Origin of the sequence: Leptospira kanakyensis, assembly GCF_004769235.1 — a bacterium.
GTDB classification, from domain to species: domain Bacteria; phylum Spirochaetota; class Leptospiria; order Leptospirales; family Leptospiraceae; genus Leptospira_A; species Leptospira_A kanakyensis.
In genome coordinates this window covers 287,542-345,212 of record NZ_RQFG01000019.1, presented here as the reverse complement: position 1 = coordinate 345,212, position 57,671 = coordinate 287,542, and the positions used below count along the sequence as shown (strand labels likewise).

Annotated in this window: 52 protein-coding genes (2 of these 52 only partly in view); 29 read left to right on the top strand and 23 right to left on the bottom strand. The window is 40.0% G+C overall.

All coding sequences use genetic code 11. From position 1 onward, the window contains the following. The 4 genes in view from hisD to EHQ16_RS15970 are tightly spaced (at most 43 nt apart) and all read right to left on the bottom strand, a layout consistent with a single transcriptional unit that may run on beyond the window. Positions 1-812, bottom strand: partial view of a histidinol dehydrogenase gene (gene hisD / locus EHQ16_RS15985; RefSeq protein ID WP_135632209.1) — the 5' portion only. Its footprint begins 481 nt before the window's first position; only the first 812 of its 1,293 coding nucleotides appear in the window; its start codon is at positions 810-812; its stop codon lies off the left edge, out of view. A 43-nt stretch (positions 813-855) separates the two neighbouring features. After that, positions 856-2,037, bottom strand: coding sequence for an LIC11435 family protein (locus tag EHQ16_RS15980; RefSeq protein WP_135632208.1), 1,182 nt, complete (start codon positions 2,035-2,037; stop codon positions 856-858). Next, positions 2,027-4,150, bottom strand: a complete 2,124-nt coding sequence (locus EHQ16_RS15975) for a FecR domain-containing protein (RefSeq protein ID WP_208742307.1) — start codon at positions 4,148-4,150, stop codon at positions 2,027-2,029. Before EHQ16_RS15975 ends, EHQ16_RS15980 begins: the two co-directional genes overlap by 11 nt. Before the next feature lie 5 nt (positions 4,151-4,155). After that, positions 4,156-6,900 carry an adenylate/guanylate cyclase domain-containing protein gene (locus EHQ16_RS15970; protein ID WP_135632207.1) on the bottom strand — a complete coding sequence of 915 codons (2,745 nt, stop codon included), beginning with the start codon at positions 6,898-6,900 and terminating at the stop codon, positions 4,156-4,158. Positions 6,901-6,950: 50 nt separating this feature from the next. Here EHQ16_RS15970 and EHQ16_RS15965 point away from each other — a divergent pair, with 50 nt between their 5' ends. After that, positions 6,951-7,721 (top strand): exodeoxyribonuclease III, encoded by a 771-nt coding sequence (locus tag EHQ16_RS15965; RefSeq protein ID WP_135632206.1) that lies wholly within the window; start codon positions 6,951-6,953, stop codon positions 7,719-7,721. Between the two features lie 31 nt (positions 7,722-7,752). Then, on the top strand, positions 7,753-8,724 hold the full coding sequence (locus tag EHQ16_RS15960) for an LEA/WHy family protein (protein WP_135632205.1): 972 nt from the start codon (positions 7,753-7,755) through the stop codon (positions 8,722-8,724). A gap of 48 nt (positions 8,725-8,772) precedes the next feature. Here the strand turns inward: EHQ16_RS15960 and EHQ16_RS15955 are convergent, their stop codons facing one another. After that, positions 8,773-9,408: an LA_2219 family laminin/E-cadherin/plasminogen-binding protein gene (locus EHQ16_RS15955; RefSeq protein ID WP_135632204.1), complete on the bottom strand. Its 636-nt coding sequence runs from the start codon at positions 9,406-9,408 to the stop codon at positions 8,773-8,775. A gap of 63 nt (positions 9,409-9,471) precedes the next feature. Then, positions 9,472-10,875, bottom strand: coding sequence for a magnesium transporter (gene mgtE / locus EHQ16_RS15950; protein WP_135632203.1), 1,404 nt, complete (start codon positions 10,873-10,875; stop codon positions 9,472-9,474). Positions 10,876-10,940: 65 nt separating this feature from the next. Here mgtE and EHQ16_RS15945 point away from each other — a divergent pair, with 65 nt between their 5' ends. From EHQ16_RS15945 to EHQ16_RS15935, 3 genes are read left to right on the top strand one after another with little or no spacing between them, the layout of a single operon-like run. Continuing rightward, positions 10,941-11,633, top strand: coding sequence for a hypothetical protein (locus EHQ16_RS15945; protein WP_135632202.1), 693 nt, complete (start codon positions 10,941-10,943; stop codon positions 11,631-11,633). Next, positions 11,623-12,672, top strand: coding sequence for an OmpA family protein (locus tag EHQ16_RS15940; protein WP_135632921.1), 1,050 nt, complete (start codon positions 11,623-11,625; stop codon positions 12,670-12,672). The genes EHQ16_RS15945 and EHQ16_RS15940 overlap by 11 nt, the downstream gene beginning before the upstream one ends. After that, entirely contained in the window at positions 12,665-13,621 is a 957-nt protein-coding gene (locus tag EHQ16_RS15935; RefSeq protein WP_135632201.1) for a cation diffusion facilitator family transporter, read from the top strand. The genes EHQ16_RS15940 and EHQ16_RS15935 overlap by 8 nt, the downstream gene beginning before the upstream one ends. Here EHQ16_RS15935 and EHQ16_RS15930 read toward each other — a convergent pair. Together EHQ16_RS15930 and uvrA are read right to left on the bottom strand one after the other, a co-directional pair. Then, positions 13,618-14,691, bottom strand: coding sequence for an acyl-CoA dehydrogenase family protein (locus EHQ16_RS15930; RefSeq protein WP_135632200.1), 1,074 nt, complete (start codon positions 14,689-14,691; stop codon positions 13,618-13,620). The two genes, EHQ16_RS15935 and EHQ16_RS15930, sit on opposite strands and share 4 nt — an antisense overlap. Positions 14,692-14,697: 6 nt before the next feature. Further along, positions 14,698-17,589 (bottom strand): excinuclease ABC subunit UvrA, encoded by a 2,892-nt coding sequence (gene uvrA, locus EHQ16_RS15925; RefSeq protein WP_135632199.1) that lies wholly within the window; start codon positions 17,587-17,589, stop codon positions 14,698-14,700. Between the two features lie 40 nt (positions 17,590-17,629). On the opposite strand from uvrA, the gene EHQ16_RS15920 reads away from it, so the two are divergent. Next, positions 17,630-19,264 (top strand): S49 family peptidase, encoded by a 1,635-nt coding sequence (locus EHQ16_RS15920; RefSeq protein WP_135632198.1) that lies wholly within the window; start codon positions 17,630-17,632, stop codon positions 19,262-19,264. A gap of 8 nt (positions 19,265-19,272) precedes the next feature. On the opposite strand, the gene EHQ16_RS15915 is transcribed toward EHQ16_RS15920, so the two are convergent. Both EHQ16_RS15915 and EHQ16_RS15910 read right to left on the bottom strand, forming a co-directional pair. Next, complete coding sequence (locus EHQ16_RS15915) at positions 19,273-20,313, bottom strand: L-threonylcarbamoyladenylate synthase (RefSeq protein ID WP_135632197.1); 1,041 nt, start codon at positions 20,311-20,313, stop codon at positions 19,273-19,275. A gap of 1 nt (position 20,314) precedes the next feature. Beyond that, positions 20,315-21,889: a glycosyl hydrolase family 18 protein gene (locus EHQ16_RS15910; protein WP_135632196.1), complete on the bottom strand. Its 1,575-nt coding sequence runs from the start codon at positions 21,887-21,889 to the stop codon at positions 20,315-20,317. A 143-nt stretch (positions 21,890-22,032) separates the two neighbouring features. Between EHQ16_RS15910 and EHQ16_RS15905 the strand changes: the two genes are divergently transcribed. Then, positions 22,033-22,743 (top strand): queuosine precursor transporter, encoded by a 711-nt coding sequence (locus EHQ16_RS15905; RefSeq protein ID WP_135632195.1) that lies wholly within the window; start codon positions 22,033-22,035, stop codon positions 22,741-22,743. A gap of 9 nt (positions 22,744-22,752) precedes the next feature. Then, positions 22,753-23,523, top strand: coding sequence for a glycerophosphodiester phosphodiesterase (locus EHQ16_RS15900; protein ID WP_135632194.1), 771 nt, complete (start codon positions 22,753-22,755; stop codon positions 23,521-23,523). Here the strand turns inward: EHQ16_RS15900 and EHQ16_RS15895 are convergent. After that, positions 23,502-23,858, bottom strand: coding sequence for a VOC family protein (locus tag EHQ16_RS15895; protein WP_135632193.1), 357 nt, complete (start codon positions 23,856-23,858; stop codon positions 23,502-23,504). The genes EHQ16_RS15900 and EHQ16_RS15895 overlap by 22 nt on opposite strands. On the opposite strand from EHQ16_RS15895, the gene EHQ16_RS15890 reads away from it, so the two are divergent. The 3 genes from EHQ16_RS15890 to hisC are packed head-to-tail and all read left to right on the top strand — an operon-like array spanning position 23,840 to position 27,825. Continuing rightward, positions 23,840-25,201, top strand: a complete 1,362-nt coding sequence (locus EHQ16_RS15890) for a hypothetical protein (protein WP_135632192.1) — start codon at positions 23,840-23,842, stop codon at positions 25,199-25,201. The genes EHQ16_RS15895 and EHQ16_RS15890 overlap by 19 nt on opposite strands. 24 nt (positions 25,202-25,225) lie before the next feature. Continuing rightward, entirely contained in the window at positions 25,226-26,728 is a 1,503-nt protein-coding gene (locus EHQ16_RS15885) for a 2-isopropylmalate synthase (RefSeq protein ID WP_135632191.1), read from the top strand. Between the two features lie 2 nt (positions 26,729-26,730). After that, positions 26,731-27,825 (top strand): histidinol-phosphate transaminase, encoded by a 1,095-nt coding sequence (gene hisC / locus EHQ16_RS15880; protein ID WP_135632190.1) that lies wholly within the window; start codon positions 26,731-26,733, stop codon positions 27,823-27,825. 80 nt (positions 27,826-27,905) lie between these two features. Here the strand turns inward: hisC and EHQ16_RS15875 are convergent, their stop codons facing one another. Then, positions 27,906-28,310 carry an Hsp20/alpha crystallin family protein gene (locus EHQ16_RS15875; protein ID WP_135632189.1) on the bottom strand — a complete coding sequence of 135 codons (405 nt, stop codon included), beginning with the start codon at positions 28,308-28,310 and terminating at the stop codon, positions 27,906-27,908. Positions 28,311-28,321: 11 nt separating this feature from the next. Then, on the bottom strand, positions 28,322-28,765 hold the full coding sequence (locus tag EHQ16_RS15870; protein ID WP_135632919.1) for an Hsp20/alpha crystallin family protein: 444 nt from the start codon (positions 28,763-28,765) through the stop codon (positions 28,322-28,324). Between the two features lie 155 nt (positions 28,766-28,920). On the opposite strand from EHQ16_RS15870, the gene EHQ16_RS15865 reads away from it, so the two are divergent. After that, on the top strand, positions 28,921-29,379 hold the full coding sequence (locus EHQ16_RS15865) for a RidA family protein (RefSeq protein WP_135632188.1): 459 nt from the start codon (positions 28,921-28,923) through the stop codon (positions 29,377-29,379). Beyond that, positions 29,376-29,924 (top strand): hypothetical protein, encoded by a 549-nt coding sequence (locus tag EHQ16_RS15860; RefSeq protein WP_135632187.1) that lies wholly within the window; start codon positions 29,376-29,378, stop codon positions 29,922-29,924. The genes EHQ16_RS15865 and EHQ16_RS15860 overlap by 4 nt, the downstream gene beginning before the upstream one ends. 48 nt (positions 29,925-29,972) lie before the next feature. Here the strand turns inward: EHQ16_RS15860 and clpA are convergent, their stop codons facing one another. From clpA to EHQ16_RS15835, 5 genes are read right to left on the bottom strand one after another with little or no spacing between them, the layout of a single operon-like run. Then, positions 29,973-32,243 (bottom strand): ATP-dependent Clp protease ATP-binding subunit ClpA, encoded by a 2,271-nt coding sequence (gene clpA, locus EHQ16_RS15855; RefSeq protein ID WP_135632186.1) that lies wholly within the window; start codon positions 32,241-32,243, stop codon positions 29,973-29,975. After that, the gene (gene clpS, locus EHQ16_RS15850; RefSeq protein ID WP_004788539.1) at positions 32,240-32,581 is read right to left on the bottom strand and encodes an ATP-dependent Clp protease adapter ClpS; all 342 of its coding nucleotides are present in this window, start codon (positions 32,579-32,581) and stop codon (positions 32,240-32,242) included. The genes clpA and clpS overlap by 4 nt, the downstream gene beginning before the upstream one ends. Then, positions 32,581-33,744 carry a GNAT family N-acetyltransferase gene (locus EHQ16_RS15845; protein ID WP_135632185.1) on the bottom strand — a complete coding sequence of 388 codons (1,164 nt, stop codon included), beginning with the start codon at positions 33,742-33,744 and terminating at the stop codon, positions 32,581-32,583. Before EHQ16_RS15845 ends, clpS begins: the two co-directional genes overlap by 1 nt. Positions 33,745-33,759: 15 nt before the next feature. Then, positions 33,760-36,909: a SpoIIE family protein phosphatase gene (locus EHQ16_RS15840; RefSeq protein ID WP_135632184.1), complete on the bottom strand. Its 3,150-nt coding sequence runs from the start codon at positions 36,907-36,909 to the stop codon at positions 33,760-33,762. A gap of 27 nt (positions 36,910-36,936) precedes the next feature. Then, positions 36,937-37,578, bottom strand: a complete 642-nt coding sequence (locus EHQ16_RS15835) for a DedA family protein (RefSeq protein ID WP_135632183.1) — start codon at positions 37,576-37,578, stop codon at positions 36,937-36,939. 91 nt (positions 37,579-37,669) lie between these two features. Here EHQ16_RS15835 and EHQ16_RS15825 point away from each other — a divergent pair, with 91 nt between their 5' ends. From EHQ16_RS15825 to EHQ16_RS15805, 5 genes are read left to right on the top strand one after another with little or no spacing between them, the layout of a single operon-like run. Continuing rightward, positions 37,670-38,101 carry a hypothetical protein gene (locus EHQ16_RS15825; protein WP_167482681.1) on the top strand — a complete coding sequence of 144 codons (432 nt, stop codon included), beginning with the start codon at positions 37,670-37,672 and terminating at the stop codon, positions 38,099-38,101. 2 nt (positions 38,102-38,103) lie between these two features. Beyond that, complete coding sequence (locus EHQ16_RS15820) at positions 38,104-39,213, top strand: AI-2E family transporter (RefSeq protein ID WP_135632182.1); 1,110 nt, start codon at positions 38,104-38,106, stop codon at positions 39,211-39,213. Continuing rightward, positions 39,214-40,491: an exodeoxyribonuclease VII large subunit gene (gene xseA, locus EHQ16_RS15815; RefSeq protein ID WP_135632181.1), complete on the top strand. Its 1,278-nt coding sequence runs from the start codon at positions 39,214-39,216 to the stop codon at positions 40,489-40,491. Positions 40,492-40,499: 8 nt separating this feature from the next. Then, positions 40,500-40,775, top strand: a complete 276-nt coding sequence (locus EHQ16_RS15810; RefSeq protein ID WP_135583345.1) for an exodeoxyribonuclease VII small subunit — start codon at positions 40,500-40,502, stop codon at positions 40,773-40,775. Between the two features lie 3 nt (positions 40,776-40,778). Next, on the top strand, positions 40,779-42,179 hold the full coding sequence (locus EHQ16_RS15805; RefSeq protein ID WP_135632180.1) for a high affinity choline transporter 1: 1,401 nt from the start codon (positions 40,779-40,781) through the stop codon (positions 42,177-42,179). On the opposite strand, the gene EHQ16_RS15800 is transcribed toward EHQ16_RS15805, so the two are convergent. After that, the gene (locus EHQ16_RS15800) at positions 42,148-43,197 is read right to left on the bottom strand and encodes a D-alanine--D-alanine ligase (RefSeq protein ID WP_135632179.1); all 1,050 of its coding nucleotides are present in this window, start codon (positions 43,195-43,197) and stop codon (positions 42,148-42,150) included. The genes EHQ16_RS15805 and EHQ16_RS15800 overlap by 32 nt on opposite strands. Before the next feature lie 47 nt (positions 43,198-43,244). On the opposite strand from EHQ16_RS15800, the gene EHQ16_RS15795 reads away from it, so the two are divergent. From EHQ16_RS15795 to ptsP, 6 genes are all read left to right on the top strand, one after another. Then, entirely contained in the window at positions 43,245-44,654 is a 1,410-nt protein-coding gene (locus EHQ16_RS15795; protein WP_135632178.1) for a hypothetical protein, read from the top strand. After that, positions 44,651-45,427 (top strand): MlaE family ABC transporter permease, encoded by a 777-nt coding sequence (locus tag EHQ16_RS15790; protein WP_135583341.1) that lies wholly within the window; start codon positions 44,651-44,653, stop codon positions 45,425-45,427. Before EHQ16_RS15795 ends, EHQ16_RS15790 begins: the two co-directional genes overlap by 4 nt. An 8-nt stretch (positions 45,428-45,435) precedes the next feature. Continuing rightward, complete coding sequence (locus tag EHQ16_RS15785) at positions 45,436-46,224, top strand: ABC transporter ATP-binding protein (protein WP_135632177.1); 789 nt, start codon at positions 45,436-45,438, stop codon at positions 46,222-46,224. A gap of 32 nt (positions 46,225-46,256) precedes the next feature. After that, complete coding sequence (mce, locus tag EHQ16_RS15780) at positions 46,257-47,030, top strand: mammalian cell entry protein Mce (protein ID WP_135632176.1); 774 nt, start codon at positions 46,257-46,259, stop codon at positions 47,028-47,030. A gap of 178 nt (positions 47,031-47,208) precedes the next feature. Then, a complete protein-coding gene (gene lpxC, locus EHQ16_RS15775) occupies positions 47,209-48,117 on the top strand; it encodes a UDP-3-O-acyl-N-acetylglucosamine deacetylase (RefSeq protein WP_135632175.1) in 909 nt (302 codons plus the stop codon). Positions 48,118-48,179: 62 nt separating this feature from the next. Next, on the top strand, positions 48,180-49,907 hold the full coding sequence (gene ptsP, locus EHQ16_RS15770; protein ID WP_135632174.1) for a phosphoenolpyruvate--protein phosphotransferase: 1,728 nt from the start codon (positions 48,180-48,182) through the stop codon (positions 49,905-49,907). An 80-nt stretch (positions 49,908-49,987) separates the two neighbouring features. Here ptsP and EHQ16_RS15765 read toward each other — a convergent pair whose 3' ends face one another. Continuing rightward, positions 49,988-51,331, bottom strand: coding sequence for a peptide MFS transporter (locus EHQ16_RS15765; RefSeq protein ID WP_135632173.1), 1,344 nt, complete (start codon positions 51,329-51,331; stop codon positions 49,988-49,990). Next, positions 51,310-51,876 carry a cob(I)yrinic acid a,c-diamide adenosyltransferase gene (locus tag EHQ16_RS15760; RefSeq protein ID WP_135632172.1) on the bottom strand — a complete coding sequence of 189 codons (567 nt, stop codon included), beginning with the start codon at positions 51,874-51,876 and terminating at the stop codon, positions 51,310-51,312. The genes EHQ16_RS15765 and EHQ16_RS15760 overlap by 22 nt, the downstream gene beginning before the upstream one ends. A 203-nt stretch (positions 51,877-52,079) precedes the next feature. Here EHQ16_RS15760 and EHQ16_RS15755 point away from each other — a divergent pair, with 203 nt between their 5' ends. Both EHQ16_RS15755 and EHQ16_RS15750 read left to right on the top strand, forming a co-directional pair. Beyond that, on the top strand, positions 52,080-52,928 hold the full coding sequence (locus EHQ16_RS15755; RefSeq protein ID WP_135632913.1) for a flagellin N-terminal helical domain-containing protein: 849 nt from the start codon (positions 52,080-52,082) through the stop codon (positions 52,926-52,928). 99 nt (positions 52,929-53,027) lie between these two features. Then, positions 53,028-53,759 (top strand): OmpA family protein, encoded by a 732-nt coding sequence (locus tag EHQ16_RS15750; protein ID WP_135632171.1) that lies wholly within the window; start codon positions 53,028-53,030, stop codon positions 53,757-53,759. Between the two features lie 104 nt (positions 53,760-53,863). Here the strand turns inward: EHQ16_RS15750 and EHQ16_RS15745 are convergent, their stop codons facing one another. Then, positions 53,864-54,184 carry a YbaB/EbfC family nucleoid-associated protein gene (locus EHQ16_RS15745; protein ID WP_002982683.1) on the bottom strand — a complete coding sequence of 107 codons (321 nt, stop codon included), beginning with the start codon at positions 54,182-54,184 and terminating at the stop codon, positions 53,864-53,866. A gap of 80 nt (positions 54,185-54,264) precedes the next feature. On the opposite strand from EHQ16_RS15745, the gene EHQ16_RS15740 reads away from it, so the two are divergent. After that, entirely contained in the window at positions 54,265-55,626 is a 1,362-nt protein-coding gene (locus EHQ16_RS15740) for an ion transporter (RefSeq protein ID WP_135632170.1), read from the top strand. Positions 55,627-55,633: 7 nt separating this feature from the next. Here the strand turns inward: EHQ16_RS15740 and EHQ16_RS15735 are convergent, their stop codons facing one another. Then, the gene (locus EHQ16_RS15735) at positions 55,634-56,407 is read right to left on the bottom strand and encodes a ParA family protein (protein ID WP_135632169.1); all 774 of its coding nucleotides are present in this window, start codon (positions 56,405-56,407) and stop codon (positions 55,634-55,636) included. Between the two features lie 95 nt (positions 56,408-56,502). On the opposite strand from EHQ16_RS15735, the gene EHQ16_RS15730 reads away from it, so the two are divergent. Then, positions 56,503-56,883: a YopX family protein gene (locus tag EHQ16_RS15730; RefSeq protein ID WP_135632168.1), complete on the top strand. Its 381-nt coding sequence runs from the start codon at positions 56,503-56,505 to the stop codon at positions 56,881-56,883. Next, positions 56,880-57,671, top strand: the 5' portion of a protein-coding gene (locus tag EHQ16_RS15725; RefSeq protein ID WP_135632167.1) for a tetratricopeptide repeat protein. The gene runs 687 nt beyond the window's last position; the window shows 792 of its 1,479 coding nt (coding positions 1-792); its start codon is at positions 56,880-56,882; the stop codon falls past the right edge of the window. The genes EHQ16_RS15730 and EHQ16_RS15725 overlap by 4 nt, the downstream gene beginning before the upstream one ends.

Here is a 57,671-nt window from a genome sequence, read left to right as displayed (position 1 = left end):
TCTTCTGTTGTGAGTAAAATGGCTGAGGAATCCTCGCCATGTTCTGCTTGTGATAACATATCACATGCAATCCACTTCGGATTGGCACTCGAATCTGCAATGATACAGACCTCACTTGGACCTGCAGGGCTGTCAATGCCTATGAGTCCACTACCAGCTAAATAGGATTTGGCGGCTGCTACATAAGCGTTTCCTGGCCCTACAATGAATTCTGATTTGGGAATGGATTCTGTTCCATAAGCAGCCGCAGCAATCCCTTGGGCTCCACCGACGGTCACAATGCGATTCACTCCCAGAATTTGGCAAAGCCAGATGAGAATTTCAGGAAGCCCATCTTTTTGTGGAGGTGTGATGAGTTGGATATTTTTTACACCGGCAATCTTTGCAGGAATCACTCCCATTAAAACACTGGATGGATATAATGCCTTTCCCCCTGGCGCATAAACAGAAAGCGAAGGGATTGCAGTGTATTTAACACCTAACCGATTGCCATCAATGGTTTTGGACCAAGATTCTCTTTTTTGTGCTTCATGAAAGGTTTCAATATTGGCCTTGGCCCGAAGGAAGGCTTCTTTAATTTTTGGATCAAGATTGGTTTGGATGGAATGCGGATCGAGGGTTACAGAACTTAGTTTGATGCCGTCAAACTTCTCAGTCAATTCAAGGAGTGCCTGATCCCCTCTCGTTCTGACAGCCTCTAAAATCGGAAGGATTTTTTCTGTAGCAGAACTTAAATCCTCTTTGGCGCCTGCGAGGAAACGTTCAAAGGTTTGGTTTGTGTTTTTGTCACATCGAAGGATGGGAATCGGCATAAAATCAGCTTGGAAGGAAGTCCTTCCCTAAACAAGCTTTTTGTCAGAAACGTGAAGAGAATTCGATTTGGTATCTTGACCCGTATTCATAGGCAAATTTTGATTGGTTCCAACCTGCTTCAGAAGTAACATTTGCTTGGATTCGTTTTGTTGACTCACCCAAAGGAAATCCTGGTTCCATATTGGCTACGTTTCGTTTGGCCGAAAAATAAGAGTCTACAATATTATAGATTAAAAACACTCCTAAAACCCCGGCTCCCGCCTGGATCACACCTAACTCCGTTTTAGCGGCATTGAACTTAGATTCTGCATTGGTTCGATTGATTAACCATAGAGCTTGCGCATCTTGTCTTTCTGCAAGGACGGCACCAAGAAGGACAGCCGATTGGTAATCGGATCGAGCAGCGATAAATTTGTTATAAGAGCTCGCATAAACGGCAATTGCAGACACGGCAACAAGAGGATAAACATAAACTTTCCAATTTTTTCCATCGATGTATTTTTGGCCCCAACCAGGCATTACCGTCGAACGCCAAAGAGTTGAAAAGTACGGAGTTTCATAATAATCTTCGGGAATTTCCTTTCGAACAATTCGTTCTTGTCTTGCGGCAAAAATCGCAGCCTTTTCTTTTGAATCAGACAAAACAACTCGTTGTTTTGCGGTAAGAACTTTATTCCTTGGATTCTCTAAAACTAAATCATAAATCCCTGTATCCGTATCGGCATCCACGGCAAAGGTGGCTTTGGCAACAGAGTCTGATTCAATCGTAACTTTTTTAGCAAGGATTCTTTTCCCACCTGTCACCATATAAACTTTCATGGGATGGATAAAATCCTTTCCCTCTAGTAAAAATACTTTTTCCTTTTCTTCTTTCGATACTGAAAATACAGAATCCTTAGTCAGTGTAGGAACTTTGGAAACCACAACCTCAAACTTGACCCAGTCAGAATAACTTCCTACTTTACCGAGTTTGTTTACAACTGCCACTCGATGTTCATAAATTCCGGATGTATAATTGACCAAATCATAGCTAGTTCCATTTACTTTTTCCGAAAGAACTAGATACCCGCTGGAATTTTTAATTTCTAAAACATAAGCAGTGGCCCCATCTACATCCATCCACCGTAGTTGGTGTTGTACCACTTCTTCCCCCGTATTTTCTGAAAATACAGAAGAACCTAAAAAGAAAAAAATCAATAGATAGGAAAGGTATTTATTCCACATAAATCTTTCCTGGAGTAAGGATTTTAGGGACTTTTAGTTCCGGAACAGAAATGAAAAAATCCTGTTTGTTATAAGCAGACTCTTTTTCCGATCCATCGGATTGTTTGTATAAGGCCGCCACTTCCCAACGGAATCTACCCACGTTGAGTTTTTGAATGTCACTAAACTGTAGTTTGGTGGTTCCTACACGTTCACTTAAAATCTGTTTCTCTCTAATTCCAGAAATATCAATCAAACGAATCCGGTATCCGGAAACCTTATCCACTGTTTTCCAGGTGAAAAGGATAGAGTTTCTAGTAAACAAATCGATAGTTTCATTTCTTGTGGGAGTGGTTAGACTTGGGGGCTCCATATTGGATATCAATTGGAAATTGCGAGTCGCACTTGTATCTGAATCCGAACCGGTAGGTCGCACTCGCCAAAAGAAACGTCCTAAATCTTTGGATTTAAATTCAAAATAATTTCCTGATACGGTTTCTTTTATCAAAACTGGTTGGAAATCGGCTTCTTTTGCAATCTCCACTTCATAACTAGTTTTGCCTGTTAATTTTTTCCACTTTAGGATGGCTGTGGATCTGTCATCAACTTCCACCTCAGCACCGTTTGCTGGTGCAATTAATTCCATTTCTTCTTTGGCAATCACGGTAAAGGAACCCGATTTTGAATCGAGGGAATTTCCGTTACCGATCATTCCTTTGACCCTCCAAAAGTATGTCCCGAGCCCCAGTCCACCAGTGAGTTTTAAAAAATTATTTTTCGTACTTTCTGATTTTAATTTGGATTGGAAATTCGAGTCAGAACTTAGTTCCCATTCATATCCACTAAAGTCTTTGTCGTCTTTCCAAGAAAAGAAAAGTTGTGATTTGGTTTGTTCTTCTGCAAATGTTTTGCCTTTTGCCGGTTCCAATAATTCCGGTGGAGAGGTATCTATTTTTTTCAATACTTGAAAACTTAAGATTGGTGAAGATTTTTCGGCGATTCCCGGGAGATTTGATTTTGCTTGGATCCTTGCAAAATAATTTCCCTCTTTTAAAGAATCAAAAGCTAACGATTGGTTTTGAGTTTGTTTTGAAACTAAACCTTCTGTAAAATCGTTATCCTTTGCAATTTGTACAGTATAAGAAGAATAAAGATCTAAAGGATTCCAAACAAATCGAACTACAGGAGTTTCTCTTGTGAATGAAAAAACTTCATTTGGTTTTGGACTAAAAAAGCGAAGCCCAGGATCACTCAAAATCCTAAATTGAAACACTTCTGTGGTCAGTTTGGATTTGTTACTTGGATCCTCATAAGAAAGACGCCAATAATAAGAACCTGAATTCAATTTTTTATAAATATTAGCAGTTGTTAATTTCTCTTTAATTAGTGATTTTGAAAAATCAGGAAAAAGTGAAATTTCAATAGTGGGGTTTGATTGTTTTGCCGAATCAGGTTTCCAACCAGAAATAGAAAATTGAATTTTTTCCGATCCAGATTCTGACAGTACATTCTTTCTATCTTCAGGTAAAACCAGTCGAAACACTGGTTTTCCAACTTTCACTCCGGAATCAGTGACATTGGCAATTTGGTCTTTGGCGATGGTTTCTTCTTTTCCATTGGATGTGAGTTTTGCTTCTCCCTGATCCACTTTGATATTTAGTTCTGATTTGGTTTTATCAAGTTTGACATCACCCTTTGCCACTTCGACAGTTTTGTCTCCGGCGGTGATGTTCATTTTCATATCCCCAGAAACCGTTCCTTCACGAGCCGCTTCAAAAGATCCATAAGCAAAATTAATATTAATATTTTTATCAGAGATATCCAAGAGGATCATGGAATTTTCTGAAATATTGATTTTTGTTCCATCATTTAAAGTAAGTACGGCATCCGATAGGCCTTCGGTACGAATTGTATCTCTGTTTTTAACCTCAGTTTTGGATTCAATCAAATCCCAAACCACAGCATCATTGTATTTCCGGAGTACTGTTTTATTTTTGAAAGTAATGACCCCAATGGTAGGACTTGTGGAATCATTGAATCGATTGTTTAAGTTTCGATAAAGAAGGTATGAAAATACAAGGATGAGCAAAAGAAGTGAGGAAACCACAAACCTTGTATCGTTTAACCATCTCATAGAATTTATTTATGTGTCCTTGTGAACACACCATCCCAACTGGACTCCGGCGGATTTAATTTATATTCTTCACAACGTTCAATGAGCATTCGACTGGATTTATCTTTATGGCCTTTGGCTTTTTCTGAATTTGTAAAAAGTTGAATCGCCTTTCCCCAATCCCGATTTAAGTAAGCATTAAATCCAGACTCATAAATCTCAGCTGCTTCTAATTGACCCGGAGTGATGAGGGAACGGTAACCAATCAGCTCATGAATTTTTACTGGTTCGTTTTTTCCTTTCACACGTACTAAATCCAAATAACGAGTGACCATTTCGCCCTGGATGGAATCACGAATGGGATCGGTGATGAGGATGTTCACCCCATAATCCTTACCTGCAGCCTCCAATCGGGCAGCAAGATTCACTGTGTCACCCATCATCGTATAAGACGCGAGGGCATCAGTACCCATAAAACCAACCTTAGCTGGTCCTGAATTCAAACCAATCCGAGCATCCATCACTTGCGCTTCTTTCGAATAAAGATTATTGGCTGTCCAATACTCTCGTAACTCAGCAAGTTTCATCACCATATCTACACTGGCCCTTGCTGCTTTTAACTCATGATCCAAAACAGGAACTGGGGCATTAAAAATTCCGACAATCGCATCTCCAATGTATTTATCCAAAACACCTTCATGTTTTTTAAGAAGGATGGTCATCGCAGAAAGATACTCATTCAAAAGAGCTGCTAAATCCGCAGATTTTAACTGTTCGGAAATGGTAGAAAAACTAGCCACATCAGAAAAGAAGGCTGTGATATGAGTCTCTGACCCTCGTTTCAAAGCAGCCAAATCCACCATGGCCTCTTGTACCACCACAGGATCAATCATACTTCCGAGGATATTTTTGACCTTTTCTCTTTCTTCCAAACCTTGCCCCATATCAATGAAGTATTTGGTGAGAAGCCCAACCTCATCTTGAGTGGTAGGTTTGATTCCAATTTTAAAATTACCTTTCGCGATTTCTAAAGTGGCTGATAGCAGTTGTAATACAGGTTTGGTAATTGTTTTCGAAAAGAAAAATACAAAGATGAGAGCCGCACAGAGGCCAATCCCGGCAATGTAGAGATTTGTTTTTTGGCTTTTATAAACATCTGCAAAAGCCTTTTCTTCCGAAACAATGGTAATGACTCCCGCATCCGCAAATCCAATCTTTTGGAAGGATCCTAGATAAGAACCACCAAGTTCTTCATCCAAATAACTCATTTGCCCTGTGTTGGAAGCATTTGTTAACATCGATTTTACGATGGGCATAGAGGCAAGATCGGTAGCAGCTAGGATTAGGTCTTCTTTTGGATGAGCAAGGGCCGTCCCATACCCGTTTACCATAAAAGTTGTTTCGATTCCTTTTTTTGAAAAAGCACCAATGATTTTGTTTAACTTAACAATCATCACTAGTGCATTGTCTAATTCTCCATTCTCAGCAGTGGGAATGGCAATGGCAAACGATGGTTCTTGGAATCCAGGACTTGAGTTTAGAAGTACTGCTTGGCCATTAAAGGCTTCGGCAAGTGCATCTCGATTACGGTTCACAACATTGTGAAAATCTTCTTCGGTAACAGAACTTTTTTTAAGTTCCTCCTCATTAAAAACTTCACGTTTCATGATGAGGGTGTTTTCTTTTCGTTCAAAAATCCCTAGATAGATAAACTCTTGGTCGTTCTGAAAAAATGTTTTGATGAGAAGTCTGCGTTCTGCTTCTGGAAGGCCTTGGGTCGTGAGAGTGATCGCAATTTGTCGTCCCTTTTCCACAACCCCTAAGATATCGGATTTAACCTTCGAACCAATAATTTCTGCAATTCGTATATTATTTGCACGTAACTGAAGTTCAATGGATCTTTTAAAATAAAACGATGCAAAAAAGATAATCACTCCAACGGATAAAGCAAAAAGAAAACTGATGACTCCCATCATTTTTAGTTGGAGGGAAAACTTTGTATTGGAGGATCCATCTAAAGTTGCATCTTCCTGTGAAACCACCACTTCGGCTGGTTTTGGTTCGGAAACTTTGTCTACCTTAGGTGTTTCTTTCCCATTGGTTTCCGCCTCCGAAAAAGATGATTCTATCAAATCATAAGGATGGTTAGGTGAATCATTCTCAGGGGAAATTTCTTCTTTGGCTTCGTATTCTAAATTTTCTTTTCCTTCGGTTAACTCAGAATCAATACCGCCGGCAGTAACTAAAACATTTTCCTTTTTTCGACTAAACCTTCCTACAATTTCTAAAGGAGGAAAACTTACCGAATTTTTTTTACTGCCATTCTGATTTGAATGAACGGTTTCTGCAACTGAACTGGTTTTTCCAGTAAGACCAAATTTATGAGTGATGCGATCAAAAGAAACTTTGTCGTCCCAAAGGTATTCCAAACGGGCAAAAACAGACCGAGCTTCTAACTCAAGGCCTCTTGGGATCAAAACATAAATAGTTTTATCTTCCCCTAACTTTGATAATTCGGAAGCTAAATACTTATTTGTCGAAATATTATGAATGGAGACAAAAGGAAACTCGATACGGTTTGTATCTGTGGGAATTCCCCAGAGAGGGGGACCAAATCGGAACTCCAATTCCCCGGCACGCCGAGTTTGAAAGAATATAGATAGCCCCTCGTTCCAATCCCAAGTTTCTAAACTGCCAGGAGATTCATCCCAGAGTAGAAATGCCAGTTTGGACGTTCGTAGGAACGGTATTTCTGCGGAAATTTCTATCATACCAGTTTTAGTATCGACTTATTACGCCATACAATCGATCTCAATTCTAGATGAAAATCATTACGTTAAATTGCAACGGAATTCGCTCTAGTTTGAGCAAAGGTTTACTCGAATTTATACGTCACGAAAATCCTGACATTATTTGTTTCCAAGAAACGAAGGCCCCTGCGACAGAAATTGACCGAGAAGAGTTTCGAAATTTAGGATATTCGGTGCATTCTTGCCTGGCAGAAAAACCGGGGTACAGCGGAACTGCGGTGCTTACCAAATTAAAACCAAAATCGGTCGCGGTAGGTTTTGGAGACGGAATTTATACAAGCGAAGGACGATCCATTCTTCTGGAATATCCCGATTTTTTTCTCTGGAATCTCTATTTTCCATCGGGAACGAGCGGAGAAGAAAGACAAAAAGTAAAGTACAAGTTTTTAGATTCCTTCTTTGACCTAGCAGTACCCTATACAAAAAAGAAAAAACCACTGATTGTCTGCGGTGATGTCAACATTGCCCATACCGATCTCGATATCCACAACCCCAAAGGGAACCAAAAAAGTTCAGGATTCCTTCCAGAAGAAAGGGCCTGGGTTTCTAAGTTTTTAGATTCTGGATTTTTAGATTGTTACCGGGTGTTACAGCCAGAAACGAAAGATGACTATTCATGGTGGACCTACCGGTTCCAAGCCCGGAAAAATAATAAGGGTTGGAGGATTGATTACTTTTTCATTACAAAATCTCCTAAGTACAAACTCGAATCTGTGGCAATCGCTAAAGAACCAGTCCTCTCCGACCATGCACCAGTCATATTGAAACTCCAATTCACTTGACAAAGGATTCATTCCAGGAGAAATTTCTGGGATGAAATTGGCCCTTCCCCTCATCCTTTCTATTTTTACTTTCCAATGTTCCGTCCTTGGTGTGATCCAAGACAAAATCCCAACTCCTACTTTTGACTTTGATTCTTTATCAATCAAAAGTATCACCTTTACAGACATCACTCTAAACGTGGTTACCTCTGTAGAGAATCCATATCCAGTTTCTCTCCCTAGTTCTTTATTAGATATGGACATTAAAATTGAAGGTTTAAAACTTTCCCAAATCAAAACAGACTTAGGCGCCATAGAAGGGAAAAAAACAAAACAACTCCCACTGGAAGTGAAACTAAAATATACTGACTTACTAAATCTTTATAAAAAATTTCCAGACAAACCTTTGTTAGAGGTAAGTGCGGAAGGAAATATGAAAATTCCCATTCCTAAACAATGGCAACTTCTAGGAAAAGATTCTCTTAGTTTTCCCTTTGTGAAAAAAAAGGAAATTCCGGCAGTTCTTCCCAATGTGGAAATTCAAAATTTTAAAATTTTAATGCCTACGGAAGCTGACATTCTGAGTGCCTCTAATACGGATGCATTAGCAGACACTGCTACCGGTTTTTTAAAAGGACTCCTTGGCGGATCCAAACAACCAGCCACTTCTGCGGCCAAAGCGGGACTTTCTGGACTGAACCTAGACTTAAATACAGAATTTGATTTTGTTTTTGCAAACCAAGCTGCCTCCAATCTAAATCTAACAAACCTAAATTATGATTTAAATTTAGCAGGTGAAAAGTTCCTAAACGGAACTCCCAAAGAAATCATCAACTCCGGAAAAACTTCGACTGTTAAAGTAGCAACCAAGTTTCCCATAACGTCCATTAGCTCCTCTTTATACAAAACCATCCAATCAAAATCGGCACAGTTTGATTTAAAGGGTGATTCGGGACTAAAAGTTCCCACTATAACAGAAACCATTCCTTTCCAATACGAAAAACATGGAAACTTTAAGTGGTAATCGAAAAGGATAACTTAATAATTATAAAGTAAACCGAAGGTTGTCGGTTTACTTTTTCTTTTGTAACATCTGTTTGATTTCGTCTCTAGTTTTGCCTGGATAGAGACGAATTTGATAACTAATTAAAAACTTAGTGATGATGGGTGTTCCATCTTTTGAGGAATGTTCGTAATTGAAACGGGAAGCATCATTTTGAATGATCTTTGCCACATCATTGATCCTTGGAACACGACGATCAAAAGCAATGGATTCCAGTTTCCCTGTAATTGTGTTGAGTCCGATCGTAATCATTCCATCGTCCACAAAACTTAAGAGGTCAAACTTCTTCATTTCTTCTTTAGCAAGTTCATCTCCACCTGGATCCGGTTTTCTACGGATTTTATCCGTATGACGGATCTGGCGAACCATATAAGAATCCGAGGCAATGTATACACGGAAAAGTTCTGTTGGTAACTCACTTTTCTTTTGGAAGAATGGAATCTCTCCCGAATGGTTCTGGACCTCTTCCCCTTTTTCGTTTAAGATGATTTCACCCTCGCCACCCGGTGCAGGCAGTGATTCTTTTATGGGAAGGATTTCCGAATTGGATTCGGAATTAAGGTTTGCATTGGTTTGGGGAGTGGACTGGCAAAAAAGAAAAAAGGAAACGAATCCAAGGGATAAAAACAAATGCAAAATTTTCATTTCGACATCAGTTTTTGGCAGTTTCCCACCCTGGCAAGAATTTAAAATGAAAAGGAGAATCCCTTAAATTAAATATTTTGCGAACACTGTGGCAAGTCCGAGGAAAAAGAAAAACCCACAAACATCAGTTGTCGCTGTGACAAAGATAGAAGAAGCAATGGCAGGATCCACTCGCATCGCCTTTAAAAATATAGGAACCAGTGATCCAGTTAAGGAAGCCACAATCATATTTACAAACATAGCAGTTCCAACCACAAGACCAAGGACAAGGTTGCCTTTTACAAAAAAGATCATACACCCGGTGACTGTTCCGAGAACCAGTCCATTCAAAACACCAATGGTAAATTCTTTTCTGACAGCTTCCCACCAATTGGAAAAAGAAAGATCTCCGGTTGCAATATTTCGAATGACAACTGTTACAGATTGTGTTCCAGCATTCCCACCGAGGCCTGCAACAATTGGCATCAATGTCGCAAGCACAACAATTTGAGAGATGGTATCTTCAAAAAAAGCAACCACAGTGGAACTCACAAAGGCAGTCAGTAAATTAACATTAAGCCATATGATACGACGTTTGACAGATTGTAAAATGGGCGTAGATAGTCTTTCATCTTCAGAAACCCCAGCCATGAGGAGGATATCTTCTGATGCTTCCTCTTCGACGATTTCTAAAACATCATCCACCGTGATCCGACCAATGATACGACCCAAATCATCCGTTACAGCAGCACTGAATAAATCGTATTTTTTAAAGGTATTGGCGACCTCTTCCTGATCCACATCGTAATGAAAAGCAAATACCGAAAAATTAGTAATCTTTGCTACTTTGGTATTGATTGGAGTGAGAAATAAATCTTTTAGAGGGATGAATCCTTCCAAAACTCCCGCCTCGTCGGTCACATACACTTGGTAGATATCTTCGATTTCTTTGGCTTTTTTCCGAACATTGATGATCCCTTTACGGACATTATCGTTGATGGAAACGGTGGCAAAGTCTTTGGACATCAGTCGTCCCGCAGAAGACTCTCGAAATCCAAGTTGCGAACGAATTTCAAAACTATCGGTTTTACTTAAATTTGCTAAAACTAACTCTCGTTTAGTGCTTGGTAAATAAGAAAGAAGATACGTAGTCTCATCCGTTTCAATATGGTTGACTGTATTTGAAATTTCATCAACGGAAAGTTCTTCTAAAAAAGACTCTAAGGTCTCTTCTTCCATTTTGACTAAGGCATAAGCCTGGTCTTCTTTCGGAAGGATGCGGAAAAGGTATAATTCTTCTTCCCTTTCTAAATCACGAAATAAGGTAACGATGTCAGCAGGGTGAGCTCCATCCAACATCTCTTTCAGTCTTTTGGAATCTTCTAAAGAAACTAGATTTTTAATCTCAGCGACAAACTCATCATAGGAATCGCTCTCTCTGTCGATTTTGATACGGAATTCGGACTCTTTCTTTCTTTCTTCTTCCATAAATCAGCGGATTTCCTGAAATTTACAATTGACGGTTATGTCACGTGGAGCATAGGCTATATCCTATGTCGGCACGAGTTCGAATTTTGAAAACGAATCTTTTTCTTATCCTAGTTTTTTCCCAATGTGTGCTCTTCGAACCCAAAATCAGTAAGGTTCCGGATGCCTATGTCCGCGAAGAAGTCATGAATGCGGAGCAAAAAAATGCCACAAGAGTTCTCACTGATAAAATCATCAAACTAAACAACGAAGTCTCAATGCAGAGAAAAGCAAATGCTCTCACAGGCCAAGCCATTAAAATTTCTCAAGCCAAAGTTACCAAACATGGCTCCCAACGAGATCTCTCTCGCACCAAAGAAAACTATTTTGTTTTGAAAGAGGATTCCGCCTCCTCCAAACGATATTTGGAAGAAAGCCAATCCCATGAATTGGAAAGAGCTAAAGAAGAAACTCGTTATAAAACTTGGATCCAAAAAGAAAAGGAAGACAAAGCCTATTTGGAAATGAAAGAAGCGGCCTTGGGAGAACTTATCGCCGAACTTGAGTTAGTTCGCTCTGAAATTGCCGTGAAGTTCCAAGAATCCCAAGGAAAAACTCCTGCGGATCCAGAATACGTTAAAAAAGAAATTTACGAAACCCAATATGCGGAGAAAAAATCCGATGCTCGCCGCCGTGTTTCCGATTTTGAAAGGGTTAAGGCAGAGGCACCTAGTTTGCCAAAGGTCAATTTAGAGGATAGTTTTGATGATGCGAAATAAGTTTTCATCACTTACTTTCTTTTTCCTATTTGGATTTCTTTCGTTATCCTCTCTCTCTGCGGATTGGGTTTATTTCCCTTACGAATACAACCAAATCTACAAAGAAAAATATGCTTTGGAATTGGAACTGGCTGACATTCGCAAACAACACCAAAACGAATTGAATCGTCTGGAAGAGGAAAAAAAAGACCTCCAAACTCAAAACCGAAATCTTACAGAAGATTTGGAACTTGAAAAACGAAACCGTGCCAAAGAACAAAACGAATACTCTGATAAAATGCGCGATTATGATATGCGCCTTCGTAGTTTGGAAAAAAAAGGAACTGATAAGGAACGTCTTCTAGCAGAAGAAAACCGGAAACGAGAAGAAAAAGACAGAGCTGATTTAGACGCTTATAAGAAAAAACTAGAAGATAAAGAACGTGAATGCCTCCAAAACGAACAAAAACTTCGTGAAACTTACGAAGCAAAAATAGATGAACTAAAAGAACGAATTCGTAATTTAGAAGAGGAACTAGGAAACCTTCGTAAACTCACCAAAGAACAAAAAAGAGAATTGGAAAGGCTTGCGGAACAAACAAAGGAGTTTGAAGAAAAACTCGCAAAAGAAATTACCTCGGGCCAAATCCGTCTCAAACGTTTTCATAACAAACTCATCATCAATATTGATGATAAAATTTCCTTTGATAGTGGTTCCTCAGATTTAAAACCGGCCATCCTTCCGGCCATTGATAAAATCCGAGATATCCTCGCTTCCTATCCCGAAAACTATATTATAGTAGAGGGACATACAGATAATGTTCCTATCAAAACAAAATTTCGAAACAATTGGCATCTTTCCAGCGAACGAGCATTATCTGTTTTGGAATATATGTTACAAAACAAAAACCTAAACCCAAAAAACTTTTCAAGCGCTGGGTATGGTGAGTTTCAACCCATTGTTCCTAATTCAACTAAAGAAAACAAAGCACTCAATCGTCGGGTAGATATTGTTGTGGTACCAAGAGCCACCGGGTCACTAAACACAAATAATGACTAAGCCAAGACCCAAACGTTCCCGATTGGTGTTTTTTTTAAGCCTATCAGGTGTTCTATCGATTGCTATTTTTTTTATTGAATGGATTGGTTCCAGAGAAAGCGGAAGCCTTGCCCTATTTGCAGATGCAGGCCATATCTTTACGGATGTTTTTGCTCACATCATTTCTTTATTTGCACTACTCATTGCCTCTAAAAAACCCACTTCCAAATACCCTTTTGGATTTCATCGTTTTGAAGTTCTTGCCGCTCTACTCAATGGTTTTCTTTTGATTGGAATTGCTATTTTCATTCTATACGAAAGTTATCTACGTTTTTCGGGGACTGCACATGTGGAACCTGATTCCATGTTGGCTTATGCTGTCATTGGTTTTGGAATCAATTTGATTTCGGCGGCTCTCCTTGTGGGAGTGAGTAAAACTAGCTTAAATTTAAAGTCCGCTTACTTACATGTTCTCAGTGATCTTTTGGGGACTTTAGCTGTGGTCATTGGGGCACTCATCATCCGGTTCACTGGATTTCGAGAAGTCGATCATTTCCTAAGTGTGATCCTTGGAATCTTTATCCTAAAAACATCCTACGGAATAGTCAAAGAATCGATTGAGATTCTCATCGAAGCAGATACAAGTGATTTTGACAAGGAACATCTGTTAGAGCATATCCGGGTTTTTCCTGGGATTGAATCTGTTCCAGGAATTACAGTTCGTAAACTCACTTCCGGTGTATTTTCTGTCGAATTACAGATCTTAGTTGATAAAAATGCAGATAGAGACAAAATTGTTTTAGAAATCCATAAAGTCCTTAAAAGCGAATTTGGAGTTCCCTTTGTTTCTGTGGAAATCTTATCTGCAACATTCAAAGAAAAACTGGAAGAAATTTCTGTCAGAGAAACCGAACGTGAGTTTGGCCACCATGGCCATAGCCACGGACATGCACACGACCACCACCATTAAGAAAGTTTTCGTTTTTTCTTTTGGATTAAATACTCGGTGAACTGGTCTTCCCAAACAAAAAGTTGAAAGTCTGAATCCACGGACTTTAGGTCTTTCGGGGATCCTAAATTCCAATGTTGGCTGAGGGCCAGAAGGAGTCCCTCTGTCGGATAAGGAAAACCTGAAAGTAAAAAATCGGTATCTGGATTTCCTTGGCACTGGGATAAAAAATTGTCCCTCCATAGGGTGAGTTTTTCTCTTTCGACTTTTACAGATTCATTTTCCAAGGAAACTTTTTTGGATTTTCCAATCAGTAAAGATACAAGAGAAAGAAGTTCTTTGAGTCTTAGTTCCATACCCAATTTTCCATAGTTTTCTAAAATCATATCTTCTGGATGAATTGGATATTCGCATAACTTTAGTTTGAGGTGAGTGACAAGGGGTGTAAAATCGGTATGAAAGGATTCTTCAATTGTTTGGTTAGGATTCTTAGATTCACCCTCTATGTTTTGAATATTAGTCTTTTGATTCCGTTGGACCAAATAAATAGGATTTCCCTCTTCCGATTTAGTCACCCAAAAGATGGCATCGGCTTCCGCCCCATTCGTGATAAAGGATTTCGTTCCTGATAACTTTCCTTCTCTAACAGTCGAACTTAGTTTTCTAAGTTTCGTTTCCCAACCCGGTTCACTCACTCCCACTGCAAAAATTTTGGTGGAATTACCTTCCCGGAAACCATCCCAAAGGGAATGGAGAACCTCTTGGGTTAACGTATCCCGATTTTGATCTTGGTTATGGTTTTCCTTATGGATTCGGCTCGCATGATATAGGATTCCTCCGGCCACATTCACTTCCACCATACAAGAAAGGCTTAAGGAAACTCCAACCGGCTCTTCTGCAAGACTTGAGATTTTTTTTTGGAATTCTAAATAGGATTCAAAACCAAGAAGGAAATGGTAGTAACCTTCCTGAATGAGGATGGGTTTCCAACTCCGATAAAATCCGACGGATGCACTTTGAGTAAAATTCTTAGGGTATATCGAACCAGGTTCCCCATACTTTAAAATCAAATTCTCATTTGTCGGATTCACGAAAACTTACTTAGATTTCTTTTTGGAGAATTTGGCATCGAGAGCCTTTTCTTCTTCTAAAACTTTTTTTAAGTATTGGCCGGTGAACGAACGTTTGACGGCAACAACCTCTTCGGGAGTTCCTGTAGCAATCACCTCGCCACCTCCGTCTCCACCCTCAGGTCCTATGTCAATGATATAGTCGGCCGCTTTGATCACATCTAAGTTATGTTCGATGATGACCATGGAGTTACCTTTGTCCACAAGCACTTGCAAAACAGAGAGAAGTTTTTCGATATCTTCAAAATGAAGGCCTGTTGTCGGTTCATCCAAAATATAGAGAGTTTTGCCTGTTGGTCTTTTGGAAAGTTCTGTGGAAAGTTTGATCCTTTGTGCTTCCCCACCGGAAAAAGTAGTGGCAGCCTGTCCGAGTTTGATATAACCAAGGCCCACATCCATCAGAGTGTCTAGTTTTCGTTTGAGGTTTGGGATATTTTCGAAGAAAACAACGGCTTCCTCTACAGTCATATCCAAAATATCGGAAATATGTTTTCCTTTGTATTTGACCTCCAAGGTTTCACGGTTGTATCTTTTTCCCTTGCAGACCTCACATTCCACATAAATATCGGGAAGGAAATGCATTTCAATTTTTAAGATTCCGTCCCCTTCACATTTTTCACAGCGCCCCCCAGCGACGTTGAAACTAAATCGTCCAGGGCCATAACCCCGAACTTTTGCTTCTTCGAGTCCGCTGAATAAATCTCTAACAAATGTAAACAAACCAGTGTAAGTTGCCGGATTGGAACGAGGAGTCCTACCAATGGCTGATTGGTCAATATTGATGACTTTGTCAATTTGGTCTTTGCCTACGATTTTTTTATGTTTTCCCGGAACAAGTTTCATCCCCATCACAGAACTTGCGAGTTCCTTATAAAGAATTTCATTGATGAGAGTGGATTTTCCAGAACCGGAAACCCCAGTAACTACCGTTAGTGTCCCTAGAGGAATGGATACTTCCACATTTTTTAGGTTGTTATGTGTAGCTCCCGTAATCTTTAAGAATTTTCCGTTTCCAACCCGGCGGGTTTTCGGCATGGAGATTCTTTTTTCCCCAGAAAGGAACTTTCCTGTGACAGAATGTTTGTCCCTTTTGATTTGTTCGGGAGTTCCAAAAGAAACAATCTCTCCCCCATGGACTCCGGCCCCAGGTCCCATATCCACAATGAAATCTGCCTCTTCCATCGTTTCTTTGTCATGTTCCACAACAAGAACGGTATTTCCTAAGTTACGGAGACCTTTTAAGGTTTGGACGAGTTTCGTATTGTCTCTTTGGTGGAGACCAATGGATGGTTCATCTAAAACATACAAAACACCCATTAGGCGAGAACCTATTTGGGTTGCGAGGCGAATCCTTTGCATCTCACCACCGGAAAGGGTTCCAGCAGCACGACTTAAATTCAAATACCCAACACCCACATCGTTTAAAAAATGAAGCCGTTGTAAAATCTCCTTTAAGATGGGTTTGGAGATGGTATCTTCTGCCCCTTTGTATTCAGAGGACTTGGTAAAATTTAAGGCCTTTTCAATTGAAAATCCAGTATAGGCATCAATTCCAATCCCTTGGACTTTGACAGCCAATGCTTCTGGGCGAAGGCGTTTCCCATTACATTCATCGCAGTCGTGGTTGGTCATAAAGGACTCAAACCACTGGCGCATAGAATCTGATTTGGTTTCTTTGTACCTACGTTTGAGGTTAGGAATCACCCCTTCATAGTTTTTAGAAAATTCATAATGGGAATTGGCACCACGAAAATCATAATCAATATGAATGGAAGAATCGCCATGTAAAATGGTATTCCGAACTTTTTCAGGTAAATCTTTCCAAGAGGTATTTAAGTTGAATTTTAACTTTTTAGATAACGCCTGTATGGTGGCCATATACCAATAAGAATTGGATTTGGATCCTCCCCAAGCTTCAATACAACCTTCTGCCAAAGAAGCTTCACGATCTGTGACAAGAAGGGATTCATCAAATTCCAAGAGGGCACCAAGGCCATCGCAATTGGAACAAGCACCAAACGGAGAGTTAAAGGAAAATAGTCTTGGAGTGAGTTCGGGGATACTCACATCATCACATTTGGGGCAGGATAATTTTTGTGAAAAAAGATGATCCTTTTCACCGTCTTCCACAACCACAATCCCCTCGGCAGTTTTTAAGGCAGTTTCCACAGAATCAGACAACCGAGATTGGATTCCCGGTTTCATCACAATCCGGTCTACAACGATGTCGATATCGGCTTTGAAGTTTTTCTTTAAAGGAATTTCATCTTCTAGGGAATACACTTCCCCATTCACTCGCACCCGATTGAATCCTTCTTTTTTATAACGTTCGAGGACTTCTTTGTGTTCCCCTTTTTTCCCTTGGATGACAGGGGCCATAATTTGGAGTTTGGTTCCCTCAGGAAATAAATTGATCCTGTCAGTGATTTGGTCTACAGAAAGGCTTGAGATTGGAGTTCCACATTTAGGACAATGTGGTTTTCCTACTCGGGCATATAACAGCCGTAAATAATCATAAATTTCCGTCACTGTTCCAACAGTCGAACGTGGGTTTCTATGGGTTGTTTTTTGTTCGATGGAGATGGCGGGGCTTAGTCCCTCAATTTGGTCCACCTCTGGTTTTTCCATTTGCCCAAGAAATTGACGAGCATAGCTGGATAGAGATTCCACATACCTTCTCTGACCCTCAGCATAAATGGTATCAAAGGCCAAAGAAGACTTACCTGATCCAGAAAGCCCAGTGATGACCACAAGTTTATCCCTAGGGATATCAAGGTTTACGTTTTTAAGGTTATGTTCTCTGGCGCCACGAATACGAATAAAGGAATCCACAACGGATAGGTTGTTTTCCTCTTTCATTCTGGAAAGAATTTTAAGAAATGACGGAAGAGGATCTCACGTGTTTCGAATTCTTTTTTTGGTAATTTTTCTACCCTTCCGGCTTCTGTACCAGATTTACCTACGTCTAAGCCTCGCCTTCCAATCACGCCGAGAAGTGTATGAAATCGAATTTCCTACTGTTTTCGAAGATTCTTACAAATCCTATTTTGTCAAAAAATTACAAGGCAAAGAAGAAACAGTCACTAGACTCGAACTCCTCATACTTCTCAAACTCATCCAAAAAAATGGGAAAATCAAAACACTTGATATCACTCTCCCTCCTCTCGAATGGACTCTCTCAGAATTTTATGAAGTCAGAAACCAAATTTTAGCAATTCGAGAATCTGGAAAAAAAGTAAGGATCTTTGCCAAAGAAGGAGGCGTCGGAACCTTATTACTCCTCACAGCAGCCACAGAAAGTTATTTAGGACCTGAATCAGAGTTTATGGTTTTACTTCCGAGCGCCGAACCCATGTTTTTTGGTAAATTTTTAAAAACCTGGGGAATCGAGGTTCAAGCCTTTGCCTCTGGCCCATACAAATCGTTTGCAGAAAGTTTTACAAGAGGTGAATTTTCCAAAGAGGCTAAAAAGAATTTAGAAACTCTGATTTTAGATTTACGAAAAGTTATACTGACAGCACTTACGAATGGAAACAAGTCCCTAGAATCACTATTCTACAAACCAATGTTATCAGCAGATGAACTTTTGTCTGCTGGAGTCATTACAGGGATCAAAACAGAAAATGAATTTTTCTCTGAAGATAGAAAACTTTTTTCAGGAAACTACCCAAGCCTACATCATTCCATCAAAGAATTCCGAATTTTTCCCAAACGGAAAGTCGAAGTGGTCATCCTTCCTTTAGAAGGAGGAATTACCGGTGGAGACTATCTACATAAAAATAGAGAAAACGGTAAAATCGAAGCCTTCTCTCTGATTCCGAACCTAAAAGCACTTGCGGAAGATAAAAAAATAAAAGCTGTCATTTTAGAAATTTCCTCTCCTGGTGGTTCTGCCTTCTATTCCGAACAAATCCATCAAGAAGTTATGGAACTCAAAAAAACCAAAATAGTCACTGCCTATTTTAAAGATACTGTGGCAAGCGGTGGGTATTACATCGCTTCGGCGGTGGATCATATCACAGCTTCGCCAGTTTGTATTACAGGATCGATTGGAGCAGTGAGTATCCGTGCCAACTTACAAAAGTTATATAAAAAATTCCAACTGAATAAAGAAGCAGTTGGTTTTTATCCTTTTCGAGACATCCACTCTGAATTCCAACCTCTCTCCAAACAAAGTGTCCAATATTTAGAATCCCAAATCAAAAAAATTGAAGGATTATTCTACAGGCGAGTTTCTGAAGGCCGAAAAATTCCTTTGGAAGAGATTCCAAAAATTGGAATGGGACGGGTGTATTTACCAACTGTAGAAAACAAAATTGTGGATTCTCTTGGAGGACTTTTGGATGCCGTTCACTTAGTCAAAGAAAAGTTAGGTGGGAAACCAATTATACTCACGGAAGAACTCCCTGCTTATAATTTAAAAAACAAAATACCGATTCTTGGCGGACTAATGACTGAACTTAAATTTCTAGAATCTTTAAACGAAGTTTCTCTCTTAAGTCCCGTACGCCTTGCTTGGAAAAACCGAAAGTAAACTTTGTTTTATTTTCTAAGGGATGCCTTTTCTAATCGATTGATTAATCCTTCCCATCCTTTGCCCGGTTTCGGTGTTTCGCAAATGATGGTTTGGACTTTGGCAAGATCGCAGGCCTCAAAAAAGGCATAAAGTTTGGACGTATACTCTTCGTTTGTCGAAACAAAAGAAAAATGATCAAATTCAAGTGACCCTTCTCCTTCCTTGGAAAGGACATCCTTTCTCTCAGATAAAACCTTTCCTTTCTCCTCATTACTGGATAAAGAAAAACCGATCCAAGCAGTAGCCTTAGGATCAAATCCCGCTTTTAAACTTTGAACGAATTCGTCCGTCGAAACCAAAAGCACTTGGGCTGAGGGCGCGTAGTGTTTGTATTTGGTTCCCGGACTTAGTGGAACATGAGAAACTGATTCCACAGGCAAAGTTTCAAAAGGATTGGGAAAAACAAGTTCTGGGAGAATGATTTTTAACTCTTTGGACTCAATGGATCCGGGCCGTAGAAGAGCAGGATGTTCACCCACAAGACTTACCACAGTGGATTCGATTCCATAACTTGGCTCTTCCGCGATTAAGATTCCATCTACCTTCCCATCAAAGTATCGCACAACATCCGCTAGTTTTGTAAGAGAGGGTCTGCCTGAAAGATTGGCCGAAGGTGCAGAAATTGCTCCACCGGAAAGTTTGATCCATTCACGAATGACTGGGTTTTTGGGAATTCGCACCGCCAGAGTGTCCAATTCTTTTGGAAAAAGGAATTTGTCTTTTTTGGGAAGGATGAGAGTGAGGGGACCTGGTGCATATTTTTCTAATAACTTTCGGCCAAGTTCACCTAACACACATACTTTTTCGATTTCTTCGATCGAATGAAAATGTGCAATCAGAGGATTGTCTTTGGGCCTTCCTTTGATTTCATAAACACGGAGACAGGCCACCTCATTTTTCGTTGAGGCTCCAATCCCATATACGGTTTCGGTGGGAAAGACAACCACCTTGCCCTCTTGGATGAGGTTCGCAAGCAAACGTACATCCGAAGAGATTAAGGTTTTCATTTTAAAACTTTTTTGTTTTGGTTTTTGATTTGGAATCGGAAACTTTCAATGATTCTTTTGTATCATTGGCAGGGACTGCCGTATCTTCCTTTGGTTCTTCTTCCTCTTTTGCTTTTTCTACAGGAGGAAGTTGGCCTTGGACAAGTTTACTCAAATACACATTGATTTCAGGATCATTGTCTGTCACAAGTTGCCAAAAAGAAAAACCACCCAAATCATACTTACGAAGGAGAGTCATTTTTTCTTCAAAGGCACGACGGTTCATATAAAAGGCAACACGGTCACAACCGCCACTCGTATACCAAAGAGAAGGATCTTCGTAGGTACGGTTTTTATGGATGTCAGCAAACTTAGATAAGTTTTTCCAATTTGCCACTTTGTTCTCTTCGTTTAAGATACGATTGATATCCGTTGGTTGGCGATTTTTATGTGTCCCTGCTTTGATTCTTTGGGCATCGGAATGATAAATGGCTTTGGCTGATGCTTTACAATTGAGAGCCCAGTCATATCCATAAGTCGGAATCGCCATATAAAGTTTATGCGTTGGCACTCTTTTTTTCGCGTAAGTAATGATGTCTTTTAACCAAACATTTGGTGCTTGCGGGCCAGGGCCTGGGTTGTGGTATTTTCTCGGATGGAGTTCGTAAGCCATAATCTTTACGCGATCCGCGTGTTTGGCAAGGAAGGCATAGTCATGAGTGGTAGGCCCTCTCCAATTTTCTCGGAAATCAAGGGCGATTGGTTTCGATAAACCACGGCATTGGAGTTCTTTCTTTTTGCTTTTTTCTGCAGGCGTTTTGGGATGAACTGCCACCGAAATGAGTTTTCCTTTTTTATGAACTTCACGTGCGAGAAGGACAAAAAACTCTTCAAACTTTTCCTTTTTCTCACAAGACATTCCTTCGTAATCGATATCAATCCCATCATAACCATAAGTCATAATTTCGTTAACAATCACTTGGATGTGGTGGTCACGAATGTCGTTCCTTCCCCCCATTCCAATGTTCTCTTGGATTTTTTCTTTTGGATTTTCCCAACGAAAGATAGTCGGAATGATTTTTACTTTTGGATTGAGTGCACGAAGTTCTTGTACTCGTTCTTTTCTAGAAGTACTCGACCAACTAGAGATCAACTCTCCATTATTGGAAAGCCCACCTTTCATTGTATAAATAAAAGGATGGATTTCGTTGTAGAGATGGACGGTTTTTTTCATGGCTGTCCAATCTGTAGACCAAGCAGAGGAACGAAAACTAACATTCTCATCTGGAACAAAACCAGGCAATTCCACCGACTCCGCTGATTCTTGGGGTGTCAGTTGGTTTTCAGAATTTTCTTTCGTTTCCATTTCTGATGGAGTTCCGAGAGAGGGAGTGGATGCTTCCACAACACTAGGATTGGCATTTCCTGCTTTGGCAGTATCTTTTAAAACAAGAGCCGTTCCATCATTCTGGATCAAATTCATTCCTAAATAAAAGGAGATTGCAGAAAGAAATACCCAAGAGGCAAATAATAGTGTATATTTAGCTGCATTCGACAGCGGACGTTTCGGTGTGGATGGGTTTTCTATTTCGGACATAAATTACTTCTAGTATGATTATCGTTCGTATGATAAAAAAAGAGTAGAGAATTATGGAACCACTCACTACCTATTTCTCATCCCATAATTTTTTAGCCAGGAATCTCTCCTAGTCGAAATTAAAAAGAAAGGAAAAAGATATTATGCACCTTCTCAAACAAAAACCGGTGATTCTCTATACGGTTCTTCTTAGTTTTTTTCTCACCTTTCTCCTTCTTGCCGAACTCACTGGTAGTAAATTATTTTTTGCCTTCGGGTTTACCATGACAATGGGGGTTATCCCTTTTCCTGTTACCTTTATCATCACTGATCTATTGAATGAATATTATGGTCGCAAAGTCGTTCGGGCCACAACCTTTCTAGGAATGGTAATGCTTGGTTTTGCTTATCTCCTCATTGTGATCGATATCCAAATTCCAGCAAGCCCTGAGTCACCCATTGATGATGCCTCCTTCGAACGCGTGTTTGCCAATTCAGGTCTTGTGATCCTTGGTTCCATCATCGCCTATGTAATTGGCCAGATGATCGACCTACATACCTTTCATTTCCTCAGGAAAAAAACGGGCGGAAAACATATTTGGCTTCGTGCTACAGGTTCCACCATCATTTCACAACTCATTGATTCCTATGTGGTGATCTTCATTGCACTTGGTAAATACCATCCTGTTTCCAAACTCATCTCTATTGCCAACACCAACTTTCTTTATAAATTGGGAGTGGCCATCCTCATCACACCACTCCTTTATGCCATCCATATCTATATTGATCGTTACTTAGGAGAAACATTGAAAAACCAAATGTTCCGATCGGCGATGGAAGAAGAAGGGTTGGAATCGACCATCCAACCGGGATAAGGAAAAACTATGTTCCAACCAAGAATCGATAGACTAAAATCCATTTTAGGAAACGGACCTGCAAATATTGGACACCGTGGTGCACGTGGCCTTGCTCCCGAGAACACGCTTGTGTCCTTTCTTGTGGGAGCGGAATCCACAAGTTTTTTTGAATTGGATACGATGCTTTGTGCTTCGGGCGAACTTGTTGTCATCCACGACTTTACGGTGGATCGTACGACTGACGGTGAAGGGAAAGTCTCTGAATATAAATACCGCGATTTAGCAGAACTGGATGCGGGGAGTTTTTTTGATGAAGCCTTTGAAGGAGAACAAATTCCCACTCTCTCACAAATCATCCAAACCCTTCCCGAAACCACAGTCTTCGATATTGAAATGAAAAGCGAAGGAAATCCAGAGGAAAGGAAAGCTCTTGCCCTCGCTCTTGTGAAACTGATTCGGAAATACAAACTAACCAATCGAATTTGGGTGAGTAGTTTTGACTGGGACCTTGTGGATCTCATCAGACAGGAAGAACCAGAAGTTTTACGAGGTCTTCTCATCGAAAAGGGAGATTCGCTAAACAAGAATTATATGGACTATGAACCGGATTTGATCCTCCCACACCTTTCTGCTTGTTCCAAAGATTTTGTGGAAGGCCTAAAAGAAAAATCCCTCCTTGTGATTCCTTATACGACCAATACAGAAGAAGAATGGAAAGAGTTATTGAATGCAGGAGTGGCCGGTCTCATCACCGATTTTCCCGACCAATTGGCTTCTTATTTAGAATCCAAAAAATAAATCCAAACCCAATTCCCCCAAGGGTCCTCATATAAAGAATAATTTTTTTGAGGGATTGATTGGACTAGTTTCAAAGAGGAAACTTTCGGGTGCGTTGCAGTTGAGTGATTACCACGAATGGTGATGGTTCCTGGGCGCACCGGACAATGTTCGGTGTTTTTAGAGAAGACAATGGTTTCTCCTGAATCCAATTGTAATTCCGAGTGGCCAAAACTTTCTTTTAGGAGTCTACCCCCCAAAAACGATTGGTAAAACCGAGCGGGAAGGCTAGTATTTTCCCCTCCGTCTAAGTTGATAGAGTAAAACTGTAAATCCAATGTTTCCCCGTCCTCCATCGATTCTTTCCTATTTTATATTTTTTTTCATCTCTAGTGTCGCCAATTTTACGTTATGCGAAACTATTTATTTCGAACCACTTCATTCGGCCGACCAATTGTATCTTCCCTTGTTTCTAAAGGATATAGTCACAGGACTTGGGATCGGACATTGGTATCTGCCCCCATCTCCCTATTTTTTTCCTGATCTTTTGATCTACCTAATTCTTTATCCAGTGGTTCCTTTTTTGTATCTTCCCAGTGTTTATGGAACCATACAAATGATTTTGGTTTTCTTTGGAATTTATATTTTTCTATCAAAGTATACAGACCAAACAAGGACATTTCAATTTCTTTATCTCTTAGAGATCCTTTTTATTTTTTTCTCACTCCTTGGATATATAACAGAAGACAAACCACTCCCCTTGGTTTATTTTTTAACGGGAGCTCACCATAGTACTGGATTCTTTTTTTCACTCCTTCTCACTCTTTATCTTTACTCCTTGTTAATTGATAAAGATAAAAAAAATCGTTATCCAAATTCCTTTTTACCACTACCCATGGTTTTCTTTTTTTTCTTTAGTTTTGTATTACTTTATATTTCAGATCGATTTTCTTTTCTCGTCGGGGTGATATCTTTTTTTGTGGTTCGAATTTGGGATGGAGACTTACCCTTCACCGAAAGAATTTCGTATTTTCGGAATCAGAAGTTTTGGATCCTGACTTTCTTTTTTCTTCTGCTTTGTGAACTTATATCATTCGGGCTAAGAACCATCGTATCCATTCCCAGCAGTTTTCAGATTTTGTTTGCCTATCTGGAAGGACGGGAAGCCATAGAAATCTTACATCTTTCGGGGACTTATCTCTGGGATTTTTCGAAACATATTTTTTACCAAGGAAAATCCCTTCTTATTTTACTTGGTTTCGTCCTCCTTGGTTTTACCAAGTTTCCTAAACTGAATCGCCATTTGCTCATTGTTTTTTTCCCAGTTCTCCTAGGCCTTCTCCTCCTTGTGGGAAGGTTCACTTACCTCCATCCTTACCCCATTCGGTATTTATTTCCTATTCTATTTTTTGGTCTTCTCGGAGTCACATGGGCTCTAGTCCCACGCACGAAGATCGTAAATCCCAAGGTTCTCACAACCCTCCTTCTTCTACTTGTGGGGATACTTTGGTTATTGCCATTTCCTCGTGAGAAAACCAAGGTCTATTTTTCAGGAATCCTCCACAGGGAAGTATCTTATGACTTAGAAAAACCCATCCGGTTTTGGACGGAAGGCTCCCGCACTCCCATCCCCATAGACAAAGACGGGAAACCTTACCGTTGGATCACCGGTGCATACCATACGCACTTGACAGAGTGAAGCGAACGTATGATCTGGAAGTAGATGGAAGATTACGTACGCATATTTGATACCACACTCAGGGATGGGGAACAGTGCCCAGGGGCCGCTATGAGCGAAGATGAAAAGGTGGAAATTGCCCAACACCTTGCCCGAATGAAGGTGGATATCATTGAAGCAGGATTTCCAGTTTCTTCTCCCGTTCAATTCAAAGCAGTCGAACGAATCGCACGTGAAATCGAGGGCCCCATCATTTGCGGGTTGGCCCGTGCCCTTCGTCCAGATTTAGAAGCAGCTCGCGATGCCCTAAAACCTGCCAAACAAAAACGCATTCATACCTTTATTGCTTCTTCTCCCATCCACATGAAACATAAATTGGGGAAGTCTCCCTCAGAAGTCTTGGAGATGGCGAGAGTGGCCGTAAAAATGGCAAGGGACTTTGTTACCGATGTAGAATTTTCACCAGAAGATGCCACACGCTCCGAATGGGCCTTCCTACGCGAGTTAGTGGAAGCAGTCATCGAAGAAGGTGCCACTACCATCAATATTCCAGACACAGTAGGTTATACCACTCCGCAAGAATATATGGATCTCTTTCGTTTCTTAAAAAAAGAAGTGAAAGGAGCCGACAAGGTCATTTTTTCTGCGCACTGCCATAACGATCTAGGACTTGCCGTTGCGAACTCTCTAGCAACTGTCCTTGCCGGTGGTCGTCAGATTGAATGTACTATCAACGGCATTGGCGAGAGAGCCGGGAACACAGCCATGGAAGAAGTGGTCATGGCTCTCAAAACAAGAAAGGATGCTTTCGGTGTGGAAACAAAAATTGATTCCACACTCATCACTCGCGGTTCTCATCTGGTAAAAACCATCACAGGAATGGTAGTCCAACCTAACAAAGCCATTGTGGGAGCCAATGCGTTTGCACATGAATCAGGAATCCACCAAGATGGTGTGATTAAAAACAGACAAACCTATGAAATTATGACTCCGGAATCAGTGGGACTCAAATCCAATCGTATGGTTCTTGGACGCCACTCCGGTCGCGCTGGTTTTAAAGACCGAGTCATTCGTATGGGTTTTGATCCCAAACCAGAAGAAATTGATAATGCATACAATAGATTTCTAGAGATTGCTGATAAAAAAAAGGAAGTCTTCGATGAAGACATCGCAGCACTTTTCCAAGCAGAGATCAGTAGATCCCAAGTGGATGAAAAATATCGTCTTCTTTCTTTTGAACAAAATACAGGATCCAACCAAACTCCAAGTTCCAAAATCTCTCTCCAAATCAAGGGAGAGGTGAAACAAGGGGAAGCACATGGGGATGGTCCGGTTGATAGTATCTTTAAGGCCATTGGCCAAGTCACTGGACTTTCTCCACTGCTTTCCCGGCTTGTGATTTCTCCTGTAACCGAGGGCACTGATGCGATGGCAGAAGCTTCTGTGACCTTAGAAGACGGAGAACGCCGAGTGGTTGGTAAGGGAGATTCCACAGACATCATTGAAGCCTGTGCCAAAGCCTATATCAATGCCCTAAACCGGTTGTGATCATGAGCAAAGAAAAAAATCAATTCTCAATGGAAACCCTGGTGCGGAAGGAACTACCTGCCTTCAAACCTTACACTCCGGGAGAACAACCGGGGCTTTCTACCTCCACCATCAAACTCAACACCAACGAAAACCCTTATCCACCTTCGCCTAAAATTAAGGAAGCTGTAGAAAAAGTTTTAGAAACAGGGGTTTTGCGAAAGTATCCCAACTACCACGGTAGAAAATTACAAGAACTCATCGCAAAAGATTACGATTTAGATCCAGATCAAATTTTGGTGACTAACGGGTCTGACGAAGCCTTACGTTTGTTATTCCAGGCTCTAGTGGGCCCAGGAGATGTGGTGGTCGCACCTGATCCGACTTACTCCTACTATCCGGTTTTAACAGAACAGATGATGGTGGGAGCCACTTACAAAGCAGTTCCTTTAAAGTCCGACTTACATTTTGATTTTGAGTCTTTAGGAAAAGAACAAGGGAAGTTACTTTGTTTTGCTCATCCCAATGCTCCGACAGGTGTAGAAGAACCAAAAGAAAAACTTCTTAACTTGGTCAAAAATTTTCAAGGTATTGTTTTATCCGACGAAGCCTATATAGATTTCACAGAACCAAACTCTAGTTTGATGTCTGAAATAGTAAACCATCCGAACCTAGTAGTCTCTCGTACTTTTTCAAAATCCTATGCTCTCGCCGGACTCCGTGTAGGTTATCTAGTAGGTTCTCTCGATGTCATATCTTGGATTCGCAAACTAAAGGATTCTTATAATGTAGGAATTTTGGAACAGGTGGTTGCCGAAACCTCCTATGCAGACAAAGAATACTTTTTGGAAAAACGTTCTCTCGTGATTTCAGAAAGGAAAAAACTAAAAATAGAATTGGAATCTATTGGATTTACCATCCCCGACTCCTCTACCAATTTTTTGTTTTGTAAACCAAAATCAGGTGTTTCACCAGAGAGTTTGTATTTGCAATTGAAAGAAAAAAACATCCTCATCCGTTATTTTTCTACCGGAATTTCCAAAGACTATATTCGTATCACCATTGGAACCCCAGAAGAAAATGGAAAACTACTTGCGACCATTCGAGACCTCCTCTAAAAAAAACCCGGCGCACCCTTTAGCAGGTACCCGGGTTCGAAATTAAATTCACTTTAGATTTACCAAACACCAAAGAGACTTTATTTCTGAATTTCGATTTTAGTTTTTTTAGGTTCCATTTTAGGAATCGTTAATTCCAAAATTCCGTTTTTCATTTTGGCTACGGCTTTGTCCGAATGGATTGCTTTGCCAATCGTAAATTTTCGGAAATAATTTCCTTCCTTGTATTCGGCAAGGCGGACTTGTCCACGAGACTCCTCAGGCATTACAAACTTACCTTCCAGAATGAGTTGGTCCTTTTCAATGGATATGTCTACAGAAGATTGATCGACCCCAGGCATTTCCACGCGGAAATAAAAAGCCTCTTCTGTTTCCATAACATCCACGTTAGGTGAATATACACGGACAGTAGGTGTCGATTTTTGATCTTTCCCTTCTACAGATTCAGTAACTTCTTGTTTGTTTTCTTTTGTGAGTGTATTCATAACTAATCTCCTTACCCAATGCTGATGGATACTTTTTTAGGTTTATCTTCTTCTCTACGAGGAAGATGGATGTTTAAAATTCCATTTGTGAATTTAGCGAGGACATGTTCCCTATCCACTCGGAATGGAAGTTCCAAGGTTCTACGGAATTCCCCATTAAAAATCTCACGGCGAAGGACTTCGGTGCCTTCTGCGAGGTCTTCTGCTTTTTTCTTTCCGTGAATCGACAGTAAATTGTCCTTCACATTGATCTCAATTTGGTCTGGTTCGAGTCCAGGAAGTAAACAAGTCACAAGGGCTTCGTCTTCCTTGGTGTAAACATTCACAGGAGGGAAATTGGACGAAGATCCAAATTGACTGTCCAAGATGGAACGAGTCAACTCATCGTTCAGCCTGTCAAAATCTCTCCAGAACTGATTTGCTTTGGTTTGTGGGTCTAGAATTCGGAACAACATGCTCATTCTCCTCTTTAGCACTCATTAGGTACGACTGCTATTTTGATTAGCAATCTATATCTTTGACTGCTAATCGTCAAGAATGTTTTCTATTTTATAGGATTTCAGAAAAAAAATTTTGTCCCATACGGTGGCCCACACTAGCCTGGAATCCGATGCCTATCCAAGATACTTTGAAACAACTGGGTTTAGAAATTCCCCCTGTTCCTGCCGCTCTCGCAGCCTATATCCCATCCAAAAGGTCGGGAAACTTGATTTTTACCTCCGGACAACTTCCACTTGTCGCTGGGAAACTAAGAAAAACGGGAAAGGTTGGGAAAGACTTAAGTCTTGAGGAAGCCAAAGAAGAGGCTAAACAATGTGTTTTGAATGCACTTGCGGCAACCTTACTCCATATTGAATCACTTGAAAAAATCAAATCGATCGTCAAACTTGGGGTTTTTGTTGCAGGAACACCGGAATTCACCGAACAACACTTAGTTGCCAATGGAGCATCAGAACTACTGGCGGCTATTTTTGGAGATAAAGGAAAACATGCACGTTTTGCCATTGGCGTGAGTTCTCTGCCTCTTGATGCCAGTGTGGAATTGGAAATGGTAGCAGAAGTAGAATGACGAATTCCCTTCTTTCTAAATGTTTCGACTTGATTCAATTTGTTAAAGAATCTTTTTTATTTATCCCTGAGCTAATTCTCGCTTGGTGGCACCTAACAAAGAGAATCTTCCTGGCTTTGTATCGTTATTGGAATACAAAACTTTTATTTGATAAAATATTTTTTATTTTTTTATTTTTGCAGCTTCTGTTTTCCGTTCTTCCTTGGTTTTCCTACCAAATTCGTTTTTTTGAAACGGAAGAATCCATCTCTCTCGGGCCTAAGTTAAACTCTGTTTTTATTTTACTAAGCCTTCTCAATTTTTTCTTTTTAGGATTTTGGAAATCATCTTGGACAAGGATTTGGTTTTTTTCTACCGAAATGATAGCCATTGTTTTTGTGATTTGGGGTTATTTAGATCCCAAACGTTATTTTTATGACTTCGTCAAACCAGAGGAAGTGGGCCTTGGACTTTCCTTCTATTTATTTTTAGGTTCGGTTTTAGGAGCCTTTGTTTTTGGATTTCTCACCTTCAAAAAGGAAGATGAGATTTTAGGAAGGATATAGTTTCAAACAAGCGACTAGGGACTGATAATGGACCCTAGTCCCATTAGCTCAATGAAGAGAGACTTCCAGAATTTCCAAAACAGATTTTCCTTCCTTCTCTACTACATCCACAAGATACTTGGTGCCTTTGTCTTTTTGGAATAAGATCTTTTTAGAAAGAGGTTTTCCTATTTCTGAATTGAGTATTCTTTGGATGGGCCTTGCTCCCATGGCTTTGTCATAACCAGTCTCTGCCAAATGCCTAACTGCTTTTTCAGACAATTCCAAATGGATTCCTTTTTCATTGGCTTTGGCCTGCAAAGTGCGGAACATTCGTTTGACAACTAACTCCACAACCTGAATCGATAGGGCACCAAATTCCACAACAGCAGTCAGTCGGTTGCGAAATTCGGGAGTGAATGTCCTCTCAATTGCCTTCATTGACCGGTCATCATACCTGTCAGTATCAAAACCTAGAAGTGGTTTCGAACTTTCCTGAGCTCCCGTATTCGTCGTTAGAATCAAAATCACATTACGAAAATCAGCTTTTTTCCCTGTGCTATCGGTAAGTGTGGCATGATCCATCACTTGCAAAAGGATATTGTATATATCTTCGTGTGCTTTTTCGATTTCATCGAATAACAAAACAGAATGTGGGTTTTTGGCAATGGCATCTGTGAGTTGCCCCCCTTGGTCATAACCCACATAACCCGGCGGACTTCCAATGAGTCTTGATACGGAATGTTTTTCCATGTATTCACTCATATCAAACCTAAGAAATTCCACTCCCATCTTTTCCGCTAAGGTTTTTGCCACTTCCGTTTTACCCACACCCGTAGGCCCTACAAAAAGAAAACTACCAATTGGTTTTCCTTCATCACTGAGGCCTGAGCGGGAATAATGGATGGCATCTACTACTTGTTCGATGGCATGATCTTGTCCAAAAACAATGGATTTGATTTCAGAATCTAAATTTTCTAATTTCTTTTTATCATCTGCCTTTACCGTTTTTTCGGGGATTTTGGCAATTTTAGCAACAAGAGATTCGATTTCCAAAATCCCTACTTGTTTTTTGGCCTTTTCTTTTTTCTCGTCGCGTAACTTTACAAAGGCGCCGGATTCGTCCATCAAATCTATGGCTTTGTCCGGTAAAAAACGGTCTCTGAGATGTAAACTAGATAAATCCACACAAGCTTCGATGGCTTTGGCACTGTAAGTCACACCGTGGAAGGATTCGTATTTGGGTTTGAGTCCTTTCAAGATTTCGATCGCATCTTCTCTGGAAGGTTCTGCAACTTCAATCTTTTGGAACCTACGAGATAAAGCATGATCTTTTTCAAAAATCGATTTATACTCTTTGTAAGTGGTTGTTCCAATACATTTTAATTCTCCATTGGCAAGGGCTGGTTTCATTAAATTGGAAGCATCCAAACTCCCACCAGAAACAGCGCCAGCTCCCACAATGGTATGGATTTCGTCGACAAAGATGATTCGTTCAGGTTTCCCAACTACTTCTTGTAAGATGGCCTTCAAACGTTCCTCAAATTCACCACGGAATTTGGTTCCCGCCATCACAAGACCCATATCCAAAGAATAAATTTCTAAACCTAGTAAACTTTTTGGAACGAGTCCCTTAACAACTCTTTCGGCAATTCCTTCCACAATGGAAGTTTTTCCGACCCCTGCCTCTCCCACAAAAATAGGATTATTTTTACGACGACGAGATAGGATATGAATGGTTCTTTCAATTTCAACTTCCCGGCCAATACAAGGATCTAATTTCCCTAACCTTGCTCTTTCGGTAAGGTTGACACAAAATTTTTCAAGTGCGGATTTACGAGAGTTTCCTTCCCCTTCTTCTGGATCTGCTTCTTCCGTAAAATTCGGTTCTTCGGATTCCGTTTCTTTTTTGATTCCGTGAGACATGTATTTGATTACGTCTAGACGGTTTACTTCTTGTTTGGCGAGTAGATAATAAGCTTGGCTATCTTCTTCTCTGAAGAGGGCCACAAGCACATTGTTTCCATCCACTTCTTCCTTACCAGAATTTTGGACATGAAAGGCGGCAAACTGAATCACAAACTGGACACCCACGGTATAACGTGGTTGGATTTTTAAATCGGGAACGGCAATGGTAGAAAGATCTTCCTCAAAATATTCAGTCAGTTCCTTTCTGAGTAAATCCAAATCACATCCGACATTGATAAGGACTTCTTTTGTTTTTTCGTTATAAGTAAGACCATATAACAAATGTTCCAAGGTGATAAATTCATGATGGTATTTACTTGCTTCTTTACCGGCAAGTTCTAAGGTATTTTCTAAGTCTAGGGAAAGGTTCATTCGTCCTCCTCTTTTGCCAATTGACATTGTAATGGATGACCTGCATCGTCCGCAAGTTTATGCACTTCTGCTACTTTTGTTCTCGCAATGTCCAAAGAATATACCCCACAAACGGCTGATCCAGAAGTATGCGCCTTCCACATAATTTGACGAGATTCTTCCATTGATTTCCTAAAAACATTAGCTAGTACATAGACTACAAATTCCTGAGGAGTGTAATCATCATTGATCAGAATCACCTTATACCGATCCGGTTTTTTAAGTTTCTTTTTCTGTTTTTCTCTTTCGAGAAGTTCCACATTCATATCTGTATATGATTTTCTTTTTGGATCTGACATTATCCCTCCCGGAGCGATTTGATAGGAGACTGAGAATTATAAGCGGAAATATTTTCCCTTTCCATCACAATCTCTCGTTCCAAATAGGACTCAATGGCCGCTCTGCCCTGTTCATTGTAAATATGATGTAAACTATACATGGGAACGGCTTCATAACCCCTTAGGAATTTATGTTCCCCTTGGGCACCTGCTTCCACTCGTTCCATTTTACGCTCAATTGCAAAATCAATCAATCGGTAATAACAACATTCAAAATGTAAGTTGGGGACATGTTCCAAGGCTCCCCAGTATCTTCCAAATAAAAACCCATCTCGGAAAGTATTCCAACTCCCACCTACAGGTTTCCCTGAAGGGTCACTTGCCAAAACCAGAACCAAACGATGGCGAAAGTTCTGATGCATTTCCAAAAAGAATTTCCGATTCAAATAAGGTTGCCCCCATTTTTTAGAATGGGTGTCTTGATAAAACTGATAAAAGATATGGGCGTGGTCTTCGGTGATCTCGTCACCGGTAAGGGTTTGGATGGTAAGGCCCGACTCGGAAATTTTCCTTCTTTCCTGGCGGATGGTTTTTCTCCGGTCTTTGACAAGGATGGACAAAAATTCATCAAAATTCGCAAAACCTTTGTTAAACCAGTGGTATTGGTGAGAAAGTCTAGGAGCAAATGAATTCTGAATCCCCAAACTTTGTTCATCCTCTTTGCAAAATAAAATATGAACGGAAGAAGTTTCTTTTTCTTTTCCAAATTCTAAAAGGGTTTGTAAAAGTAAGGAAACCAGGGAATCTTTTTCTTCTGGTTTTAAATCAGGATGGAGTAAAACCCGAGCCCCTGTCACAGGTGTGAACGGCACAGCTACCGTTAGTTTTGGATAATACGGAATCCCTGCGCGGTGGAAGGCATTGGCCCATTGGAAATCAAAAATATACTCACCATAGGAATCACTCCGAAGGTAAGCGGGAAGGACTCCCACCAAAACCCCATCTCGCCTAGCGGAAGTTAAAACTGGAATCCAATCTGAATTCCCAATACAACCTGTATTTTCCAAACCGGATAGGAATTCATATTCCTGAAAAACGGAATCTGGGGGGACTAACAGATTCCATTCTTCCTTTGTAAAGTCCCGAAAAGTATCGGAAATTTTTATCGCAAACGTTTCATTCAATGTAGACCTTAGACTCTAATTTACGACATCTTGTTTGTTTTGTTTTTTGCGGATGTGGTCAAGAAGCCTTTGTAAACTAGGATTTTCTGGGTCGAGCTCCAAGGCCGAACTGAGAATGTTCTCTGCCCGGGACAAGTTTTTATCTGCCAGGTAGGTCTGGCCCAAATTGATCAAGTTTTTGACATGGTTTGGATCACGAAGGCGCACCCTTTCCCCAAAATCAATGGCTGTTTTGATATCAGCCACTTTTCTCGCACAAAAAGCAGTGATGTACATAATCTCCGTATCCATCGGTTTTAACAAACTATAGTCTTTGGCCATTTTTTTGGCATTCCCATAGTCTTTGAGTTTCAAATAGAGTTGGATGAATTTCTTTTTGATCTCCGGAATGTTCTCTTCCAAAGAATTCGCCTGTTCCAAATACGAAACTGCTTCTTGGAGATCCGCAGATTCGCTCGCTTCTTTTGCTTTGTGTAAAAGCGATTGGATTTCTTTTAGCCTTTCTTTTTCGATTTTATAACGTTCTTTTTCTTCAATAAAGGAAACTCGTAAAATTGATAAATCATCTGTCAAACTTCCATACTTTCGAAGTTCTTCATAAATTCCGTCTAGTTCTCCTCTTCCTGATTCTACCACTCGAAGGAATAATCTTTCATCTTCGTTAATCACACGTTTCCCATCTTCCGTGTGGGAAATGAGTAAATCATCCCGCCCATCCGATCCGGCAAGTAAAACGTCACCCGCTTCCAATTGAAAGGTTTTGATGTATAAATTTCCTTGGACTCCTGAAGTTCCTAATTTTCGAAACATCAGTTCGTTTTCGATAAAACTCGCAATTCCATCTCGGTACAAAACCATCCAAGGATGTTCGGCATTGATAAAATACAACAAACCAGTTTCATTATCAATAAGCCCAAGCACTAACGAAACTAACATGGAACCATCAAAACCTTCAAAAATTTTATGTAGTTCTAAAAAGGTATTTTTGATCCAACGTTCCGGATAGGTGTTCCTCGCTTCACTTAAGAGCTGTGTTCTTGTGATGATGGACTCAAAAACAGATCCAAGAACCAGTGCTCCACCAGCGCCCTGCATGGACTTACCCATAGCATCCGCATTTAAAAACACAGTGTAAGAACGGTTGTTTAGAAAAATTTGGTTGGCGATATTCAAATCTCCACCAATTTCTTTTTCATATTGGCGGAATGTAAATTTTTTCTTTTGTTCTAATAAAAAGTCCACTTGGACATTGTCATGATTCGCATTATTAGCGTTAAATGGCTGCAAAAGAAGTGACGTTAAAAAATAATCCCCATCTTGTTGGTGTTTGAGGGATTGCACTTCTTTTAAGGAGTTTTCTAATTCTTTAGTGCGTTCTTGTACCTTTACTTCCAATTGATCTGCATATTGTTCTAATTTTTTACGAGCCGCTTGGATCGAACGCACCATTCGGTTGAAGGAACGTGCCATAAATCCAATATCATCTTCCACATGAACTGTCAGTCTATGTTCTAAGTTTCCAGAGTTTACCTCTGTTAACCCTTCAATGATTTGTTCAATAGGTCTGAGAAGAGCGATTAGGAAAAACAAACGGTATCCAAAAATCACAAGAACTGCTAGGGACAACACACCGATGATCCAAGGTAAAGTGACTTCCTCTTGAAACTCGCGATAATCTAAATAGGGATAACCCACTTCATGGATGAGTCCTTTTGTTTTATCAACTACCAAATAACTGACGTAAAACGAATATTCAGGATTGTTTTCTGCAAATTTAACGCGACCTCTGTAATTTCTATCGCCATGGTTTGGCATAGGAGAAAACATTTGGTCGAGGACTTCTGCTTTTTTAGCTTCGGAAATTGAGGTTTCTAGTACAGATCGTGCCGCGCCATAAAAACCAGAAAGTGGGCCTTCTGTTTTGGAAACAAGGGACAATGCTCCGTCAGAAAAATTCTTTTCAGGAATCTCTCGGAGTTTGTTTCTTGTATAAAGAATTTTACGTTTTTCTGATTCTAATTCTTCGATTAATAATTCTGGAGTTGAAACCTTTTCTAAGGCCAAAAGTCTTTTGATCTCAGAAGCGTAACCTCTGCTTGTCTCTGGGAGTTTTGGTATTAGGTTTTCCGTTTTTTCTTTCCAATCAGATTTGCCTTTATAAGAAAGAATGGTTTCCAAAGCCCAAGAATTCCAATATTCCGATTCATAGGAAGCAGGATCAACTGCCGTCTCTTCCATTCCCTTCTTTTGAACAAATTCTTTTTGGCCTATGTCGTAAGTATAATGAAAACTTGGAACTTGGTCAGTTTCCAGTCCTGCAATGAAGTTTTTTGCACGGGCCGTATGCACCATATCATAGTTAGATTCTGATTGTTGGATTACGGAATAAGCAACAAGCTGCAATACGAGTAAAAATGAGGCAAGAGAGATTCCTATGATCCGTGAAATGATTGTGGTTTTATCTTTTGTGTTATTGATATAAACCACATTGGCAACAAATAACCCAACAACCAAAACAAGATCTGTGATGGTTTGGTACAGGCCACGTCCAATCGCACCATCCCTGGATTGGGCATTCATGATTCCAGGAAGGATGGTTACTAAAATGAAAGCAATAAGAATGCTTGCAGTGGCAAACCGAGATTCCTTTGGCATTTTGAAAATCTGTATGATGGCAACCAGGGAAAAACTGACAAAAAAAACTAATACAATAAGTGCATACGCCTTATAAAAAACAGGAAGTGGAAAATCCCAATAGTGACCACTAAAGAAAAATAATCTGCCAGCCGTTAGGCTAATGTAAACAAAATATCCCGTTACAGTCACAACTATAAAGTTCATGATCCCAAATAGATATTTTTTCAAACGAGGGAAGTAAACTTCAGGGTAACTTAAGAAAAAACTCGTTAGATAAGAAGCACCTGCCATGGCCCCGATGATGACAAGCCAACGCAAGTATGCCGCCGCCGGCCCCATAAAGGAAAAATTGATCATATAGCCAAAATGAAATAAACCCAGCCAAAGAGTTCCCATCCCTAGCCGGTATGTTGCTTCTGACTTTTCTTTTACCGTTAAAAAAAATTGTGCATTGTAAAAAGTAAAAATGACACCAACGAGCGAACCGAATGTATAAAAATCAAACGCTATATTTCCCCAAGAGTTCATGCGAGAAAACCCTAACATATAAGGAAATCATGTCAACTTTGTATTTCTTTTCTTCCAAATTTGGTATAGAAAGTACAAAAATAAACAAATGAGAACGATTCCAATCGTTTGGTTATAATATGATAACATAACAATGATTTGGTTCCAATTGGAGCCAAGTAAGGAACCACCAAAAAGCAGGAGGCCACACCAAAGAGAAATAGCAACCGTATACAAAATGATAAATTTAATAACGTTCATTTTGGACATCCCGGCAACGATGGAGACAAAGAACCGAATCCCTGCCGAAAACCGGGACAACAATACCACTACAAATTCATGCCTGCGAAACCAATCTAGAGTTTTGTGTAAGTTTTCTTCTTGGTAAACGGAAGATAAAAAAGGGAACCGTGATCGTTTTAGAAACTGAAGGAACCTTTCCCCAAAAAAATACATCGCAAGAGCTCCGAGTAAGTTTCCCAAGTAGGTAGCGAACACAATAGAAATGAAAGATAGGGGTGAACCTGGACTAGAGGATAAAAAACCAGAAAATACAGTCACCGTATCTCCAGGCCAAGGTGGAAAAACATTCTCCAAAAAATTAGAGAAACAAAAGAAAATCCAAAGAACAAGCGGTGGCAACTCTAAGATCCGAGCCAAAAAAGCATCAAACTGTAGGAAATCGAGCACAGGAGAAAAGGAAATGCCTACAAACCAGTTGGCAACAAAGATTTAAAAAAATGAATGGAAGGAATCGATACTCCACCGTTTGCTTTCCGTAATGCTTCGATTTTTGCCTATTTTTCTTCTGATTCTCTGGGGATGCCAACCAATCCACCAAACCGAAATCTATCGCTTTGACAATATTGTGGTTACTAAATACCCAACCAGTGCACCGCCAGCATTCCCTCAGTCATTTTTTCCTGATAAAGTAAACCTTCTTCAGTCTAGCGAATTCAAAACAAGTCATATCCATACCAAGGAAGCCTCTCTCCTTTTAGAATCAGAAGAAAGTTTTCAAGCGATTCAAAAGAGAATCGAAACAAGAGCCGCACAAGGGGATTGGAAACTCATAGAAAAAACGGAAAAAAATGGAGAGGTTTCTTATCTACTCGAAGGTTTTATCAAAAAATCTTTATCGATCATTGTCTCAGAAACAGGAGGCAATTCCAATTACATTCGCTTTTATTTTAGAAAACATTCTAGTTATTAATTATGAGTTGGATTAAAAATAAAAACGAAACAATCGTCTACCTACTTCTTGGGGCGATTTTTATAGGCACTTGTCTTACTTTATTTTTTGTTTTCAAACCATTCCTTTGGGCAAGTTTTCTTGCGTTGCTCTTTTATCTCACAACAAGGAAAATTCATAAAAAACTAAAGAATGTTTTGGGTGTCAAATTCCATGGACTCTCACCATATATCATGGTGATCCTGATGCTCGCGGGAGTTTTTATTCCCTCTTATTTAATTCTATCTACTTTAATCAGAGAATCTTTAAACTTAGTCAGTTATATTAGGAACCAACTCACAGAGGAGTCGATTGTTTCCTTATTATTAAACAGTCCGATGCTCACAGACTTCTTTACTGAAAATGAATTTTTTTGGATCAAACTTCCTTTGATGTACCGCGAATATGTGGGCCAACATATGGATGTTCTCAATTTAGATTCCATTTATAGTTTACTCAAAAACTCTTCTGGTTTTTTACTCGGTTCTTTTGAAGTTCCAGGTGCCATTATTTTTAATGCATTTTTTACCTTCATTTTGCTTTTCTTTTTATACAAAGAAGGAAGCCGAATGGAACATGCACTTTTTGTTTTACTACCTTTTCCCACAGAAATTGAGGAAAGACTAGGAAGGCGAATTGAGGAAGCCATTCGAACGGTAATGATGGGAAATCTTTTTATCTCCTTATTACAAGGTGCCCTCATCTATGTTCTGTTACTTTTTACCTCTGTTTCGAATAAGTTCTTACTTTCGAGTATCGCCACAATTTTTTCTCTCATTCCTGTTGTGGGAACCTCCGTGGTTTGGTTGCCGATTGGACTCTACATTGGTCTCGTACAAGAAAACTGGACAGGCAGTGTTCTTTTTATGATCGCAGGCGGCGCAAGTTATCTTATTTTAGAAAACTTTGTGAAACCCAAAATTTTAGATAAAAAACTAAAAACACATCCCTTTCTTATTTTTCTCTCTCTAATTGGCGGATTACAGGAGTTTGGTGTTGCAGGGATCATCATTGGTCCTATGGCCTTAACTCTTGTCATCATCCTTTGGGACTTTTGGAAAATTTTTAGAGAAACTCGTTTTCAAAATATCTAAATGGAAACAGTAGATTCATCTCTCAGTGTTAGTGAGGTAAATCGCCTCATCAAATCCAAACTCCAGGACTCTCCTGAATTTAAAAACATTTGGATTCGGGGAGAGATCTCCAACCATTCCCAAACCAATAGTTCAGGGCATATGTATTTCTCTTTGAAAGACCAGACAAGTGTGATTAAATGTGCTTTTTTTTCTTTTCAAGCCAAAAACTATCGCGGCACACCCCTTCGGAATGGAATGGAGATTTTGGTTTATGGTTCTGTCTCTGTTTATGAACCAGGTGGTTATTATAGCATTACGGTACAGAAGGTAGAAGAAATCGGAGAAGGAGATATCCTTTTAAAAATTGAAAAACTAAAAAAAGCCCTTCACGAAAAGGGAATTTTTGATGTGAACCACAAACGCCCTCTTCCAAAATTTCCGAAACGCCTAGGCATTGTTACCTCACCAAAAGGAGCGGCCGTCGAAGACATCATTCGAATTGCCACTGACCTCAATCCTTCCATACAAATTTTAGTTTCACCTTGCCTTGTGCAAGGAGACGGAGCAGAAGTTTCAATCATCGAAGCCATAAAAGAAATCAATGATCCCAAATGGGAAGTGGATGTGATCATTGCAGGACGTGGTGGTGGTTCATTTGAAGATCTTATGGCCTTCAACCAAGAGGCAGTGGTGATGGCTTATTACAATTCCAAAATCCCTATCATCTCTGCAGTAGGCCACGAAATCGATCGAGTGCTCACTGACCTTGCTGCCGATGCCACAACTCCCACACCGACGGCTGCAGCAAAACTCGCCGTTCCTAATGTTTCCGACACACTCATTCGTTTGGATGAAATGGAAGACAGGATTAAATCGGCACTAAAGGCTGTGGTTCGTTTGGGTAAAGAAAAATGGGTCGGGATTACGGGACGACCGGTATTCCAAAATCCGAAAACACTTTTGGAAACAAGGACTGGGGCCTTAGAAGAACTCGTGACGAAGATTTCCCTTCTTGGAAAAAACTATTTGGTTCGCAAACAAAGCGAATTTCAAAAATTTGATACACTGAGTCATAATTGGAAATCTTACCTGGAAAGAATTCAAAACAAATTTACGCTCGCAGAACAGAGATTAGTCCATTTTTCTCCACTGGGAACTTTACAACGTGGTTATTCAGTGGTTCGAAACAAGGACAAACAGGTGATATCATCCATTCATAAAATCAAAAAAAATGAAAGTTTAGAGGTTTTCCTTTCTGATGGAAAACTTCTGGTTGAAGTAAAAGAAAAAATATAGGTATTCGCATGGTAGAGAAAAAATCAACAAGTTTTGAAGAAGCACTTCGAGAACTAGAAGACATTGCTGAAAAATTAGAAAGAGGAACTCTTTCTTTAGAAGATTCCATCAAAGCCTATGAAAGAGGCATGGAACTCAAAAAAATTTGTTCCGAAAGACTTGTGGATGCGGAAGCAAAAATTGAATTTTTATCCAAAGCTCCGAGCGGTGAAATTGTAAAAACAACTGTCAAAAAAAAGAAAGATGAAACTCCTTCTAAACCAGTGGAAGAAGATTTATTTTAGAGAATGAATTTCCAAGCGGCTTTCATCGTTGGTTACCTTCTCATCACAATTGCCATTGGAGTGTATGCGGCAAAAAGAGTCAAAAACTCAAAAGACTTTATCTTAGCAGGTAGAAGTTTACCTCTCCCTATCTCCACGGCTGCATTATTTGCCACTTGGTTTGGAAGTGAAACCATTCTTGGTTCCTCCGTGGAATTTGCCAAAGGAGGATTTTTAGCCGTCATCCAAGACCCGTTTGGTGGTGCTCTTTGTTTATTTTTACTCGGACTAGTTTTTGCAAAGTATCTCTACCGAATGCAAATCCTTACCTTCGGTGACTTCTATCGAAACCGCTATGGGAAAAAGATGGAGTTTATCGCAGGGATCTGTTTGATCTTTTCCTATTTTGGTTGGGTTGCTGCCCAGTTTGTGGCACTCGGAATTATGGTACAGATTCTATTTGGCATCAATCAATTCACAGCGATTGTGATTGGAGCTTGTCTTGTTGTTTTTTATACTTACCTCGGTGGGATGTGGTCTGTTTCCATGACCGATTTTTTCCAATCCATCTCCATCATCATTGGCCTTGTTTTTGTTATCTATGAGTTAAATGGTGTTAAGTCCATTTGGTCAAGCATCCAGGAAAAACCAGACGGATTTTTTAATTTTTTTCCCGAATCCAATTACCATGCTTGGACCTTATACTTATCAGCTTGGATGGTTGTTGGTTTTGGATCATTACCCCAACAAGATATATTCCAAAGAGTGATGTCTGCCAAATCAGAAAAAGTAGCAATCAGGGCCTCTTACCTTTCTTCTGTTTTGTATTTACTCTTTGCCCTCATCCCTTTGTTTTTAGGTCTCCATGCAAAAAGTTTAATTCCAGATTTTGACTTAAATTCGGAAACAGGACAACTTCTCATTCCCACAATGATTTCCAAGTTTTCAAGTCCTTGGATCCAAGTTTTATTTTTTTCAGCGCTCATCTCTGCCATTCTATCCACGGCATCGGGTGCCATCCTTGCACCTTCCTCTATATTGTCTGAGAACATTTTAAAATACGCATTCAAAGACATGAACGATAAAAAATTACTGCTATTGTCAAGAACATCCGTTCTCATCATTGCAGGGATATCCTTTTTACTAGCAGTGGGGAAACCTTCTATTTATGCTCTCGTAGAAGATTCTGGTGGGATCTCCCTTGTTACGCTTTTCATCCCCATGGTTTTTGGTTTACTCAGCCAAAAGGCAGATGAAAGATCTGCCCTTTTCTCTTTATTTGTGGGAATTACCACCTGGCTTATTTTAGAAGTTTACGGTGATGATATGACTAGCCATTTTTATGGAACCATAGCAAGCCTTATCGCTATACTCGTGGGAATGTACTTTTTTCCTAAGAAAGTGCAATCGATAGAAGCCAAGTAAAAACTTCCTTCATTTCAATCCCCAGAGCTTTTGCTTGTTGGGGAATGAGGCTTGTTCCGGTCATTCCTGGAAGTGTATTGGTTTCCAAAACATAAGGCACTCCATCGCTGATGATAAAATCGGTTCGCGAGTAACCTTTGCAACCAAGTACATCATGGCATAACAATGTATACTCTTGGAGTTTTTTAGTAATCGATTCACCCACTGGTGCTGGGGTAATTTCTTCACTTCCACCTTTGGTATATTTGGCTTCAAAATCAAAAAACTCTGATTTGGGACGAATCTCAGTGGGAACGAGAGCAAATGGAATTCGTTTTTCCCCTTCTTTTTTTTCAAGAACTCCAATGGAGACTTCCGTTCCCGAAATCAGTTTTTGGATGAGGACTCTATCTTCTGAAACGAAAATTTTATCCACAAGAACCATTGCTTCTTCGGGCGTTTTTGCCATTCCTGTATTGACACTGGAGCCACCAAGCGTTGGTTTGATGAAGACTGGAAATTCGAATGGTAAGTTTAAAACAATTTTCCTAGCATCCGATTTTCCTTTCTCCAAATCCACAAAGGGAGCCACGGGAATTCCCATGGTTTGGAACAAAAGATTGGCTCTATATTTGTCCATAGCAAGAGCAGAGGCCAAAACACCAGATCCTGTATGAGGAATTCCTAATGTATCTAAAAATCCTTGGATCCTTCCGTCTTCACCAGGCCCACCGTGTAATCCTAGAAAGGCGGCCGAAAATCCATGTTCTAATAATCCCGCACCAGATGTGAACTTTGTGATTTGGTTTGTAGTAGAAAATTCAGTTAAAAAATCAGTTTCCGTTTTTCCGGTGGGATCGGGGTATACAGGATCTTTTCTATCGGCGATCCAAAATTTTCCTGTTTGGTCAATATAAACCGGACAAACTTGGTATTTGTCCCGGTCTATTGTATTGAAAATGAAATGAGAAGAACGAATGGAGATGATATGTTCCCCGGAGATACCCCCGAAAAGCAGTGCTATTTTGGTTTGGATCATGAAATCACTTGATTCCTTTTCTTGAAACTTGAAGATATTGAAATTACGTGGATTCCCGCTTTAAAATTCAATTCGGAATTGTTTTTTGTCTCTTCTTTCTCAGTTCCGGAGTTTTAGCCAAACTACCCAATTCTTTTACAGAAGATATCAAATCTGATTACCATCAATTTTGGTTTTTATATGAATCGGAAAAAAGAGGACGCCAAAGTTATTTAGCCTTTCGCCCCTTTTACATTGGTTTCCAGGATAAAACCTATGCCTTTCGTTTTAAAAGTTATCTCTCACCTTTTTATTATAAAGAAGAAACCAATTACTGGTATACTTGGTCCTCCTTGTTTTTCTTTAGTGGGACAGGATTCAAACATGAAGAAGGTGACGAAGACGAAGACATTCTTTTCACTCCTCTTTTGATTTGGGGTAAGGGAGAATCACAAAGAGAAAACTATTTCAGTGTTTTTCCTATCTATGGAAAAATCAGAAACAAACTTTCTTACCAAGAATTAGGTTATGTTCTATTTCCTATATATTCCGAATGGAAGTACAAAACCTATGAAGCCAAATCCATCGTTTGGCCCTTGGTGATGTGGGGAGGCTCTGAAACAAGGAGTGATTTTCGAATCTTCCCACTCTATTCCAAAAAAGAACATGAAGGAAAGTACAAACGCCAATCCTTACTTTGGCCTTTTTTCCAATGGGGAGAAGAAAGATTAGATAAAAAAGAGCCAACCTCCTATTCCATTTTTTTCCCCTTTTATAATAGTAAGGATTCAAAAAATGGGAACATGAAAAGTAGGGCCTATTTTTGGTTTCCGATTTTAAATTCTTTATTCTCTTACGGGTATGATAAAAAAACAGGGCAAACCAACTACACTGCTCTATTTATCTTTTTCCAATACACTACCTCTGAAAAAAAAGATACGGAGAAACTGGTATTTTTTCCTTTTTACGGACATTCCTATTTCGCGAATAAAGAAGCTGAGTTTGTCACTCCATTTTACATCCGTTTGTCGCAAAATACCTCACACTTAAAAGCCACCTCTCATTTTTTATTACCTTTTTATTCCCATATGAAAAGTGAATATGTCCAAACTGGTAGAGAAGATTATTACTGGAAACTTTGGCCCTTATTTCGTTACCACAAAGATCCCGATGGGAATTTTGGTTGGAATACCCTTGCCATCATTCCCGTTCGTTTTGAAGTGATGGAAGATGTTTGGGAACCAATTTTTTCTATCATTGAATACAAAAGGTCATCCAATGGAGAGAAACGTTTGCACTTAATCACAAGGTTATACTCACACCGGTGGACAGAGGATGAAACACATATCCATATTCCCATTTTAGCGGAATATTCAAAATCACCCACTGGTTTTCGTTATGACTTTGCTTATGGGCTTCTTGGCATTGATACTCGAGATACAAAAAACAAATTCAAACTCCTTTGGTGGGAAATATGAAACGCATTTATTCCAAAACCTTGGAACCTTTACTCTATGCCATAGGTTACACTGTATTACTTCTTTTCCGTTCCATCGGCCAGTCTCACCATCTCTATTTCAAACGCAGAGAAATTCTGGAACAAATGTTCATTGCTGGTGTTGGGTCTCTATTTGTAGTTTCTATCGTTTCAATTTTTACAGGAATGATCCTTGGACTGAACACAGGCCTTGGGCTCAGGGACTTTGGAGCTGAGGGTCAAATTGGACTTTTACTCACCATCACCCTCACTCGTGAAATGTCTCCCTTTATGACATCTCTGATCTTGGCAGCTTCTGTAGGTTCTGCGATGGCCGCTGAAATTGGAACCATGAAAGTTTCCGAAGAAATTGATGCATTAGAAGTGATGTCGATAAATCCAATCCGGTATCTTGTGATGCCAAGGATTGTGGGATTTTCTCTTATGGTTCCTGTACTTTGTGTGTATTCTGCCGCCTTAGGAATCTTAGGTGGCGGGATTGTAGGGCATTTTCAATTGGGAATTGATATGATCAGTTACTTCCAAGATGTCTATTATCGTATTTCTTCTGTTCCAGGTCTAAAGGATTTATATGTGGGGCTCTTAAAAGGATATGTCTTTGGAATTGCCATCTCTACCATTTCTTGTAGCCAGGGACTCCGAACCGAAGGTGGTGCCATCGGTGTGGGTCAGACCACAAGACAAGCCGTAGTCACTTCCTTTCTTATGGTCATTTTTTCTGGTTATGTGCTGACAGCCTTATTTTATAAATGAAGGAAATTATGGAAACCTTTGCTATTGAAATGAAAAACGTCCATAAAACTTTCGGCAAACGAAAGATCTTACAAGGGATGAATCTTACCGTCAAACAAGGAGAGACGATGGTCATCCTTGGCCCTTCTGGTACAGGAAAATCGGTCAGTCTCAAACATATCACAGGGCTTCTCGATCCCGATGAAGGAGATTGTCAGATTTTTGGAGAATCCATTGTCACTGCAGGTGAAAAAAAAAGAGAAGAACTAAGATCCAAACTGGGAGTCCTTTTCCAATCAGGGGCTCTCATCAACTGGCTCACCGTGTATGAAAATGTGGCACTCCCCTTACGAGAACATAAAATTGCGAATGGAGCCGAACTGGATCGGATTGTGATGGAAAAATTAAAATGGCTAGACCTAGTTCCCGCCAAAGACACGTTACCCAGTAATATCTCAGGCGGGATGAAAAAACGTGTGGGTCTTGCTCGTGCCCTCACTTCTCAACCTAAAATCGTGTTATACGATGAGCCCACATCGGGTCTTGATCCCGTTATGTCCAATGTCATCAATGATCTGGTGATTCGTTTGCAAAAGGAACTTGGACTTACCTCTGTTGTGGTCACACATGATATGAGTTCCGCCTACAGGATTGCGGATCGGATTAGTTTTCTCTATGAAGGCAAAGTCCTGTTTTGCGGAACCTCTGAAGAAATTCAAAAATCACCGAACCCGGTCATCCAACAGTTCATTCACGGAAACACAGTCGGTCCAATGATTCTGGATCATTCTGAATTAAAAAAAGGAAAATCCAATTGACTTTGCTTCTTAGTCCAGGAGAACTTTAGGGAATGCCTACTATAGGTCGTGCTCTCATCGTCGGTCTTCTTTTTATCTTTTCACTGGTGGCTGTGGGTTATTTTACTATTGTCACAGAAGGTGGCCCTTTTCAAAAATCGGGTTACCAACTCCCCGTCTATTTTCCAGATGCAGAAGGGATCAAAATCGGGAACAAGGTCACAATCCATGGTGTGCCCTTTGGATATGTTTCCAAAATTCGTTTGGTGCAAATCGATGAATATGGAAACCTTCTTCCCGATGGCGAATCAGGGATTGGAACCAAGGTGGAACTCACCTTATTACTCAAGGGAAAGGTACAACTTTTCTCCAATTACGAAATCAATATCAAAAACGAAAGTTTACTTTCAGGACGTGTGGTATCTCTAGATCCAGGTTCCAAGTTTCCTGTGGATCCCAAAACCAAAGAATACCTAATGACGGAACCAGCTCTTACCAAGGTGGAGATCTCTCCTCGTTCCGGAAAACTGATGCCGATCCAAGGAAAAGTGACCCAAGACCCACTGGTTTCTCTTTCCGAACTCATCGCAGAAAACCGCTCTGATATCCGTAAAACTGTCCAAAATATCGCAAACATTACCGGAAAGATCAATGAAGGCCAAGGGACTCTTGGAAAACTGATCAACGAAAGTGATGTCCACAAGTCGGTAAACACAACCCTCGGCGATGCCCAAGTGGTTCTGAAAGAACTGAGGGAAGGTTTGGAAGATACCAGAGAACAAGCACCTGTTACCAGTTTCATTCGTTCCGCACTTAGTGCTTTTTAAGCACTAACACGTAAAATACGACCTAATTTGTAGTAAAAATCTTTGGTTTGGTGCACAAATTGGGGCCGTCACATTCCCACCACACTGTTGTAAAAAGGAGACATTTTTTTGACTTGGGCTTCCGGTTTTGGAATTGTCCCTACCCCCTTTTCTACAAATTTGTAAGTAGGAACTGATTATGGTAACGGCGATACACAGAAAAACGATCCAAAACTCCATCACACTGCGTGGAATTGGGGTCCATTCCGGGAAAATGGTGACTTTACGGCTCCATCCTGCGGAAGCAAATACAGGTCTTATCTTTTATCTCTACAAAGGCACCCAAAAAATCCGGATTCCCATCTCCCTCGACCATGTAGTCGACACAAGTAACGCCACTACCATTGGAGATGGAAGTTCCAACCGAGTGCAAACCATCGAGCACCTTCTCGCCGCTGTCCATACCCTAGGCATTACTGATTGTATTTTTGAAATTGATTCCGTAGAAGTTCCAATTATGGATGGTTCCTCCCTGCCGTTTTGGGAAGGGATCCGCTCTGCAGGAATTCGGGTTTTAGATGAAACCATCGAACCCATTACCATTTCCAACCCAATTTGGGTTGTGGACGGGGACAAATACCTCGTCATGTTACCTTCCGACGAACTCAAAGTCACTTACAGCATCGATTTCAACCACCCCCTCCTCAGAGGACAATCTTACACCACAACCCTTGACGAATCCATTTTAGGGACAGACATCCTTCCTGCCCGAACCTTTGGGTTTTTGAAAGATGTGGAAGCCCTCCAAGCGAGAGGCCTTGCTATGGGTGGATCCCTCGACAATGCGGTAGTTTTGACAGATGATGGGTATTTGAACGAAACCTTACGTTATGACAATGAATGTGTCCGCCACAAAATTCTGGATCTCATCGGGGATTTGGCTGTGATGGGTCGACCCTTCCGTGGCCACTTGATCGCATCCAAGGCGGGTCATGCCCTAGACATTTCACTGGCGAAATGCATTATGAGCCAGGTTACAGGAAACGAACTCACCCAGTTCAAAAGCAAACGAGTTCCACTTTTCTCTAAAAAACAAGCCGTTCGCTAGAATCCGGCTTTTTTTACTTTCCAAACAGTCCCTTTCCAAAAGTATTTTTGCCAAGGGGACGGATGGAAGAAAAAACCACATTCAAAGGCATTTCAGCCTATCCAGGCACAGTCTACGGCAAAGTTTTCCGGTGGAAACAAACCAAGAGGAAACGGGAAGACCGTACAGACTTATCCCCAGATGAAATCAAAGAGGAAGTAGACCTACTGAAAAAAGGTCTACTCAAAACCGAAGAAGACCTAAGCGATTTAGTCCAAAAATCCAAAGCAAACATTGAACTATCTGAAATTTTAGAATCACAAATTGTATTTTTAAATGATCCCCTTTTCCGTGCTCGTGTTTTTGAACGGATTGCACAAAACAACGAATCGGCGGGTCTTGCCCTAGAAACAGCTGTTAGTTCTTTATACGATGAATTCCAATCCATCCCCGACGAATTCTTTAGGGAACGTGCCGACCATATTTTAGATATTGGAAAAAGGATAGAATCCAATCTTTATCCCGACAAATTGTCCGACCAAACTAAAATTCCAGAAGATGTCATCCTCGTCGCAAAAGAAATCACTCCCTCCGAAATGATCCAACTGGGCAAATGCCGCCTTCGGGGAATTGCCACTGACTTCGGTGGAAAAACCGGCCACACTGCCATCATTGCTAGAAACTATGGAATCCCTACCATTGTGGGTTTAAAAAACATCACCTCACATGTAGAAGACGACGATTATATTTTACTCGATGCCACAAAAGGGATCTTAAACCGTTCCCCTGGAATTGATGAAATCAAACTTTCTGGGATCCGAAGTGAAATTCACAAAACACAACCGGTTCGTGAAATCAGTGATGGTCCGAAAGAAATCAAAACCAAAGATGGAAAAAAGTTTTCTCTCCGTGCCAATATTGATTCCGAAGACGAAGTGGATCTGGCTTTTGAACAAGGAGCGGATGGGATTGGACTTGTCAGAACCGAAATTTTATTCATACGATACGTAGAATTCAAACCCACGGAAGAAGAACAGTTTGCTGTTTATAAACGAATTTTACTCAAAATGGTAGGTCGACCTGTGACATTTCGTGTTTGGGATATCGGGGCCGATAAAATGGAAAATGGATATGAAGAAGCCAATCCATTTCTTGGAAATCGGGGAATCAGGTATCTTTTACGCCATCCACATTTTTTTAAAGAACAACTGAGAGCCCTCCTTCGTGCCAGTGAATTTGGTACTATGCGGATCATGCTTCCTATGATCACAACTCTCTCTGAAATTTTACAGACCAAAACACTCGTAACAGAAAGTTTAGAGGAACTAAAAGCAGCAGGGCTTGTGATCACCAAAAAAATTCCCATCGGAATTATGGTCGAAACCCCGGCCTGTGCCTTAAACCTACCTTTCCTTGGAAATCATGTGGATTTTTATAGTGTGGGAACCAATGACCTCTTACAATACCTACTCGCAGTCGAGCGTAACAACCATTTGGTGGGAGATTTATACAACCCATGGCAGGTTGTGTTTCTCTTACTTCTTAAAAACATTGCAGATGTGGCCAATTCCCAGAAAAAACCCATTAGTATTTGTGGAGAAATTGGAAGTGATCCTATGTTCACAGCCGTTCTCATTGGTCTCGGGTTTCGGGATTTGAGTTCTGCCTTACCACTCATGCGTGAAGTAGGTGAAAAGGTTCAAGAGATATCCACTTGGAAAGCAAAACTTCTTGCCGAACAAGTGATTGGTCTTGCCGGCGAAGAAAAATTTGAAGAAATAGAAACACTAGTTTTAGAAACGAAGGGTTAAAAAGATTCTGAAACAAAGAGTTTCAAGTTTAAAAGTATCTAAAACAAATTCTTTTGTATTTTTCAGATTCACCTGTTTCCTTAATTCGTAGACCGTTCATTTGAAATTTCTTTTCCATTCAACAAAAGGAGGATGGATTTCTTTTTTAGGAAATAAATTCCATACAAAAGAAACGCACCCGAAAAAGAACAGATAACAAAAAATCCATAGAAGTTTGCCATACTGCCCCACTGGTTTTGGTATCCAGACAAAATCCCTGCAGCGTAATGACCAAAGGCATTGGATAAAAACCAAATTCCCATAAGAACGGATGCATATTTTGCCGGTGCCATAAAACTAACAAAGGAAAGTCCGACAGGAGAAAGGCAAAGTTCACTTAAGGTATTCCAAAAATAAACGAATACAAGAAAGAGAATCGAAACAGCAATTCCTGTTTCTGCATATTTGGCTGCAACAACCATCACCAAAAATCCAATCCCAAGTAAAATAAGGCTTAATACAAATTTCATTACTGGATTTGGGTTTTGATTCCTTCTGGCAAGGGAAGACCAAAGGATAGAAATCAGAGGGCCAAAAATTAAGATAAACAAGGGATTGATGGATTGTAAAACAGAGGCAGGAACTTCAAATCCAAAAAGAAACCGATCCGTATTCCTTAAAGCAAACAGATTCAGCGACGATCCCATCTGCTCAAAGGCCATCCAAAAGAAAATACTAAAAAAAGATAGAAGGACAATCAGTAGAATTTTAGGTTTTGTATTCTGATCAGGAGACACCGTTACATTGGCAGCTGTTAATGGATCTTTTTGTTTTTGCCAAATGGAAGCAGGCAATCTTTTGCTTCCGAAATAAAAAACTACCATTCCAATGGCCATTCCCACACCGGCAGATAAAAAACCCAAATGCCAATCCACACGTTCGCCTAAACTTCCACAAATGATAGGACCAATGAGACCACCCAAATTGATTCCCATATAAAAAATAGTAAATCCACTGTCTCGTAGGCCTGGTTTTCCATCATATAACCGTCCAAAGATGGTAGACATATTGGGTTTAAAAAATCCGTTCCCTAAGGCTAACAAAACAAGACCCAAATAAAAAAAGGACAAATCAGAAAATGCCAAAGAGATATGGCCACATAACATTAAAAAACTACCTAAATAAATAGAAAACTGATAACTAAGAAACCTGTCTGTTAAATACCCCCCAAGAACAGGTGTTAGATAAACAAAACTAGTATAAAATGCATATACTGCCCCTGCATCGGCATCAGAAAATCCAAGTGACTTTACTAAATACAAAACAAGGAGAGCTCTCATTCCATAATAACTGAGTCTTTCCCACATTTCTGTGAGAAAAAGTGGAGTGATTCCCTTGGGATGAATGTGAGATTCTATTTGGGCTATTTGGTTCGGCTTTTCCAAATGGTTTCCTCTTGTCCGATAGAAAAATTCGCAAAACGTGCAGCCGCAAATAAATAGTCAGAAAGTCGATTCAGATAAATTCTTAAATCGGAATGGATTTCCCCACCTGATTCAATGTATACGAGTAAGTCTCGTTCGAGTCGTCTACAAATGGTTCTGCCGATATGAAGGGCACTAGCCATGGAAGATCCTCCCGGTAGAATAAAAAATTTAATTTCTGGTAGAACTTCCATCAATCGATCGATTTCTTTTTCTAAACTTTCCACATCGGATGTGTGAACCACTGTTCCCTCTTTAGAATCCCTTGGCACATAACCCGCCAGTTCGGATCCAATCTCAAAAAGAAAACATTGAATACTTTTCAAATAATTTAGGAAAGCAGGTTCCAAACTTAAATCTTTGGTAAAGGAAAGCGCAAGGCCAATGGTGCTATTCAATTCGTCGCAACTTCCATAGAGATCTACCCTTGGATCTGTTTTAGAAACCTTGATTCCGGAAGCAAGGTAGGTCTGGCCACCATCGCCAAATTTGGTGTAGATTTTCAATTTCCTGCTCCTGCTCGCTAAAATTTCTTTACAGACATAAGTTTTTTGGTATAGAATATTCTGGAAAGGCAAAATTCACGGAAGAACCAAGGGCAGGCAACCCCTTCTCTTCCCGATGGGTACGGATACTCTGGGCAGTGGTTTTTACTTTTCTCCGCATGTAGGGAAACAGGCGGGTCATGGACACACAGGAGGGTGTGACAATGATTATCAATCACAACATCAGCGCGCTAGTTGCGAAACGAGCGCTCACAAACACGGGGCGTGACATGGACAAATCCATGGAGCACCTAGCAACGGGTATGCGAATCAATAGACCAGGGGATGATTCCTTGGGATTTGCTGTGTCCGAAAAATTAAGATCACAAATCCGGGGCCTTGGCCAAGCAGAACGAAATACCCAGGATGGTATGTCGTTCCTTCAAGTCACGGAAGGATCTTTAGACCAAGTAAACTCTATCTTACAGAGGTTACGTGAACTTTCCGTTCAATCGTCAAACGGGATTTATTCGAACGAAGACAGAAAACTTGTCCAGTTAGAAGTATCCCAACTTGTCGAAGAAGTGGAACGAATCGGAACTTCTGCCGAGTTTAACAAAATCAAACCATTGGATGGAAGATTTTCTCGTGCTTCCAAAAATCCAATGACCTTACAAGTGGGTGCAAACGGTTCAGAGAAAATAGAACTTTACATCAACACGATGACAAGTTCTTCCCTCAAACTGAAACAAGCCGGAAACAAGTTGACCTTATCAACTCCGAACAAGGCTTCCGATTCACTCCAAGTATTGGATGACGCGATCACCAAGGTCAACCGACTTAGATCTGACCTTGGAGCCTATTACAACCGATTGGATTTAACATTGAAATCACTCAGTAACAACTATGTGAACATTGTTTCTTCTGAGTCGCAAGTAAGGGATGCTGATATGGCAACGGAAATGGTAGAGTATTCCAAAAACCAAATCCTAACAAAATCAGGCGTGGCAATGCTTGCACAAGCGAACCTCCGACCGGAATCCGTAGTAAAACTCCTCACGGACAGATACTAATCCGATCGAAAAGAAACGGAAATCCTCCTTGCAAACAGGGAGGATTTCTTCAAACTTTGTCCTTATACTTATTAGAGAGTGTAAGCGAGGACAATCACTTTGAAACAAATCATCTCCGGAATTCTTTCCCTATCATTACTATCCACAATCTCCTGTGGTTTATCAGACAATACGAAAAGACTAATTCTTAGTACTTCCATTGGATGCGGTGTGGGTCTTGCACTCGGTGCGGTTTATGATGAAACACAAAGAAAAAAAGATTCAAAAAACAAAAAGAACGATTTCCAAAGACAAATCAAAGAATCTTTGGCAATGGAAAAGAAAAAACCACAAAACAAAGGTAAGATTGTTGGACTTGGCGCAGGTTGTTTGGCGGGTCTTGGAACAGGATTTTATCTCAATACTATGTATGACAACATGGCCGAAGAGATGAAAAAACAAGGAATCAATCTCGAAAAAACAGAAAGAGGTGGTGAAACAGTTGGTCTCACTGCGACTATGGACGGAGGAATTGCTTTCGAAGATGGAAAGGCTGACCTAAAAGGAAAAGGAAAAGAGAATATTGACAAATTGGCAGAAGCACTTGCTGCTTACCCAGAAACTAAAATCAATATCTCAGGACATGCCAACAAAACTGGGGCAGAAGACCTAAACCTACGCCTTTCTCAAGACCGCGCTGTGACTGCTAAAAATGCTCTCACAGGAAACGGTGTCGAAGGCAAACGAATTGGAACCGTACAAGGTCTTGGATCTTCCACTCCGTTAAAAGGTGTAGATCCAAAAGACGGATCCAACCGACGTGTGGAAGTGGAAATCGTTCCCGCTTCCTAAAACGAGAACGACATAAAAAAAGGGACAGTTTGTCCCTTTTTTTATAAGTAAGAGCCTACAGTGATGTAGGCTTTTTTATTTTTAGCTCAATGGAATGATTGAAGTTACATTCCGAGGCCTGGAAATCCACCCATAGCCTGCATTTGTTTTGCGGCACCTGCTTGTGCATCCTGAAGAGCTTTTGTATAAGCTTCTTGGATCGACTTCTCTAGAAGATTTTTATCCTTTTTATCAATCAATTCATCTTCGATCTGAATGGATTTCATTTGGAATTTTCCATCCAAAGTTACAGAGAGAAGTTTGTTTTTAGAAATTCCCACAAAATTGAGACCAGCAAGTTCCTTTTCCATGGTTTTTACTTGCGACCGCATCTTTTTCATCTGTTTGAGCATATCAAACTTGTTTCCGCCTGCTCCACCGAACATAATTACCTCTTTTCCTTTCAGGATTATTTTTCTGAAAAAAGAAGGCAAATATAAAACGCACCTTTGTCGATACTGAAACTATGATCCATCCGAATTCTCCTTACAAACGAATCTGGGATCTATTTGTTTTTATTTGTATCACTTACTTTGCCATCGAAGTTCCCATCCGGTTGGTCTTTCACTACAAACTAACGGCCGGGGTGAATTATTTTGAGAGAGCCATCCAAATTGTATTTGGAATCGATGTAATTTTGAATTTTAATACAGCGATTTTAAAAGACCGCCTCCTCATCCACAATCGTAAGATTGTTACCAAAACCTATCTTCGCACTTGGTTTCTCATCGATTTTTTATCAGCCTTTCCCTTTGATCTTTTTGGGGGATTTTTTTTCCAATACTTTGGCATCACAGATAGTTTGAAAATTTTGAGATTATTACGTTCGGTCAGAGTTTTCGAACTTTTCAAATCCCTCCGTCTTTTAGCGATTGGTGCTGATTCCGATGATCGGTTCAAACTTGTGGAAGTGATCAATCCCATGACCTTTCGTTTGATTTTTTTTGTCTATTGGACAAGTCTTTTTGCCCACTGGGTGGCCTGCGGTTGGATCCAACTGGGCCCTGAATTTTTGCCTGACAAAGATATGACCACAAGATACATCCGAGCCCTCTACTGGTCAGTGACCACACTCACTACAATTGGTTATGGGGATATCACTCCTGTGACCAACAAACAAACGATCTATACGATGGGAGTGATGATTTTAGGTGTGGGTATTTACGGATATGTCATTGGTAATATTGCTACCTTACTTTCTAATTTAGATGTGTCCCGAGTTACCTTCCAAGAAAAACTCAATACCATCGATAGTTTTATCAAATACAAAAAACTACCACCTAACCTTGCCAATCGCATACGTTCCTACTATGTCAATCTTTGGGAAAATAAACATGGAATCGATGAAACAGAGATTTGGGATAACCTTCCCTCTGGAATCAAAATTGATGTTTCCATGTTTTTACATAACCATTTGATTTCCGTAGTTCCTTTTTTTAAAAATGCACCTGAAGAATTAAAGAGAGAAGTTGTTTTAGAATTAAAACCAGCTTTTTATATGAAGGGAGATATCATCTTTAAAGAAGGAGATGTTCCGCACAATATGTACTTTTTATCCAAAGGACATGTGGAAGTGATCAAAGAAAAAACGGGAGATTTACTCGCCACACTCAACTCTGGATCTTTTTTTGGAGAGATGAGCCTTATAGACGATTCACTAAGAACTGCAACCATCAAAGCAGGATCTTATTGTGATGTGTATACCTTAGGAAAGGACAGATTCTCTGATATTTTAAAACACCATCCTGGATTTGCAAAACATATAGAAACCATTGCCAAAGAACGTAAAAAAAGTCAAACTACCAATCGAAAGAAAAAAATGAAATAAACCTCAGTTAAGGTTTTAAAGAAAAAATTGAGTGTTCGGGATCCACAAGCGCAATCGATTCGTCGGCTAACCTGTCAAAGGCATGCCAAGCATTACTGTCTTTTTTTAAAGGTTCCTGTTTTTCAGTTTTGGATTTGATGGTTTCTGATTTGGGAATTTCACCGAGGGTTGGAATCTCTTCGATTTGTTTTAGTTTTTCCAGAAGTTCTCTATGTTTTTTGGAGGGCCCAAACCAAGAAGGAACAAAGGCAGTTTTTTTCTTTTGGCTAAAGATGGTTTCCGTTTGTGTGATTTCATCCAAAAGTAAATTCACGGCACGGATGGTCCACTTACTCGGAGTCACCGGGATTAAAATCAGTTCCGAATTATAAATAGCAGTAGTGAGTTCATGTTTGGCCGACCCAGGTGTATCGATAATCACAAATTTATATGTGTTACGAACTTCATCCAAAGCACGTTTGAATTGTAAACAAAGGCTACTCGAATCGGGATTGTATTTGGTCAGTTTGGCCAAACTTAAAGTCGAAGGCAATACATCAAATTGTTTAGTTTCTCGAATGCACTCCGTCATTCGTTTCATCCCGAGGAGCACTGTCATCACATTGGACTCATCCAGAGAACTGAGATCCAAATCGGGCAAACAATAGTCCGTCAAATCTCCTTGCATGTCCATATCCACAACGAGGGTTTTTCCGCGCCGTGCCAGTGCGCATGCCAAGTGGGCTGCTGTAGTGGATTTTCCACTCCCTCCCTTAATATTGGAAACAGAGATGACCTTCATGGGGCATAGAATTCTCCTAATTCACCCATTGACCACTGATTTTTTTTTGAATTTTCCTTGGAAAGGACTTCGGTTTCGTTAATTTGGGTTCAGTTATGGCATTCACAATTCGGTTCCGAGTTTGGGACAAACAAGAAAAAGAATTCTCTCAGAAAGGTTTTAGTTTAACCCTTGATGGGAAACTACTTAAGTTTGGGCAACCTATCCCCAATGAAGACAATTTTATTGTGAACAGTTTTACCGGTCTAAAAGATAAATACGACAAAGACCTATTTGAAGAAGATATCATAGAACATACAGTGGCCAAAGGGGGAAACCTCACCCAACATACAGGGATTATACGATACAACAACGAACATGGCGCCTTCTATTTAGAAAACGGGCCTCCACTATTACAACTTTTTTCCATTAGAAAGGTTGGAAACCCTTACGAAAATCCCATTCTATTTGATTTGTATCTAAAAAGTAAGTCTTGAGATTTTTATTTTTCTTTAGTTCATCCCTATTTTTACTCAGTTTTCCACTTAGTGCCAATCTTTTAGAGGATTATTGGAAGGCTGTCCAAAACACTAAGGAAAAATTCGATATCTCAGACCATAGCCCGAAAAGGTTTAGTTTTCGATTTGGAGGCGAAATTCCAGGAGTCCTCCACAAAGAATCACTCAACCATGAAATCTTTTGGTTTTGTCAAAAATACTTAGACAAATACCACACAAACTTTCCTTACCCCAGATTCAAACAAGACATTAGGTCTCACCTAACCGATCTATATGGAGATCCATCTCAAAATTTTTTGAGTGGGAAACTTTCTTTTTCCTGTTTTTCCGGTTGGAAAGAAGGTAATTCTTTATTAAAATTATCTTTCTTTTTAAATGAGAACGAATTTTTTCCTTATCGTTGGGATTATTATGATTCGAAAGGACATTTGTTTTTAACCGAAGAAGACGAAACTAAAAACGGAAAAAAGAATAGTTTCACATATTATTCTTCTGCAGGTTGTCCCAAAGAAATTACAAAAGATAAAAATGATTTTGGTGCTATGGATGAATGGTGGTATTATAAAAACTGCCAACTCGTTCGGATTGAATATGATTCCAATGAAAACGGATTTAGAGAACGTATTTGTCATTATGAGAATGAAAAGGAATCATATTGTGAAGGAGTGGGAGAAAAAGAGGAACGAGAAGCCATTCTCTTAGAATCCAACCAAAAGTTTCCAGAAGCCCTAAAATTTTATCGAAAATCATTGTCAGAATATAAAAAG

Coding starts and splice junctions, on each gene's coding strand:
- EHQ16_RS15980 (WP_135632208.1), bottom strand. CDS start 2,037: ATGTGGAATAAATACCTTTCCTATCTATTGATTTTTTTCTTTTTAGGT.
- EHQ16_RS15975 (WP_208742307.1), bottom strand. CDS start 4,150: ATGAGATGGTTAAACGATACAAGGTTTGTGGTTTCCTCACTTCTTTTG.
- EHQ16_RS15970 (WP_135632207.1), bottom strand. CDS start 6,900: ATGATAGAAATTTCCGCAGAAATACCGTTCCTACGAACGTCCAAACTG.
- EHQ16_RS15965 (WP_135632206.1), top strand. CDS start 6,951: ATGAAAATCATTACGTTAAATTGCAACGGAATTCGCTCTAGTTTGAGC.
- EHQ16_RS15960 (WP_135632205.1), top strand. CDS start 7,753: ATGAAATTGGCCCTTCCCCTCATCCTTTCTATTTTTACTTTCCAATGT.
- EHQ16_RS15955 (WP_135632204.1), bottom strand. CDS start 9,408: ATGAAAATTTTGCATTTGTTTTTATCCCTTGGATTCGTTTCCTTTTTT.
- mgtE (WP_135632203.1), bottom strand. CDS start 10,875: ATGGAAGAAGAAAGAAAGAAAGAGTCCGAATTCCGTATCAAAATCGAC.
- EHQ16_RS15945 (WP_135632202.1), top strand. CDS start 10,941: ATGTCGGCACGAGTTCGAATTTTGAAAACGAATCTTTTTCTTATCCTA.
- EHQ16_RS15940 (WP_135632921.1), top strand. CDS start 11,623: ATGCGAAATAAGTTTTCATCACTTACTTTCTTTTTCCTATTTGGATTT.
- EHQ16_RS15935 (WP_135632201.1), top strand. CDS start 12,665: ATGACTAAGCCAAGACCCAAACGTTCCCGATTGGTGTTTTTTTTAAGC.
- uvrA (WP_135632199.1), bottom strand. CDS start 17,589: ATGAAAGAGGAAAACAACCTATCCGTTGTGGATTCCTTTATTCGTATT.
- EHQ16_RS15915 (WP_135632197.1), bottom strand. CDS start 20,313: ATGAAAACCTTAATCTCTTCGGATGTACGTTTGCTTGCGAACCTCATC.
- EHQ16_RS15910 (WP_135632196.1), bottom strand. CDS start 21,889: ATGTCCGAAATAGAAAACCCATCCACACCGAAACGTCCGCTGTCGAAT.
- EHQ16_RS15905 (WP_135632195.1), top strand. CDS start 22,033: ATGCACCTTCTCAAACAAAAACCGGTGATTCTCTATACGGTTCTTCTT.
- EHQ16_RS15900 (WP_135632194.1), top strand. CDS start 22,753: ATGTTCCAACCAAGAATCGATAGACTAAAATCCATTTTAGGAAACGGA.
- EHQ16_RS15890 (WP_135632192.1), top strand. CDS start 23,840: ATGTTTCCCCGTCCTCCATCGATTCTTTCCTATTTTATATTTTTTTTC.
- EHQ16_RS15895 (WP_135632193.1), bottom strand. CDS start 23,858: ATGGAGGACGGGGAAACATTGGATTTACAGTTTTACTCTATCAACTTA.
- EHQ16_RS15885 (WP_135632191.1), top strand. CDS start 25,226: ATGGAAGATTACGTACGCATATTTGATACCACACTCAGGGATGGGGAA.
- hisC (WP_135632190.1), top strand. CDS start 26,731: ATGAGCAAAGAAAAAAATCAATTCTCAATGGAAACCCTGGTGCGGAAG.
- EHQ16_RS15875 (WP_135632189.1), bottom strand. CDS start 28,310: ATGAATACACTCACAAAAGAAAACAAACAAGAAGTTACTGAATCTGTA.
- EHQ16_RS15870 (WP_135632919.1), bottom strand. CDS start 28,765: ATGTTGTTCCGAATTCTAGACCCACAAACCAAAGCAAATCAGTTCTGG.
- EHQ16_RS15865 (WP_135632188.1), top strand. CDS start 28,921: ATGCCTATCCAAGATACTTTGAAACAACTGGGTTTAGAAATTCCCCCT.
- EHQ16_RS15860 (WP_135632187.1), top strand. CDS start 29,376: ATGACGAATTCCCTTCTTTCTAAATGTTTCGACTTGATTCAATTTGTT.
- clpA (WP_135632186.1), bottom strand. CDS start 32,243: ATGAACCTTTCCCTAGACTTAGAAAATACCTTAGAACTTGCCGGTAAA.
- clpS (WP_004788539.1), bottom strand. CDS start 32,581: ATGTCAGATCCAAAAAGAAAATCATATACAGATATGAATGTGGAACTT.
- EHQ16_RS15840 (WP_135632184.1), bottom strand. CDS start 36,909: ATGAACTCTTGGGGAAATATAGCGTTTGATTTTTATACATTCGGTTCG.
- EHQ16_RS15825 (WP_167482681.1), top strand. CDS start 37,670: ATGCTTCGATTTTTGCCTATTTTTCTTCTGATTCTCTGGGGATGCCAA.
- EHQ16_RS15820 (WP_135632182.1), top strand. CDS start 38,104: ATGAGTTGGATTAAAAATAAAAACGAAACAATCGTCTACCTACTTCTT.
- xseA (WP_135632181.1), top strand. CDS start 39,214: ATGGAAACAGTAGATTCATCTCTCAGTGTTAGTGAGGTAAATCGCCTC.
- EHQ16_RS15810 (WP_135583345.1), top strand. CDS start 40,500: ATGGTAGAGAAAAAATCAACAAGTTTTGAAGAAGCACTTCGAGAACTA.
- EHQ16_RS15805 (WP_135632180.1), top strand. CDS start 40,779: ATGAATTTCCAAGCGGCTTTCATCGTTGGTTACCTTCTCATCACAATT.
- EHQ16_RS15800 (WP_135632179.1), bottom strand. CDS start 43,197: ATGATCCAAACCAAAATAGCACTGCTTTTCGGGGGTATCTCCGGGGAA.
- EHQ16_RS15790 (WP_135583341.1), top strand. CDS start 44,651: ATGAAACGCATTTATTCCAAAACCTTGGAACCTTTACTCTATGCCATA.
- EHQ16_RS15785 (WP_135632177.1), top strand. CDS start 45,436: ATGGAAACCTTTGCTATTGAAATGAAAAACGTCCATAAAACTTTCGGC.
- mce (WP_135632176.1), top strand. CDS start 46,257: ATGCCTACTATAGGTCGTGCTCTCATCGTCGGTCTTCTTTTTATCTTT.
- lpxC (WP_135632175.1), top strand. CDS start 47,209: ATGGTAACGGCGATACACAGAAAAACGATCCAAAACTCCATCACACTG.
- ptsP (WP_135632174.1), top strand. CDS start 48,180: ATGGAAGAAAAAACCACATTCAAAGGCATTTCAGCCTATCCAGGCACA.
- EHQ16_RS15755 (WP_135632913.1), top strand. CDS start 52,080: ATGATTATCAATCACAACATCAGCGCGCTAGTTGCGAAACGAGCGCTC.
- EHQ16_RS15745 (WP_002982683.1), bottom strand. CDS start 54,184: ATGTTCGGTGGAGCAGGCGGAAACAAGTTTGATATGCTCAAACAGATG.
- EHQ16_RS15740 (WP_135632170.1), top strand. CDS start 54,265: ATGATCCATCCGAATTCTCCTTACAAACGAATCTGGGATCTATTTGTT.
- EHQ16_RS15735 (WP_135632169.1), bottom strand. CDS start 56,407: ATGAAGGTCATCTCTGTTTCCAATATTAAGGGAGGGAGTGGAAAATCC.
- EHQ16_RS15730 (WP_135632168.1), top strand. CDS start 56,503: ATGGCATTCACAATTCGGTTCCGAGTTTGGGACAAACAAGAAAAAGAA.